The 56,781-nt window shown below is 68.6% G+C and carries 51 protein-coding genes and 2 pseudogenes (2 of these 53 running past the window's edge); 22 read left to right on the plus strand and 31 right to left on the minus strand.

What is annotated here, in order from left to right:
* Positions 1–790, plus strand: partial view of a pyrroloquinoline quinone biosynthesis protein PqqE gene (gene pqqE / locus U4Y91_RS15720; RefSeq protein ID WP_415750462.1) — the 3' portion only. 383 nt of this gene lie to the left of the window's left edge; the window shows 790 of its 1,173 coding nt (coding positions 384–1,173); the start codon falls outside the window, past its left edge; it ends in the stop codon at positions 788–790.
* Positions 791–1,000: 210 nt separating this feature from the next.
* Here pqqE and U4Y91_RS15725 read toward each other — a convergent pair whose 3' ends face one another.
* Positions 1,001–1,921, minus strand: a complete 921-nt coding sequence (locus U4Y91_RS15725; RefSeq protein WP_321805789.1) for a LysR family transcriptional regulator — start codon at positions 1,919–1,921, stop codon at positions 1,001–1,003.
* Positions 1,922–2,041: 120 nt separating this feature from the next.
* Positions 2,042–3,139 (minus strand): porin, encoded by a 1,098-nt coding sequence (locus U4Y91_RS15730; protein ID WP_321805790.1) that lies wholly within the window; start codon positions 3,137–3,139, stop codon positions 2,042–2,044.
* A 746-nt stretch (positions 3,140–3,885) separates the two neighbouring features.
* Between U4Y91_RS15730 and U4Y91_RS15735 the strand changes: the two genes are divergently transcribed.
* Positions 3,886–4,473 carry a YigZ family protein gene (locus U4Y91_RS15735; protein WP_321805791.1) on the plus strand — a complete coding sequence of 196 codons (588 nt, stop codon included), beginning with the start codon at positions 3,886–3,888 and terminating at the stop codon, positions 4,471–4,473.
* Positions 4,474–4,694: 221 nt separating this feature from the next.
* Entirely contained in the window at positions 4,695–4,982 is a 288-nt protein-coding gene (locus U4Y91_RS15740) for an H-NS histone family protein (protein WP_321805863.1), read from the plus strand.
* A 55-nt stretch (positions 4,983–5,037) separates the two neighbouring features.
* On the opposite strand, the gene ppk2 is transcribed toward U4Y91_RS15740, so the two are convergent.
* Both ppk2 and U4Y91_RS15750 read right to left on the minus strand, forming a co-directional pair.
* Entirely contained in the window at positions 5,038–5,988 is a 951-nt protein-coding gene (gene ppk2 / locus U4Y91_RS15745) for a polyphosphate kinase 2 (RefSeq protein WP_321805792.1), read from the minus strand.
* A gap of 217 nt (positions 5,989–6,205) precedes the next feature.
* On the minus strand, positions 6,206–6,655 hold the full coding sequence (locus U4Y91_RS15750; RefSeq protein WP_124519704.1) for a winged helix-turn-helix transcriptional regulator: 450 nt from the start codon (positions 6,653–6,655) through the stop codon (positions 6,206–6,208).
* A gap of 326 nt (positions 6,656–6,981) precedes the next feature.
* On the opposite strand from U4Y91_RS15750, the gene U4Y91_RS15755 reads away from it, so the two are divergent.
* On the plus strand, positions 6,982–7,905 hold the full coding sequence (locus U4Y91_RS15755; RefSeq protein WP_321805793.1) for an alpha/beta fold hydrolase: 924 nt from the start codon (positions 6,982–6,984) through the stop codon (positions 7,903–7,905).
* Between the two features lie 129 nt (positions 7,906–8,034).
* Here U4Y91_RS15755 and ggt read toward each other — a convergent pair whose 3' ends face one another.
* Positions 8,035–9,756: a gamma-glutamyltransferase gene (gene ggt / locus U4Y91_RS15760; protein ID WP_321805794.1), complete on the minus strand. Its 1,722-nt coding sequence runs from the start codon at positions 9,754–9,756 to the stop codon at positions 8,035–8,037.
* 400 nt (positions 9,757–10,156) lie between these two features.
* Here ggt and U4Y91_RS15765 point away from each other — a divergent pair, with 400 nt between their 5' ends.
* The 3 genes from U4Y91_RS15765 (at position 10,157) to U4Y91_RS15775 (ending at position 16,893) form a co-directional block, all read left to right on the plus strand.
* Positions 10,157–10,681 carry a metal-dependent hydrolase gene (locus U4Y91_RS15765; RefSeq protein ID WP_321805795.1) on the plus strand — a complete coding sequence of 175 codons (525 nt, stop codon included), beginning with the start codon at positions 10,157–10,159 and terminating at the stop codon, positions 10,679–10,681.
* A gap of 296 nt (positions 10,682–10,977) precedes the next feature.
* Positions 10,978–15,480 carry a DEAD/DEAH box helicase gene (locus U4Y91_RS15770; RefSeq protein WP_321805796.1) on the plus strand — a complete coding sequence of 1,501 codons (4,503 nt, stop codon included), beginning with the start codon at positions 10,978–10,980 and terminating at the stop codon, positions 15,478–15,480.
* Positions 15,481–15,618: 138 nt separating this feature from the next.
* Positions 15,619–16,893 carry an APC family permease gene (locus U4Y91_RS15775; protein ID WP_321805797.1) on the plus strand — a complete coding sequence of 425 codons (1,275 nt, stop codon included), beginning with the start codon at positions 15,619–15,621 and terminating at the stop codon, positions 16,891–16,893.
* A 96-nt stretch (positions 16,894–16,989) separates the two neighbouring features.
* Here U4Y91_RS15775 and U4Y91_RS15780 read toward each other — a convergent pair whose 3' ends face one another.
* From U4Y91_RS15780 to U4Y91_RS15795, 4 genes and pseudogenes are all read right to left on the minus strand, one after another.
* Complete coding sequence (locus U4Y91_RS15780; protein WP_257772436.1) at positions 16,990–17,286, minus strand: helix-turn-helix domain-containing protein; 297 nt, start codon at positions 17,284–17,286, stop codon at positions 16,990–16,992.
* Positions 17,287–17,356: 70 nt separating this feature from the next.
* Positions 17,357–17,715, minus strand: a pseudogene (locus U4Y91_RS15785) (type II toxin-antitoxin system RelE/ParE family toxin).
* Between the two features lie 134 nt (positions 17,716–17,849).
* Positions 17,850–18,836 (minus strand): pca operon transcription factor PcaQ, encoded by a 987-nt coding sequence (gene pcaQ, locus U4Y91_RS15790; protein ID WP_321805798.1) that lies wholly within the window; start codon positions 18,834–18,836, stop codon positions 17,850–17,852.
* Positions 18,837–18,913: 77 nt separating this feature from the next.
* Entirely contained in the window at positions 18,914–19,651 is a 738-nt protein-coding gene (locus U4Y91_RS15795; protein ID WP_321805799.1) for a helix-turn-helix transcriptional regulator, read from the minus strand.
* Between the two features lie 120 nt (positions 19,652–19,771).
* On the opposite strand from U4Y91_RS15795, the gene U4Y91_RS15800 reads away from it, so the two are divergent.
* The 3 genes from U4Y91_RS15800 to pcaG all read left to right on the plus strand — a co-directional run bounded on the left by U4Y91_RS15800 (position 19,772) and on the right by pcaG (position 21,576).
* Positions 19,772–19,975, plus strand: a complete 204-nt coding sequence (locus tag U4Y91_RS15800) for a hypothetical protein (RefSeq protein ID WP_321805800.1) — start codon at positions 19,772–19,774, stop codon at positions 19,973–19,975.
* A 296-nt stretch (positions 19,976–20,271) separates the two neighbouring features.
* A complete protein-coding gene (pcaH, locus tag U4Y91_RS15805) occupies positions 20,272–20,979 on the plus strand; it encodes a protocatechuate 3,4-dioxygenase subunit beta (RefSeq protein WP_124484995.1) in 708 nt (235 codons plus the stop codon).
* A gap of 3 nt (positions 20,980–20,982) precedes the next feature.
* The gene (gene pcaG, locus U4Y91_RS15810) at positions 20,983–21,576 is read left to right on the plus strand and encodes a protocatechuate 3,4-dioxygenase subunit alpha (RefSeq protein WP_044842915.1); all 594 of its coding nucleotides are present in this window, start codon (positions 20,983–20,985) and stop codon (positions 21,574–21,576) included.
* 460 nt (positions 21,577–22,036) lie between these two features.
* Here the strand turns inward: pcaG and U4Y91_RS15815 are convergent, their stop codons facing one another.
* Positions 22,037–22,816, minus strand: a complete 780-nt coding sequence (locus tag U4Y91_RS15815; protein WP_044842914.1) for an AraC family transcriptional regulator — start codon at positions 22,814–22,816, stop codon at positions 22,037–22,039.
* Positions 22,817–22,958: 142 nt separating this feature from the next.
* On the opposite strand from U4Y91_RS15815, the gene U4Y91_RS15820 reads away from it, so the two are divergent.
* Positions 22,959–23,738, plus strand: a complete 780-nt coding sequence (locus U4Y91_RS15820; protein WP_321805801.1) for an alpha/beta hydrolase — start codon at positions 22,959–22,961, stop codon at positions 23,736–23,738.
* A 35-nt stretch (positions 23,739–23,773) separates the two neighbouring features.
* Here the strand turns inward: U4Y91_RS15820 and U4Y91_RS15825 are convergent, their stop codons facing one another.
* From U4Y91_RS15825 to U4Y91_RS15860, 8 genes are all read right to left on the minus strand, one after another.
* Positions 23,774–24,601, minus strand: a complete 828-nt coding sequence (locus tag U4Y91_RS15825; protein ID WP_321805802.1) for a M55 family metallopeptidase — start codon at positions 24,599–24,601, stop codon at positions 23,774–23,776.
* Entirely contained in the window at positions 24,598–25,689 is a 1,092-nt protein-coding gene (locus tag U4Y91_RS15830; RefSeq protein ID WP_321805803.1) for a P1 family peptidase, read from the minus strand. The genes U4Y91_RS15825 and U4Y91_RS15830 overlap by 4 nt, the downstream gene beginning before the upstream one ends.
* The gene (gene gsiD / locus U4Y91_RS15835; RefSeq protein WP_044842910.1) at positions 25,689–26,582 is read right to left on the minus strand and encodes a glutathione ABC transporter permease GsiD; all 894 of its coding nucleotides are present in this window, start codon (positions 26,580–26,582) and stop codon (positions 25,689–25,691) included. Before gsiD ends, U4Y91_RS15830 begins: the two co-directional genes overlap by 1 nt.
* A 13-nt stretch (positions 26,583–26,595) precedes the next feature.
* Positions 26,596–27,516 (minus strand): glutathione ABC transporter permease GsiC, encoded by a 921-nt coding sequence (gsiC, locus tag U4Y91_RS15840; RefSeq protein WP_321805804.1) that lies wholly within the window; start codon positions 27,514–27,516, stop codon positions 26,596–26,598.
* Positions 27,517–27,583: 67 nt separating this feature from the next.
* Complete coding sequence (gsiB, locus tag U4Y91_RS15845; protein ID WP_044842908.1) at positions 27,584–29,146, minus strand: glutathione ABC transporter substrate-binding protein GsiB; 1,563 nt, start codon at positions 29,144–29,146, stop codon at positions 27,584–27,586.
* 129 nt (positions 29,147–29,275) lie between these two features.
* The gene (locus tag U4Y91_RS15850; protein ID WP_321805805.1) at positions 29,276–31,225 is read right to left on the minus strand and encodes a dipeptide ABC transporter ATP-binding protein; all 1,950 of its coding nucleotides are present in this window, start codon (positions 31,223–31,225) and stop codon (positions 29,276–29,278) included.
* A gap of 27 nt (positions 31,226–31,252) precedes the next feature.
* Positions 31,253–32,239: an isoaspartyl peptidase/L-asparaginase gene (locus U4Y91_RS15855; protein ID WP_321805806.1), complete on the minus strand. Its 987-nt coding sequence runs from the start codon at positions 32,237–32,239 to the stop codon at positions 31,253–31,255.
* Positions 32,236–33,186, minus strand: coding sequence for a MurR/RpiR family transcriptional regulator (locus U4Y91_RS15860; protein ID WP_321805807.1), 951 nt, complete (start codon positions 33,184–33,186; stop codon positions 32,236–32,238). Before U4Y91_RS15860 ends, U4Y91_RS15855 begins: the two co-directional genes overlap by 4 nt.
* Positions 33,187–33,635: 449 nt before the next feature.
* Between U4Y91_RS15860 and U4Y91_RS15865 the strand changes: the two genes are divergently transcribed.
* The 5 genes and pseudogenes from U4Y91_RS15865 (at position 33,636) to U4Y91_RS15885 (ending at position 39,674) form a co-directional block, all read left to right on the plus strand.
* A complete protein-coding gene (locus U4Y91_RS15865; protein ID WP_321805808.1) occupies positions 33,636–34,907 on the plus strand; it encodes an MFS transporter in 1,272 nt (423 codons plus the stop codon).
* Positions 34,908–34,934: 27 nt separating this feature from the next.
* On the plus strand, positions 34,935–37,355 hold the full coding sequence (locus U4Y91_RS15870; protein ID WP_321805809.1) for a glycoside hydrolase family 31 protein: 2,421 nt from the start codon (positions 34,935–34,937) through the stop codon (positions 37,353–37,355).
* Between the two features lie 119 nt (positions 37,356–37,474).
* Positions 37,475–38,662 (plus strand): porin, encoded by a 1,188-nt coding sequence (locus U4Y91_RS15875; protein ID WP_321805810.1) that lies wholly within the window; start codon positions 37,475–37,477, stop codon positions 38,660–38,662.
* Between the two features lie 282 nt (positions 38,663–38,944).
* A pseudogene (locus tag U4Y91_RS15880) lies at positions 38,945–39,172 on the plus strand (BCCT family transporter); the annotation flags it as partial.
* A gap of 190 nt (positions 39,173–39,362) precedes the next feature.
* The gene (locus U4Y91_RS15885) at positions 39,363–39,674 is read left to right on the plus strand and encodes a hypothetical protein (protein ID WP_044843140.1); all 312 of its coding nucleotides are present in this window, start codon (positions 39,363–39,365) and stop codon (positions 39,672–39,674) included.
* A gap of 93 nt (positions 39,675–39,767) precedes the next feature.
* Here the strand turns inward: U4Y91_RS15885 and U4Y91_RS15890 are convergent, their stop codons facing one another.
* On the minus strand, positions 39,768–40,616 hold the full coding sequence (locus U4Y91_RS15890) for a class I SAM-dependent methyltransferase (RefSeq protein WP_321805811.1): 849 nt from the start codon (positions 40,614–40,616) through the stop codon (positions 39,768–39,770).
* A 182-nt stretch (positions 40,617–40,798) separates the two neighbouring features.
* On the opposite strand from U4Y91_RS15890, the gene U4Y91_RS15895 reads away from it, so the two are divergent.
* The 4 genes from U4Y91_RS15895 (at position 40,799) to U4Y91_RS15910 (ending at position 44,218) form a co-directional block, all read left to right on the plus strand.
* Positions 40,799–42,262 carry a metallophosphoesterase family protein gene (locus U4Y91_RS15895; RefSeq protein ID WP_321805812.1) on the plus strand — a complete coding sequence of 488 codons (1,464 nt, stop codon included), beginning with the start codon at positions 40,799–40,801 and terminating at the stop codon, positions 42,260–42,262.
* Positions 42,263–42,311: 49 nt separating this feature from the next.
* On the plus strand, positions 42,312–42,512 hold the full coding sequence (locus U4Y91_RS15900) for a hypothetical protein (RefSeq protein WP_321805813.1): 201 nt from the start codon (positions 42,312–42,314) through the stop codon (positions 42,510–42,512).
* Positions 42,513–42,540: 28 nt separating this feature from the next.
* Entirely contained in the window at positions 42,541–43,845 is a 1,305-nt protein-coding gene (locus U4Y91_RS15905) for a cytochrome-c peroxidase (protein ID WP_321805814.1), read from the plus strand.
* Between the two features lie 97 nt (positions 43,846–43,942).
* Positions 43,943–44,218: a hypothetical protein gene (locus tag U4Y91_RS15910; protein WP_321805815.1), complete on the plus strand. Its 276-nt coding sequence runs from the start codon at positions 43,943–43,945 to the stop codon at positions 44,216–44,218.
* Between the two features lie 144 nt (positions 44,219–44,362).
* On the opposite strand, the gene U4Y91_RS15915 is transcribed toward U4Y91_RS15910, so the two are convergent.
* Positions 44,363–45,856 (minus strand): PLP-dependent aminotransferase family protein, encoded by a 1,494-nt coding sequence (locus U4Y91_RS15915; protein ID WP_321805816.1) that lies wholly within the window; start codon positions 45,854–45,856, stop codon positions 44,363–44,365.
* 194 nt (positions 45,857–46,050) lie between these two features.
* On the opposite strand from U4Y91_RS15915, the gene U4Y91_RS15920 reads away from it, so the two are divergent.
* The gene (locus U4Y91_RS15920; RefSeq protein ID WP_321805817.1) at positions 46,051–46,401 is read left to right on the plus strand and encodes a hypothetical protein; all 351 of its coding nucleotides are present in this window, start codon (positions 46,051–46,053) and stop codon (positions 46,399–46,401) included.
* 224 nt (positions 46,402–46,625) lie between these two features.
* Here the strand turns inward: U4Y91_RS15920 and U4Y91_RS15925 are convergent, their stop codons facing one another.
* The 8 genes from U4Y91_RS15925 to gtdA all read right to left on the minus strand — a co-directional run bounded on the left by U4Y91_RS15925 (position 46,626) and on the right by gtdA (position 53,119).
* A complete protein-coding gene (locus U4Y91_RS15925; protein ID WP_321805818.1) occupies positions 46,626–47,048 on the minus strand; it encodes a DUF6691 family protein in 423 nt (140 codons plus the stop codon).
* 1 nt (position 47,049) lies between these two features.
* Entirely contained in the window at positions 47,050–47,484 is a 435-nt protein-coding gene (locus tag U4Y91_RS15930; protein WP_321805819.1) for a YeeE/YedE family protein, read from the minus strand.
* Complete coding sequence (locus U4Y91_RS15935) at positions 47,474–47,824, minus strand: ArsR/SmtB family transcription factor (RefSeq protein WP_044842893.1); 351 nt, start codon at positions 47,822–47,824, stop codon at positions 47,474–47,476. The genes U4Y91_RS15930 and U4Y91_RS15935 overlap by 11 nt, the downstream gene beginning before the upstream one ends.
* 127 nt (positions 47,825–47,951) lie before the next feature.
* Complete coding sequence (locus U4Y91_RS15940; protein ID WP_321805820.1) at positions 47,952–49,313, minus strand: aromatic acid/H+ symport family MFS transporter; 1,362 nt, start codon at positions 49,311–49,313, stop codon at positions 47,952–47,954.
* A 76-nt stretch (positions 49,314–49,389) separates the two neighbouring features.
* Entirely contained in the window at positions 49,390–50,598 is a 1,209-nt protein-coding gene (locus U4Y91_RS15945) for a 3-hydroxybenzoate 6-monooxygenase (protein WP_321805821.1), read from the minus strand.
* A gap of 19 nt (positions 50,599–50,617) precedes the next feature.
* On the minus strand, positions 50,618–51,259 hold the full coding sequence (gene maiA, locus U4Y91_RS15950) for a maleylacetoacetate isomerase (protein ID WP_321805822.1): 642 nt from the start codon (positions 51,257–51,259) through the stop codon (positions 50,618–50,620).
* 34 nt (positions 51,260–51,293) lie between these two features.
* A complete protein-coding gene (locus U4Y91_RS15955; protein ID WP_321805823.1) occupies positions 51,294–51,992 on the minus strand; it encodes a fumarylacetoacetate hydrolase family protein in 699 nt (232 codons plus the stop codon).
* 80 nt (positions 51,993–52,072) lie between these two features.
* The gene (gtdA, locus tag U4Y91_RS15960) at positions 52,073–53,119 is read right to left on the minus strand and encodes a gentisate 1,2-dioxygenase (RefSeq protein ID WP_321805824.1); all 1,047 of its coding nucleotides are present in this window, start codon (positions 53,117–53,119) and stop codon (positions 52,073–52,075) included.
* Positions 53,120–53,284: 165 nt separating this feature from the next.
* Between gtdA and U4Y91_RS15965 the strand changes: the two genes are divergently transcribed.
* Entirely contained in the window at positions 53,285–54,229 is a 945-nt protein-coding gene (locus U4Y91_RS15965; RefSeq protein WP_321805825.1) for a LysR family transcriptional regulator, read from the plus strand.
* 45 nt (positions 54,230–54,274) lie between these two features.
* On the opposite strand, the gene U4Y91_RS15970 is transcribed toward U4Y91_RS15965, so the two are convergent.
* The 3 genes from U4Y91_RS15970 to U4Y91_RS15980 form a co-directional block, all read right to left on the minus strand.
* Complete coding sequence (locus U4Y91_RS15970; RefSeq protein ID WP_321805864.1) at positions 54,275–55,558, minus strand: FAD/NAD(P)-binding oxidoreductase; 1,284 nt, start codon at positions 55,556–55,558, stop codon at positions 54,275–54,277.
* Positions 55,559–55,560: 2 nt separating this feature from the next.
* Entirely contained in the window at positions 55,561–55,794 is a 234-nt protein-coding gene (locus tag U4Y91_RS15975; RefSeq protein ID WP_011658575.1) for a 2Fe-2S iron-sulfur cluster-binding protein, read from the minus strand.
* A gap of 127 nt (positions 55,795–55,921) precedes the next feature.
* Positions 55,922–56,781, minus strand: partial view of an FAD-dependent oxidoreductase gene (locus tag U4Y91_RS15980; protein ID WP_321805826.1) — the 3' portion only. It continues 268 nt past the right edge of the window; 860 of the gene's 1,128 nt are visible here — the last part of the coding sequence; its start codon lies beyond the right edge, outside the window; it ends in the stop codon at positions 55,922–55,924.

Genomic DNA, 56,781 nt, shown 5'->3' on the forward strand with positions numbered 1-56,781 from the left:
GATCAGCTTCCAGGCGAGCGACGCGACGGTCAACGACATGCTGGCCGGATCGGAAAAGGCATTCGCCCACAAGCTCGCGATGGCCCGCGCGGTCAAGGCGCACGGCTATCCGATGGTGCTGAACTTCGTCACGCACCGGCACAACATCGACGACATCGACCGGATCATCGAGTTGTGCATCGCGCTCGACGCGGACTACGTCGAGCTCGCGACGTGCCAGTATTACGGATGGGCCTACCTGAACCGTCAGGCGCTGCTCCCCACCCGCGCGCAGCTCGAGCGCGCGGAGCGCGTCACGAACGCGTATCGGGCGAGGCTCGCCGCTGCGAACCACCCATGCAGGCTGATCTTCGTCACGCCCGACTACTACGAGGAGCGGCCGAAGCCCTGCATGAGCGGCTGGGGCAGCCTCTTCCTGATCGTCACGCCGGACGGCACCGCACTGCCGTGCCACGGCGCGCGGCAACTGCCGATCGCCTTTCCGAACGTGCGCGATCACGACCTGCGACACATCTGGTACGAATCGTTCGGCTTCAACCGCTTCCGCGGCGACGACTGGATGCCCGAACCCTGCAAGTCGTGCGACGAGAAGAAGAAGGACTTCGGCGGGTGCCGATGCCAGGCGTATCTGATGACGGGCGATGCAAGCCTCACCGATCCTGTCTGCGGCAAGTCGCCTCATCACGACCTGATCGAGAAAGCACGCGAGGCCGCGCTCGCGCCGCTGCAACCCATGACGCAACTCGTGTTTCGCAACGTGCGCAATTCGCGTGAATTGACGAAGACCTGAACGGCGCCGCGCGGTCGCCGCCGATCGCCGGTGTTGCCGGATTTGGAACGCAATGTTCGCGCATCGCGTCGGGCCGGCTTCCCGCGCTGACCACCGTTTCATGCGCCTCCACGCGTCGCCCGGACATCTCGCCGCGCGCCGCGTCGTCGCCCCGGATTCAGCGGCGAGCGACGGGGTGTCCGGCAACCCATGGAATCCGTTTTTGCAACGTCACGCGCCGGCTACCGCCCATGGCGCGGCAGCGAGGCGCTCCGCCAGATAGTCCAGGAACGCGGTCACGCGCAACGGCCGCAAGCTGCTCGGCGGCGTCACGAGATTCACGCCCACCCGATCGATCCGCCACTCGGGCAATACGTCCACCAGTTCGCCTCGCATCAACGCGTCCCCGACGACGAACTCGGGTTGCAACGCGACGCCCCGGCCAGCCAGCAGCGCGGGAACGATCACGTCGGCGCTGTTGCTGCGGATGATGCCGCGCACCGTGACCGCGAATGCGTCTCCGCATGCATGACGGAATTGCCATAGCTCGGGCGTCGCCAACCCCGTGTAGACGAGACACGCATGCCGGGCCAGATCGCGGGGATGCGTCGGTCGCCCCCATCGTTTCAGATAGGCCGGCGAAGCCACCAGCGGGTGATTCACCGCGCAGAGCCGGCGCGCCCGCAGCGACGAATCGGCGAGTTCCGCGATGAGCACCGCCACGTCGAACCCGCCGCCCACCACATCGACGATGCGGTCGGTGACGCAAAGGTCGATCTCCACCTGCGGATAGCGTTCGAGAAAGGCGGGGATCAACGGCGCGACGTGGCGGCTCGCGAACGACATCGGCACGGCAACGCGCACCAGACCGCGCAGTTCCGTCGCGTGCGACGACGCCTCGGTCTCCGCCGCCGCGGCTTCGCTGAGAATGCGAATCGCTCGCGATTTGGCGATTTCGCCGGCGGCCGTCAGCGAAACCTGACGCGAGTTTCGATAAAAGAGCGCCGTGCCGAGCCGGCGCTCGAGTCGGGAAATGGCTTTCGACACGGTCGGCTGCGAGAGGTCGAGCGCCTCCGCGGCCCTGACGAAAGAGCCCGTTTCGAGCACGTGCGCGAAAATCGCCCATGCCTCGAGGTCAGGAAGTATCTGCATCAGACAGCAAGCCTCCGGTTGGCCGATCCGGCCCGTTCCTGCCGATACCGGTACCGCGCCCTGCAGCGTTCGCGCTGCACGAGCACCGCCGCCGATACCGGCTGCGCGATGTGCGCACCGCTAGAAAAGCGTATGAAGGCCGATGCGGGCAATGGCCTGGTTCGCGCCGGACGACGCGCCATCCGGATCCAGCACACCGTTGATTTGCGCCCGGGCACCGCTGCTTGCCCGCTGCCACACACCGGTCGCGTACACCATCGTTCGCTTCGACAGCGTGTACTGCACCGTCGCCGTGACCTGGTGCGCGTGGTCGTTGTCGAGCGCCGCGTTGCCCTTCATGTACATGTAATCCGCGCCGATCCTGACCGGGCCGGAGAGTTGCCAGGTACCGCCCGACTCGGCCATCCACACCGAGCCACCGGACGCAGCGTTATGAACGGTCGTCACCAACGCGCTCAGGTTTGCCCGTCCGATCCGGTAGTGCGCCCCTGCGCCCCAATTACGCACACTCGTCGCGACGGAGCCCGGCTGTGCGCCATATTTCTCGTTGGTGTACGCGGCGGCGGCACCGAACGGTCCGGCTTCGTAGTCGAGACTGGCGCTCACCGTATTGCCCGCGCCGATCGAGCCCGGCACGCCGCCGAACGCATAAAGCGCGCCCGCCTTCAGCCCATGGATGACCGGGCTCACGAACTTGACGGCGTTCGCCACACGCTGACTGCCCGCCATCCGGTCCCAGTCGAACGCGCCGGTCGGGTTGCCGGGCAGCGCGAGCTTGCGAAAGGGCCCGTTGCGCAGGTTGTACAGTCCGGCGACATCGGCCGCCGCGTCGGTGCCGCTGAAGAACAGCGTGTCGGCCATGAATTCATACTGGTTGCCGAACGTCAGCGTGCCCAGCCGGTCGTTCTGCACACCGACGTAAGCGGTACGCGCGAACAGGCCATTGCCGATCAGCGCGCCGGTACCCGGTGAAATCTGGCTGACCAGCTGGAAAATGACCTTTGAGCCGCCGCCGACATCTTCGCTTCCGCGCAAGCCGAGCAGGCTCGGCGTAAAAATCCCGTCGTCGAATTTCGCATTGCCGTGGCCGCCTTCGTTACTGACGTAACTCAGTCCCACGTCGAGCGCGCCGAACAACGTGACGCTGCTCTGCGCGCATGCGATCGGCACATGCGCAACCATCAACAGGGCCGGGACATAGAAACGCTTTCCGAACATGAACAGCCTTCTTCATTGCTTCGCAATCCGAATCACAACGACCGGACCTTCCAATCATCCCGCGCAACGCGGGTACGTACACGCACGCCGCCGTCATGCCCGATCGCGCGACAGGCGGCACGCATCGACGGCACGAGTCTAGCGCATGGAATGACGCTTCAACGTTCGGCCCGCGAGAACACAATGTTCTGCATCTCCCGGCTACGCAACGCATCGCGGTTCGTCTACACTCGTTCGGTGCATCGGCAGATGCGCCGCGATTCGAGCCGCGATTCGAGCCGCGATTCGAGCCGCGATTCGAGCCGCGATCCGTGGCCGACGAGAATCGATTGCGCAGGCGATCGCGACACCCTCCGCCGCGCACGATGCTTCGCGCTCACGTCGAGCCGACCGGCGCACGCCAGGTCCCCACTTGCCAGGCACGGAACTCCTTCCCGCTTTCGTCCTCCGAAAAGTCCCGACCGCGCTTTACGTCCGATGTTTGAACCCGGGCGAAGCGCTCCGTTGATCCATCGTCACCCGGCGGTCGCGTTCGTCGCACGCGTTTTCACGCTCCGGAGCGGCCGGCGCGGCAACCGCGCCGAATCTCTCGACGCGCGCCACGGTAAAATTCCGTCTTGACCCGTTGCTCATCCCGTTCAGGCGCCCTGCCGGGCCTGACTGCGGCATGCATCGCTGCCATCGGAAGCGCGCCGCACAGGAGCCCCTATCTCCTTGATTCTTATACATTCACCGTTTCCCGGAACATGACTTACTCGCTTGCCACCCTCTATACCCGGGAACTCGAGATCCGCAAGAGCCGCTTCATCGCGTTCGCGATCCCCGTCGAGGACCGCGATGCCGCGATGCAGGCGCTGCAGCGCCTGCGCGACGAACACCCGGCGGCCACCCACGTGTGCTGGGCCCTGCTCGCCGGCGGCCAGTCCGGCATGTCCGACGACGGCGAACCGTCGGGCACTGCCGGCCGGCCGATCCTCGAAGTGCTGCGCCATCACGATCTCGACGGCGTGCTCGGTGCGGTGGTCCGCTACTACGGCGGCGTGAAGCTCGGCGCGGGCGGCCTGGTGCGCGCCTATACGGATGCGATCGCGTCGGCGCTGCTCGACGCCGAGCGCGTCGAACGCATTCGCCACACGCGGATCGCGATCGAAATCGGCTACCCGGACGAAGCGCGGGTGCGCCGCTGGATCGAGCAGGCGGGTTACGCGCTGGTGGACAGTGCGTACGGGATGACGGTGAAGCTCGTGATCAAGCTGCCGGAAACGGCCGAGGCAGCGGCGAAGATCGAACTGTTCGACCTGACGCAGGGGCGCTCGGGCTTCCCCGGCCTGTGAGGATCGGGCAACCCGCCCGGCCTCGCCGCCACGGGTTTCACACAGATTCCCGTGAAAATTCAGATGCGTCCGATAGAAAACCCGCGCGCCGAAACTTAATCTCCCCCGTGTTCCTCGCGACGCGTCCTGCAAACGTCTGGCCGGGCGTGCACACACGCGGCACACCGCGCGTCGCCGACGATCGCCAACAATCAGAATTCAGCTACGGGGATATCGGACGCATGCAACTGCAAAAACTGCAAGCCCAGCTCGCGGAACTCGATCGACGCATCCGGGTGGCGCGCCGCCGCGAACGCCAAGCGGCACTGGTGCAGGTACGCCAGCTCGTGACGAACCATGCGCTGACCGCGCGGGAAGTCTTCGGGCAGGGTTATAGCGATCGCGCAAAGCTGTTCACGATGGGCACGAAATATCGCGATCCGGCGACGGGCGCCACCTGGAGCGGCCGCGGTCGTGCGCCCGCCTGGATCGCCGGGCGCGACCGCGCCGCGTTCCTGATCCGCGAGTAACGCGCGCCGCGTTGCACGGCGCGCCTCCGTGGCCGATCCAGCCGACCCGAACCGCTCAATAAACGTCCGGGACGATCATGCTGTCCGGCGTCGGACGGCGAATGTAGTCCTCGTGATGCTCGCGCTGCGGCAGATCGATCGTCGTCCGCGGCACCTCGTGATACGGCACCTGGGTCAGCAGGTGGTGAATGCAGTTCAGGCGCGCGCGCTTCTTGTCGACCGCCTGCACGACCCACCACGGCGCCTCGGGGATGTGCGTGCGCAGCATCATCTCTTCCTTCGCGGCCGTATACGCTTCCCAGCGGCGGCGGCTCTCGAGATCCATCGGGCTCAGCTTCCACTGCTTCAGCGGATCCTCGATCCGGCTCTGGAACCGCAGCTCCTGCTCGTGGTCGGTGATCGAGAACCAGTACTTGACGATCTGGATCCCACTGCGCACGAGCATTTTCTCGAACTCGGGCACCGAGCGGAAAAACTCCTCGTATTCGTCGTCGGTGCAGAAATTCATCACGCGCTCGACGCCTGCGCGGTTGTACCAGCTGCGATCGAACAGCACGATCTCGCCGCCGGCCGGCAGATGCGCGACATAGCGCTGGAAATACCATTGCGTGCGTTCGCGATTGTTCGGTGCCGGCAGCGCCGCCACGCGGCACACGCGCGGGTTCAGGCGCTGCGTGATGCGCTTGATCGCACCGCCCTTGCCTGCCGCGTCGCGCCCCTCGAAAATCACGACGAGCCGGTGCCCCGTGTTCACGACCCAGTCCTGCAGCTTCACGAGCTCGCCCTGCAGCCGGAACAGTTCGCGGAAATACTGCTTGCGCGCTTCGCGGCGCTCCGGCGAGAACAGCAGATCCTCGCCGTCGTCGAAGCGGCGGTCGTCGAGCTCCATTTCGAGTTCTTCGTCGTACGCGTCGACGAGGTCTTCCTCGAAACGGCGCTGGCGCGATTCGAGCGACGCCGTATCGGTGAAGTCGTCGGTCTCGGTGCGGGTATCGTTATCGCCCATGGGGCCTCCTTCCTTCAATTGACGCAGCCAAACGCCGCCATTATCCCAGCGTCTCGCGTCAAATTGATGAAAAAGGGGTCGATCCGCCCCTCAGAAGCGGAATCCGGGCCGCGCGCTCGCCGAGGTCGTACTTGATGAACACGATCGAACCGCTCCCGAGCAGATCGGGCACGCGCATGCGCCGCTGGAGCGGTGACGCCCGCCCGCTGGCGGTGCGTCAACCGGGCGGCGGCAGCACGACCGTGTCCTCGGGCCCGAGCACGCGGCCGTCCTGCGAGCGAAGCTCCAGTTTCCTGACGGGCAAGCCGGTCTTGCGGTCGACGAGAAGCACGTGCGCCTCGTCCGGTTCGAAGAAGAAATCCTCGCCCCACTGCCGCAGCGCGACGAGCAGCGGAAACAGGCCTCGCCCCTTTTCGGTCAGTACGTATTCGTGATGCGCGCCGCCGTCTGCGGCCGGCACCATGTCCATGATTCCGTGCGCGACGAGGTTGCGCAAACGCGCGGCGAGGATGTTCTTCGCCAGGCCGAGATTTTTCTGGAATTCGCCGAAACGGCGCAGCCCGTCGAATGCGTCGCGGACGATCAGCAGCGACCACCAGTCGCCAATCGCATCCAGCGGGCGGGCAACGCCGCAAGGGGAATCTTCGTGGGTGGTTCGTCTGGTCATCGATGCAGGTTGAACCGCGGAGGGTGCGATTGGCAAATAAGGTTTCAATATAAAACCAACAATACTGAAAATCAATCGCCATGCATCCACTGTTCGAGGAGCGCGAACGAAACCGGGCTCGTCATCGGAATTGGTTTGTCGGCTCACGCATTTCGATGCTAAAAATTGCCGAATCTCCGATTTCTCTTACCCGAAGTCATTCCGTCGCCGAGGCGTTCGAGCGTGTCCTGATCATCTATTCAGTTGCAACTTGAAACCTCATGGCCTACGCTCCACAATGGTTTCAACATGAAACCACTATCCCCGACCATATGAAGGAGCGCCCGATGATTTCGTCCGATGCCACGTTCGACGGCACCTTTCCATTCGCCCCGCACTTCAGCGATGCACCCGGTTTCCGGATGCACTACGTGGATGAAGGCCCGCGCGACGGCGAAACCGTTCTGTGCCTGCATGGCGAACCCACCTGGGGTTACCTGTTCCGCCACCTGATCGCGGCACTGAGCCCGACACACCGCACCGTCGTGCCCGACCACATGGGATTCGGCAAAAGCGCGACGCCGCAGGATCGCAGCTACGGGTTGCAGGACCATATCGACAACCTGGAGCGCTTCGTTCTCGCGCTCGACCTCGAGCGCGTGACGCTCGTGATGCACGACTTCGGCGGCCCGGTCGGCATGGGGCTCGCCGCGCGGCACCCGGACCGGATCCGGCGCATCGTATCGGCGAACGGGCCGACGCCGTTCGGTCAGCCCGACCTCGTCGAGCGCCTGACCGCGAACGGTCGCGACGCGCCGTGGTTCCAGTGGATCGTGCGCGCGGCAACGGACGGCTCGCTCGAAACTGTGCTCGGCCAGCTCGGCCTCAATATCCTGAGCACGCTGAAGCTGAACGGCTTCGAGAATCACGCGATCATCACCGATACATGGATTGCCGCGTACGGCGCACCGTTCGCGCGTCCGGCCGATTGTCTGGGCGCAATCGGATGGGCGCGCGGATTTGCCGACGGCACGCATCGATTCGAGGAGCCCGATGCGGCAGCGATACGCGCGATACGCGACAAGCCCGCGCTCGCGATCTGGGGGGACGCCGACCGAACCCTCGGCGCCGAACACTTCCTGCCGCTGTTCGCTGCGCTGTTTCCGTCGGCGCCCGTCGAGCGGCTAGCCGGCGTCGGGCACTATTGCTTCGAGGATGCGCCCGATGCGGTGACCGACCGGATCGCCGGATTCATCCGCGCCACCGGCTGAGCGCGTTGCACCGCACGCCCGAGCCCTCCGACGCGGCTGCCCGGCCGGGACCGGAATGCATGCCAGCCGCGGAACCGCATGCGCGCCGCTTTCGCGCACGCGCACGCGTCACTCACCCGATAGTCGACATCACCGAATAATCCGCGTGACCCCGCGCCCACGCGGATCGGCCATCGCCTCCGGCGTCCTGCCGTCGATCTTGATCACCTGGATGTCGCCGCTGAAGTCCTGCCCCTTCAGCGTGTAGCCGCGTGCCTCGATCTGCTTCGCGAGTTCGCCTTCGATCGGGTGGTACGGCTCCCAGAAAATCGTGTTCGGCGGCAGCAGCTGATGGTGGAAACGCATCGCGCCGACGGCCTCCTTCAACGGCATCCTGAAGTCGTAGATGTTGTTGATCACCTGGAAGATCGACGTGAAGATCCGCGAGCCGCCCGGCGTGCCGATCACGAGCGACACCTTGCCGTCCTTCGTCATGATCGTCGGCGACATCGACGACAGCGGACGCTTCTTCGGCTCGATCGCGTTCGCGTCGCTGCCGACCACGCCGAACATGTTCGCGACGCCCGGCTTCGCGGAGAAGTCGTCCATCTCGTCGTTCAGCACGATCCCGGTGCCGTCGGCGATCACCCCCGAACCGAAATAGCCGTTGATCGTGTACGTGTTCGACACCGCGTTGCCCCACTTGTCGACGACCGAGAAGTGCGTCGTCTCCGCCTTCTCCGGCATCGACGTGCCGAGGCCCGGCTGCACGCTCTTCGTGTCCGACGGTTCCTTCGGATTGACCTCCGCCGCGCGCTTCGCGATGTACGCGTCGTCGGTCAGCTGCGCGATCGGCACCTTGTAGAAGTCGGGGTCACCGAGGTATTGCGCGCGATCCGCAAACACGCGCTTCTCGATTTCGGCGACGAGGTGGATGTATTGCGGCGAGTTGAGCTTCACGCCCTCGAAGTCCTGCTTGAGGTCCGCCTTCATCTTCAGCAGCTGCACGAGGCCGATGCCGCCCGAGCTCGGCGGCGGCGCGGTGATCACGTCGTAGCCGTTCCACTTCGCCTGCACCGGCTGGCGCCACACCGCGCGGTATTGCGCGAGATCCTCGGTGGTAATCAGCCCGTTGCCGTCGCCCGTCTTCATCGACGCGGAGATCAGCTCGGCCGTCTTGCCCTTGTAGAACCCTTCCGCTCCGCCATCCGCAATGCGCGTGAGCACCGCCGCGAGATCGGGCTGCTTGAAGTTCGTGCCGGCCTTCATCGACGCGAAGTACTTGTCGAAATTGGTCTTGCCGCCGAACTCCTTCGACGCGTCGACGCCGCGCTGCGCCAGCTGCTCGTCGACGACGAAGCCGTCGCGCGCATAGTGGATCGCCGGCGCGAGCACCTGCTTCCACTTCAGCTTGCCGAAACGCTTCTGCGCTTCCCACATGCCGGCGACCGTACCCGGCACGCCGGCCGCGCGCGGACCGTACAGACTCATGCCCTTGACGACGTTGCCGTCCTTGTCGAGATACATGTCCTTCGTCGCGGCGAGCGGCGCGCGCTCGCGATAGTCGATGAAATACGGCTTGCCGTCCTTGTAGATCGTCATGAAGCCGCCGCCGCCGATGTTGCCGGCTTCCGGGTACGTGACGGCGAGCGTGAACGCGATCGCGACGGCCGCGTCGATCGCGTTGCCGCCTTCCTTGAAGATCCGCTCCGCGGCGTCCGCGCTGTACTTGTCGGCCACCGCGACCGCCGAGCTCGTCAGGACCGCCGGCTGCGGCCCTTTCGCATAGGCCGGCGCGTTCGGCAGGAAGCCGATGCCGGCCACCGTCGCGAGCATGACGGCGGATGATTTGAAGCGATTCAGCATAGTCATTGCATGTCCCCCATGTAGGTTTCCGGCGGGCTGGAAATAGCCCCTGATCCGCTTATAGCCGCTGACGCACGGTCAGCCATATGCCGGTTTCGTAGCGAATCGGGGAATGCGGCCGGAAGATCCGCCACACACTACGAATTGCCACGCATCGTGTGCGGTCGGTCACACGGCGGAGCAAAAAATGGGCCGGCGGTCAGTCGAAATGGCATGCGGCGGATTCGCAGCGCACCGCGCAATCGGAGATTCACGGCACACGCCGCTTGCGCGGCTCCGGCACATGTAAAAAAATGCGATCGAACCGCCCGCTGAGCAGGCCGATCTGAGAAGATAGCGCCCCGCTTTCGAGCCCGATCGTTCGCGCTCGTCCGCTGCCGCTTCACGCTTCTTCGTCTCGTTTCCTATGGCATCACACAATGCGCATCACGCGTCCGGCTTCGCGGCCGGTGTCGCCGCCGCCGTCCTCGTCGCGCAAACCGGCGCGACCGGCCCCTGGCATGCGGGCCTGCTCGCCGCGTTCGCGGCCGGCGTCGTGGGCGGCACCGCGCCCGACTGGCTCGAAGTCGCGTGGTGGACCCGCAAGCGCCGCTTGTGGATCACGCACCGCACCATCACGCACTGGGGCATCGGCTGGATCGCGCTGCTTGCGCTGGGCTGGCACGGGCTCACGCATCATCCGCATCCGCTGTGGGCCGCGCCGCTGTTCGGTTTCGCGTGCGGCGGCGTGATGCACCTGCTCGCCGACTGGCCGAATCCGCTCGGCGTGCCGTGGATCTGGCGGCGCCATTCGCTGAACCTGTGGAACAGCGGACATTGCGACCTGATCGTCGTGGCCGCCGCCTGGGGCGGCACGCTGTGGCTCGCGCAATCGCTGTGGACGCACGCGCCGTTCCTCGAACACTGGCTCGGCTGGCTGCATCGCGTGTAGTGGCACGTCGTCGCGCATAGTCGCGCGGAGTCGCGTGTCGATGCATGTCGTCGCGGCTCGTGCTCCGCACCCGCCCGGCGCACGTCGAACCCGACTTCCTTCTCTCCCCGATCCGGCACCCGTGAACGGCGGGTATCGTTCCGCACGCCTGTTGAAACGCCGGCGCCGCGCCTCATCTGAATCACCGGCGCGCGCGTCCCCCCCGCGCGCGGTGCCCGGCACGCGCGCGCGACGTCTGGCACACTGACGATTCGCGCGCGGCCGCCCGCGCGCTCGCACCCCATTTCAACGCTCCGATGGACGTCACAGCCACCCGCCCCGCCCACGCGCTCGACGTGTTCCACCCGGCCGTCGCCGCGTGGTTCCGCCGCACGTTTGCCGCGCCGACCGGCGCGCAGGCGCTCGCATGGCCGCACATCAAGGCCGGCCGGTCGACGCTCGTCGCCGCACCGACCGGCTCCGGCAAGACGCTCACCGCGTTCCTGTGCGCGCTCGACGACCTCGTGCGCGATGCGCTCGCGCACGACGGCGCGCTGCCCGACGCGACGCTCGTCGTCTATGTGTCGCCGCTGAAGGCGCTGTCGAACGACATCCACGTGAACCTCGACGCGCCGCTCGCCGGCATCGCCGACTCGCTCGCGCAGCTCGGCCTGCCAGTGCCGGCGATCCGCACCGCCGTGCGCACCGGCGACACCACGCAGGCCGAACGCGCGGCGCTGCGCAAGCGCGCGCCGCACATCCTCGTGACGACGCCCGAATCGCTGTACGTGCTGCTGTCGTCCACGTCGGGCCGGCAAATGCTGTCGAACGTGCGTTCGGTGATCGTCGACGAGATTCACGCGCTCGCGTCGTCCAAGCGCGGCAGCCACCTCGCGTTGTCGCTCGAACGCCTCGACGCGTTGACGGGCCGCGCGTTGCCGCGCATCGGGTTGTCGGCCACGCAGAAACCGATCGACGCGGTCGCGCGCTTCCTGGTCGGCGGCCCGGCCGATGCGCCGCGCGACTGCACGATCGTCGACACCGGTCACACGCGCGAACGCGACCTCGCGCTCGAACTGCCGAACGTGCCGCTCGAGCCGGTGATGGCGACCGACGTGTGGGAACAGGTGTACGACCGGATCGCCGCGCTCGCGGCCGCGCATCGCACGACGCTCGTGTTCGTGAACACGCGGCGCACCGCGGAGCGCATGGCGCGCCATCTCGCCGACCGTCTCGGCAAGGACGCGATCGCCGCCCACCACGGCAGTCTCGCGAAGGAACATCGGTTCGACGCCGAACAGCGGCTCAAGCGCGGCGAGCTGAAGCTGCTCGTCGCGACCGCGTCGCTCGAACTCGGCATCGACATCGGCGACGTCGATCTCGTGTGCCAGGTCGGTTCGCCGCGCGGGATCGCACCGTTCCTGCAGCGCGTCGGCCGCTCGGGGCACCATGTCGGCGGCGTGCCGAAGGGCCGCCTGTTCCCGCTGTCGCGCGACGAGCTGGTCGAATGCGCGGCGCTGCTCGATTGCGTGCAACGCGGCGAGCTCGACGCGTTGCGGATTCCCGAGGCACCGCTCGACGTGCTCGCGCAGCAGATCGTCGCCGAAGTCGCCTGCGCGGAATGGCAGGAGGACGCGCTGTACGCGAGCTTCACGCGCGCGGCGCCGTACGCACGCCTGTCGCGCGAACGCTTCGACGACGTGATGAAGATGCTCGCCGAAGGCTTCACGAGCCGCCGCGGCGTGCGCGGTGCGTACCTGCATCGCGACGTGGTCGGCGGCACGGTGCGCGGGCGCCGCAACGCGATGATGACCGCGACGACGTCGGGCGGCACGATTCCCGACATGGCCGACTACGCGGTGCTGCTCGAACCGCAGGGCATCCAGGTCGGCACCGTCAACGAGGATTTCGCGATCGAGAGCCTCGCGGGCGACGTGTTCCAGCTCGGCAATCAGTCGTACCGGATCATTCGCGTGGAAACCGGCCGTGTGCGCGTCGAGGACGCGCAAGGCCAGTCGCCGAGCATTCCGTTCTGGCTCGGCGAGGGGCTCGGGCGCAGCGACGAGCTGTCGGCGGCGGTCGGCCGGCTGCGCGCGCGGCTCGACGGGCTGTTCGCCGAAGGCGATCGACACACGGCGGGCGCCGAACCGAAGCGCGCAGGCGGCGATACGGCCAGCAAGACGGGCACGCGCGGCAAAACCAGGAAGGCGGCCGAAGCCGACACCGTGACCGATTCGCGAAGCGATCCCGCCGGCACCGCGATCGCCCCGCCCGCAAGCCGCCTCGCGCCGGCGCTGCGCTGGCTCGTCGACGATCTCCGCCTGTCGCCCGATGCGGCCCGCCAGATCGCCGACTACCTCGCGCGCACGCGCGCGGCGCTCGGTGCCCTGCCGACGCAGGACACGCTCGTGATGGAGCGCTTCTTCGACGAATCGGGCGGCACGCAGCTGGTGATCCATTCGCCGTTCGGCAGCCGCATCAACCGCGCGTGGGGGCTCGCGCTGCGCAAGCGCTTCTGCCGCAGCTTCAATTTCGAGCTGCAGGCCGCCGCGACCGACGACGCGATCATTCTTTCGCTGTCGCTCGCGCACAGCTTCGCGCTCGACGAAGTGTGGCGCTACCTGCGCTCGGCGAGCGCCGAGCACGTGCTGGTCCAGGCGCTGCTCGACGCGCCGATGTTCGGCGTGCGCTGGCGCTGGAACGCGACGACCGCGCTCGCGCTGCCGCGCTTCACCGGCGGCCGGGGCACCGCGCCGCAACTGCAGCGGATGAAGAGCGACGACCTGCTCGCGACCGTGTTCCCCGACCAGGTCGCGTGCGTCGAGAACATCGTCGGCGAACGCGAGATCCCGCACCATCCGCTCGTCGACCAGACGCTCGACGATTGCCTGCACGACGCGATGGATACCGACGGCTGGCTCGCGCTGCTGCGCCGGATCGAAAGCGGCGCGATCGAACTGATCGCGCGCGACCTGCCCGCGCCGTCGCCGCTCGCGGCCGAGATCCTGAACGCGAAGCCCTATGCGTTCCTCGACGACGCGCCGCTCGAGGAGCGCCGCACGCAGGCCGTGCAGTCGCGCCGCTGGAGCGATCCCGAATCGGCCGACGATCTCGGCGCGCTCGACGCCGATGCAATCGATGCGGTGCGCGACGAAGCGTGGCCGCTCGTACGCGATGCCGATGAAATGCACGACGCCCTGCTCACGCTCGCGTGCGTCGCCGACGGCGAAGCGCACGCGCACGAAGGCTGGCCCGAACGGCTCGCGGAACTGGCCGAGCGCCGTCGTGCGACGCAACTCGTCACGCCGGACGGCGCCGTGCTGTGGGTGCCGGTCGAACGGCTGGTCTGCGTGCGCGCGCTGCATCCCGACGCACGCGTCGCGCCCGCGCTGAAGGTGCCGGCCGCGTGCGCGCAACCATGGGAAGCCGATGCCGCGCTCGTCGACGTGATCCGCGCGCGGCTCACCGGCTTCGGGCCATCGACGCTCGACGCCATCGCGCAGCCGCTCGGCCTGCCGTCCGCGGCGATCGCGACCGCGCTCGCCGCACTGGAGCGCGAAGGCTACGTGATGCATGGCCGCTTCACGCCGGGCGCCACGACCGACGAATGGTGCGAACGCCACCTGCTCGCGCGCATTCATCGCTACACGGTGAAGCGGCTGCGCCGCGAGATCGAACCGGTCGAGCGCGCCGATTTCATGCGCTTCCTGTTCCACTGGCAGCACCTGACGCCCGACACACGCGGCACGGGCCGCGACGCGCTCGCGGCCGTCGTCGAGCAGCTCGAAGGCTACGAAGCCGCGGCGAGCGCATGGGAAGACGCGCTGCTACCCGCGCGCCTGACCGACTACACGGCCGGCGGCCTCGACGAGCTGTGCCGCTCGGGCAAACTCGTGTGGACCCGCATCGGCGCGCCGGCGCGCGCGGCCGGCACGCCCGTGAAAACGACGCCGGTCGTGCTGCTGCCGCGCCGCCACCTCGGCGCATGGCAGGTGCTGCGCGATCCGGACGCGCAGCCGGCGCTATCGGCGCGTGCGACGCAGGTGCGCGATGCACTTGCCGCACACGGCGCGATGTTCTTCGACGCGCTGCTCGACGAACTGCACATGCTGCCGGTCGAACTCGAGCAGGCGCTCGGCGAACTCGTGTCGGCCGGCCTCGTGAATGCGGACAGCTTCGCCGGGTTGCGCGCGCTGTTGAAGCCCGCGGTCAAGCGCAGCGCGACCTATGCGCCGCGCACGCGGCGCGGTGGCGCACTGATCGGCGGGATGGACGACGCCGGCCGCTGGGCGCTCGTGCAGCGCATGTCGGCGCCGGACGATGCGCCAACCCCGGCACCGAAGCGCGGTGCGCCCGCGACCGATCCCGATGCGCTCGAACACATCGCCTGGACGCTGCTGCGCCGCTATGGCGTGGTGTTCTGGCGGCTGCTCGAACGCGAAGCCGACTGGCTGCCGAGCTGGCGCGAACTCGTGCGCGTGCTGCAACGTCTCGAAGCGCGCGGCGAGATTCGCGGCGGACGCTTCGTCGCGGGGCTCGCGGGCGAACAGTTCGCGCTGCCGGAAGCGATCCCGGTGCTGCGCGAGCTGCGTCGCCAACCGGGCGATGGCCAGTACGTGTGCGTGACGGGCGCCGATCCGCTGAACCTTGCCGGCACGCTGTTGCCTGGCGACAAGGTGCCCGCGCTGGCCGGCAATCGCGTGCTGTTCCGCGACGGCGTGCCGGTCGCGTCGCTCGTGGCGGGCACGTTCCATTACGCGCCCGAGCTGCCGCCCGCCGCGCGCGAGGATGCGCGCCTGCGGCTCGCACGGCGCCACTGACTCCTGACATCGGCTGACACACGGCACATCGCGGACTACTGAACGCCGCGCGGCAGCGCCGCGCACGTTCGGGTAGCATCGAACGATTCATTGCGCGCGCGAGCGCGCCCAGAACAAGCCTTCAGGAGACTGCCTTTCATGTCCTCGCATGCCGATTCGCCCGCCGTTCATCACGCGGGCTCGCTGACGATTTTCCAGGGCGCCGCGCTGTATATCGGCGCGGTGCTCGGCACCGGCGTCATTGCGCTGCCTGCGCTCGCGGCCGAGGTTGCAGGCCCTGCGTCGCTGCTGGCGTGGGCCGCGCTCGTCGTGCTGTCGGGGCCGCTTGCCGCCACCTTCGCCGCACTCGGCGCGCGCTATCCGGACGCGGGCGGCGTATCGACCTACGCGCGACGCGCATTCGGGCCGAAGGCCGCGGCAATCGTCGGCTGGTGTTTCTATTTCGCGGTGCCGGCCGGTGCGCCGGCCGCCGCGATGTTCGGCGGCGCGTACGTCGCCGCCGTCACGGGCGGCGGACACGTCACGGTGATCGTCACGGCTGCCGCGCTGATCGCCACGGTGTCGGCCGCGAATGCGTTCGGCGTCACGGTGTCGGGCCGCATGCAGCTCGTACTGTCGGCACTGCTCGTCACGCTGCTGCTGGCCGCCGTGCTCGCGTCCGCGCCGCATGCGAGCACGGTGAACCTGCATCCGTTCGCGCCGCATGGCTGGCTCGCGGTCGGCCAGGCTGCCGCACTGCTCGTGTGGAGCTTCGCGGGCTGGGAAGCAATCACGCACCTCGCGGCAGAGTTCCGCCGGCCCGCGCACGACATGCCGCGCTCGGCCGGTATCGCGGTCGTGGTCGTCGGCTTTCTGTATCTGTCGGTCGCGGCCGCGAGCGTAACGGTGCTCGGGCCGTCGGCCGGCGCGTCGGGTGCGCCGCTTGCTGAACTGATCGCGGGCGGCATCGGCGGTCACGCGCAGGTGCTGGCGGCCGCGGCCGCGCTGCTGCTCACGCTCGGCACGATGAATGCATATTTCGCGGGCGCGGCGAAGCTTGGCGCAGCGCTCGGGCGCGACGGCGCACTGCCTGTGTGGCTCGCACAAGGCAGCCAGGTCGGCGGCGTGCCGCGCCGAAGTCTTGGCGTGATCGCGGTGCTGGCCGTCGTCGCGCTGGCCGCGACGACGCTCTCGGACGTCGGGCCGAAGCCGCTCGTGCTCGTCACGTCCGGATGCTTCGTGATGGTATACGGACTCGGCGCGGCGGCTGCGCTGAAACTGCTGCCGCGCGGCAGCATCGCATATCGCTGCGCGTGGATTTCGCTGGTCGCCGTCGCCGGGCTGTTCCTGACGACGGGGTGGTTCATCTTGTGCCCGCTGCTGCTTGCGGGCGGTGCGCTGCTTTATCTGCGGATGGCCGGGCAACGCACGTGATCGCGTGCCGGCGCCCGTGTGCGGACGAGCATGCGTCCGCTCGCCGCGATGCGCCGGCCCACCGCGAACCGGCCGCGCACCGCTTCGCCGCGGGCGTCAGGCCGGCACCAGCTCGAAGCTGAGCCGCTTGCCGAGTGCGGTGGCCGCGCTCGCGAGCGTCGCGAGCGTGAGGCTCGTGTCGGTTTCGTCGAGCAGCCGGTTGAGCGCGGCGCGGCTGGTCTTCATCCGCGCGGCCATCGCGGTCTTCGTGATGTGCTGCGCCTTCATTTCCTGGCCGATCTGCCACGCGATCACGCGCTTGATCGCGGTGGCGGTGGCCGCTTCGAGATGGCCTTCCTCCCCGAGGAAGGTGTCGAAGTCGCTGCCGATATGCGGGTTGTTCGTGGTCGTCATGGGTACTCCAGTGCATGGCGTGGCCGGCCGGCACATCGCCGATCGCATGTGCCCGCGCAGCCGGGGGAATTCAGATGGCGCGCGTCAGCGCTTTCAGCCGCGCGACGGTCACGTCGAGATCGTCGGACGGCGTGGCCTGCGACTGCTTGAAGAACGCGTGCAGCAGCACCATCGTGTCGCCGACGACCGTGAACAGCACGCGCGCGCTTCGCTGCGGCAACATCACGCGGATTTCCCACAGATCCTGCGACATCTTCCGGACCAGCGGCATGCCGAGCGGCCAGCCGAGCTGAACGGTCTTGATCTCTTCGCCGATCACCCTGCGCTCGACCTGCCCGAGCGCCTTGAGCCATTCGCGCACCGGCTCGTGCCACGCGCGGTGCGGAAGAACCGCACGTCGAGCGTGGCCTGAATCTGCTGTCTCGCCATCGTCGTGTCATCGAGTGTATCAAAAACGGTACGATACGCCAAGCACGACGACACCCGCTACTGACCGAAAGGCTAACGAATGACGGTGAAGGAGCGGCAGCCGGACGTCATTCGCCCACGCCCTGCCCGGCGTCTCAACGCTGGCGGCGAGCCGGCTTGCGCGCGCCCCGGGGCGCGCGATGGGCGTGCGCATCGCCGAACCGCGCCTGCGCGATGTCGCGCACGGCGTCGATCAGCGTCCGGGCGACGGGAGACGGTTGCGCATCGGTGCGCAGCACGAGCCCGACCGGCTCGTCGGTGCCCGCGGACGGCAGCGGCAGCCGCGCGAGCGCGCCGGCCGACAAGTCGTATTCGGCCGCATAGAGCGGCACGAACCAGACCGCGTCGTTCTCGAGCGTGAGCGCACGCGCGACCGACACCGACAGCACCTCGATGAACGAATCCAGCGGCGGCGCGCCGCACGCGCCGAGCAGTTGCTCGGCCGACTGGCGGATCAGCGTGCCGAACGGCGGCAGCACGACCGGATAGCGCGCGAGCTCGGCGGCCGGCGCGGCACTTGCCAGCAATGGATGGCCGGCGCGCACGACCGCGACGAGCGGTTCGTTGTACAGCTGCTCGAACGCGAGCCCGATCATCCGTTCCGGCTCCGACAGGCGCCCGATCGCGCATTCGATCGCCCCCGCCTTCAGGCGCTCCAGCAGTTCGGTATTCGCAGCCGTCGCGATCCGCACCACGATGCGCGGCCAGCGTGCGGTCAGCGCCTTCATCAGCGCGGGCGCGAGCGATGCCGCAACCGTCGGCAGCATGCCGATTTCGAGCGTCGCCGCGGCCGCGCCGCCTTCGCGCGCAAGCAGCCCGACACCCTGCCGCAGCGCCAGCACGCACGCGTTCGCGTGCGGGATGAACAGCTGCGCTTCGCGGGTCGGCTGCGCCCCGTGCCGCCCGCGTTCGAACAACTTCACGCCGAGGATCGACTCCAGTTCGGCGATCGTCTTCGACACGGCCGGCTGCGTGATCGACAGGCTTTCGGCCGCCTTCTGCACGCCGCCCAACTGCGCGACCGCGAGAAAACACTGCAGGTGCCGGAATTTGACGCGGCCGTCGGCGATACGGTTATTCATAACGGGCGGTTATGTGAATGGTGATATCACGCCATTTTGCATAACTTTCCGGAAAGGCCCAAGCATTCGGCGCGGCGTCACGCATGACGCCGCAGCGCATGGAATCCGGTCGGCTCCCAGATCCGTTTCGCGATCAGCAGGGCCGTGCCGTGCTTCTGCCCGAGCGGCGCGGACGACGACTCGGCATGCAGCGCCGCCGCCTTGCTGCTGAGCCGCCGCAGCTCCTGTTCGAGCTCCGCCGCGGCCGCGTCCGTCAGCATCCCTTGCAGGAACGTCATCGTCTCGCCCGGGCCGTCGAAGCGGCTGCCGAGAAAATCGTCGAGCACGTGCGCATGGAAATACCGGCGGATCGGCCCGCCCGGCAGCCAGTCGAAATCGCGCGCGACGCGCACGCGAATCCGGTCGCCGGGCAGCAGCGCGATCACGTTCATCCGGTCGAGCATCAGCAGGTATTTCACGCACTCGGCCTGCGTCACGCGATAGGCCGCCACGATGTCCTGCACGGTCCAGTAGTTGATCGCACAGACGGCGACGAGCAGCAGCTTCTCGTCCGACACGAGCAGCCCCTCCTGCTGCTCGGTCAGCACGCGCAAGCGCGGCGCGGACGCCGACGCCTCCTGCACGAGCTCCGCGAGCGTGTAGCCGAGCAGCTGCGCGATCTCCGCGACACGCTCCAGCGTGAAGCGGCCGCTCGCGAACAGCCGCTTCACGCTCGTCTCGGACACCGAGAGCGCACGCGCGACGTCGCGGTAGGTCATTCCCTGCGCCTTCAGCTGGCGCTTCAGCGTTTCGATGAGTTGGGCGGTCTCGGTCATGTTGGTATCGAAAAATGATGCTCACGGTCGGATATTAGGCTACTCAAGCATCCATACAAGCACTTTTGGATACTTGTCTGCATAATCCGCTCCGTCCTGTCACTCACCGACGGAGCCGCTATGAGCACCCGAACCGACACCCCCGCCTTCGACCCGCATCACCCGGCGCCGCGCGATGCCCGCGACACGGATCGCACATTCTGCGCGAACTATGTGAGCGACGTGCTCGGCGCCGAGCGCGCCGCGACACCGGCTGCGCTGCTGCGCAGCGGCACGCTGTCGCTCGAATTCGACGGGATCGTATTCGATCCCGCCCGGCCATAACGACGAAGGACGAAGGACGAAGGACGGGCACGCTCGGGGAGACCGGATAACAACAACGACACATAAAAAAGCAGCGACGGGCTGGCTGGAGGGCCGTGCACGGAGTCGTCACCGACGACGCGAAGCCCGAATCGCTTTTTCCGCCGGACAGGCCGCCTGTCCGGCGGATTTTCATGGGCGTCGCCGAACATAACGAACGGTTATGCGATTCGCGAAAAAAGGTCATTTTGCATAACTTTCCGGATTGGCTAAAGTCTTGCCATCCACTTCGCGAAATACCTAACAGGAGACGCCCGATGGATTCCCCCACGATTCTCACGCCGCGCGACTGGCCGTCGCATCCCGCGTATATCCACCCCGAGTACCGTTCGTCGGTAAAGCGCGGCCCGACCCGCCCGCTGATCCCGCTGAAGGAAAAGCTGCGCGACCAGTACGTGCCCGTCTACGGCACCGACGATCTCGGCGCGCTCGACCACGACCTGACGAAGAACGCCGTGAAGAACGGCGAACCGCTCGGCGAGCGCATCGTCGTCACCGGCCGCGTGCTCGACGAAGGCGGCAAGCCCGTGCGCAACACGCTCGTCGAGGTATGGCAGGCGAACGCGGCCGGCCGCTACGTGCACAAGGTCGACCAGCACGACGCGCCGCTCGACCCGAACTTCCTCGGCGCAGGCCGCTGCATGACCGACGCCGAAGGCCGCTACCGCTTCCTGACGATCAAGCCCGGCGCGTATCCGTGGGGCAACCATCCGAACGCATGGCGCCCGAATCACATCCACTTCTCGCTGTTCGGCGACTACTTCGGCTCGCGCCTCGTCACGCAGATGTACTTCCCCGGCGATCCGCTGCTCGCGTACGACCCGATCTTCCAGGGCACGCCGGAAGCGGCGCGTGACCGCCTGATCTCGCGCTTCTCGATGGACATCACCGAAGAAGGCTATGCGCTCGGCTACGAATTCGACATCGTGCTGCGCGGCCGCGACGCCACCCCGATGGAGCGCTGAACCATGACGACGCTGAAGCAAACCCCTTCGCAGACGGTCGGCCCGTACTTCGCGTACGGCCTGTGCCCGCAGCAATACGACTACGACCTGAAGAGCCTGTTCACGCCGGCGATCGCCACGCCGGACGCCGAAGGCGAGCACGTGCTGCTGGTCGGACAGGTGTTCGACGGCGACGGCAACGTCGTCAGCGACGCGGTGCTCGAATTCACGCAGGTGGACGGCGCGGGCCGCTATCCCGCGTCGCGCGACGACATCGCGAAGTCCGGCTTCACGGGCTTCGCACGCGTCGGCACCGGCACCGATGCGCAGCACCGCTTCGTTGTCCAGACGGTCAAGCCGGGCCGCGCCGCCGCCGACGAAGCACCGCACATCAACGTGACCGTGATGATGCGCGGGATCCTGACCCACGCGTTCACCCGCGTGTATTTCGACGACGAAGCCGCGGCGAACGCGGCCGATCCGGTGCTGAACCTGGTGCCGGCCGAACGCCGCGCGACGCTCGTCGCGAAGCGCGACGCGCAACCGGGCCGGCCCGTCGTGTACCGCTTCGACATCCGCATGCAGGGGCCGGACGAGACCGTGTTCTTCGACGTGTGACGTGCGAGCCGGCGCAGGCCGGCTACCCGCACCGAACCGCCGTGTGGCGCGATACCAACAGGCATCGCGTCGCGCGGCGGTTTTCGCTTTCGGGCCCCCACATTCGATGCCGTGCCGCAGCACGCCCGATCGGGACTGCCGACGCCCTTGGTTGACTGCTCCCGCCCCCGGCATCAAACGCGCGATTGAAACACATGCTGCGACAGCACATGAATCGTCGGGCCCGCACGATGTCGTTTGCGCGTTACACGGCGTATGCTTTGCTATCCGCCCGACACCGATTGGATTGAATCGAAACAGGCAACAATTTCACGCGCAATGCGCGAACACTGCCCCGCTGCCTGATCGCGCATTTTTCTGACCGAGTGCCTTCAAGCGCGTCTGACCGAAACCTGGCAGACGCGTTTTTTTCGTCCGCGACCGGAGCACGCCGCCGCACTCGCCGCCGCAGCCGTTCCGGCTAGCGGCGAACCTCCAGATACCGGCTCGGCGTTTCGCCGAGGATGCGGCGAAACGCCGACGTAAAGGCGCTCGCGCTCGCATAGCCCAGATCGAACGCGACCCGCGTCACCGGCTGCCCGTCGCTCAGGCGGGTAATCGCCGCGAGCATGCAGACCTGCTGGCGCCAGGCGGCGAAACTCACGCCGGTCTGCGCGCGGAACAGCCGCGTAAACGTGCGCCGGCTCACGCCCGCGTCGGTCGCCACCTGGTCGAGATCGGCCGCGATCGACGGCGACGCGAACAGATGCCGGCAGATCTTCGCGAGGCGCGCGTCGGCCGGCAGCGGCGCGTGCAGCGACAGCCGCGGCATCGTCGCGATTTCCGCGACCAGCAGCGCCATCAGCTTGCCCGCCCGGCCGTCGACGTCGTACATCGCCGGCAGGTCGATCGCATCGTCGATCAGTTGCCGCAGGAGCGGCGACACGCCGTACACGCCGCACTGGTCCGGCAGCCCCGCGGCCTCGGCCGTGTCGTCCGACACGAACGTGTTGAGCATCGTGACCGGCCCGGTCATCGTCATTTCGTGCCGCACGCCGGCCGGCACCCAGCACGCGCGCTGCGGCGGCACCAGCCAGCGGCCGTGCGGCGTCGACACGCTGATCGTGCCGCGCGACGCGAACGCGAACTGCCCGCGCCGGTGTGCGTGCTCCGGAAACGTCGTGCCCGCCGCGTAGTCGTTGGCGGTCACCACGACGCTACGGGGAATGTCTTCGTAGGGATCCAGCAGCGTATTTCTCAAGGCCCGAATTCCATCATGAATGACCCGATATCGAAGGCGGGTCACCTTCGATCGGTCTACGATCCGCTCCACGCTTGCGCGACCGGATGGCCGCAAGACCCGACGGCCGAATCGGCCGGATAGCGACTTCATCGGAGCGGAAATGCCCAATACGTTTCATCGCGTGGGGGACGGCCCCCACCCTGTTCTCGTGCTGCACGGCTGGTTCGGCGACGCGCGTGCGTTCGAGCCCGTCGAGACGTGGCTGTCGCACGAACGCTTCACCTATGTGTTCATGGACTACCGCGGCTACGGCGGCATGCGCGGCGCGCAGGGCGCGTACTCGATCGCCGAAATCGCCGCCGACGCGCTCGCCCTCGCCGACGCGCTCGGCTGGCGCACGTTCAGCCTCGTCGGCCACTCGATGGGCGGCATGGCGATCGAGAAGGTCGCCGCCATGGCGCCCGACCGGGTGCGCGCGCTGGTGCCGATCGCGCCGGTGCCGTGCGGCGGCCTGCCGTTCGACGCCGCGCGACGCGCGCTATTCGAACGCGCCGCCGACCACCTCGCCGATCGCCGCACCATCATCGATCGCAGCACCGGCGGCCGGTTGCCCGCCGCCTGGGTCGAGTGGAAAGCCGCGTATTCGGCATCCTGTTCGTCGCCGCACGCGTTCGGCGCGTACTTCCGCGCGTGGGCCGACACGGATTTCAGCGACGAGATCGCGGGCCGCCATCCGGTGAAGGTGCTGATCGGCGAGCACGACCCGGCGTTCGACGCGGCGCTGATGGCGCGCACCTATCTGCGGCGCTATCCGCGCGCGACCGTCGACGTGCTGCGCAATGCCGGTCATTACCCGATGAACGAAACCCCGCTCGCGCTGGTCGCCGCGATGGAAGCGTTCCTGCTCGACACGGTGGCAGACCTCGCGCCCGGTGCGTGACGCGCCGCGCATCGGCGGCCTCCGGTCGGCACGCATCACCGCAGCATGAACGACATGGCCGACAGGCTGTTCAGCGTGCGCACCACGTGCTCGACCGACGGCCCGTCGAAGCGCAGCGTCACCGCATCGACCCGCTCGAGCGACGGCAGAACGCAGAACAGATCGGCGAGCGCGGCCGTCTGCACGCGCAGCGTGCAAGCGGCCGGCGCGGGCCGGTGCGCGGTCGCGCGCCAGCCGGACGACAGCGCATGCGCGACCGTTTCGCGTGCGGCGGTCGCGATGCGCGCGCAGGACGCGGCTGGCGTGAGCGTGTCGCCGCTCGATGCACCGCCGGCCGTCTTGACCGTCTCGAAACGCGCGTCGGGAAACAGCGGCCGGGTTTCCTCGGCGAACACGTCGTCGCCCGACGCCAGCGCGACGTGCGCGCCGTATTCGCGCGCCAGCGCGCCGTACAGCCCGGCTTCGCCGAGTTCGACGCCGTTCAGCCACACCTGCGTGAACGCGAAGCTGTTGATGGTGTGCGCAAGCACGCCGCGCGTCTGCGATTTCGCATGAAAGCCGATCATGAACACGAGGTCGGGCTGCTGCTCGAGGCCCGCCATCATCCCCAGCGTGCGCGGCTTGCCGAGCACGACACGCGCGCGCGCATCGAGCCCGTCGGGCAGCAGGTTGCGAAAGCCGCCGTGCGAATCGTTGACCCAGACGGCCTGCGCGCCGCCGGCGAACGCGCCTTCGATCGCCGCGTTCGCCTCGGCGGTCATCCAGCGGCGCGCGCGTTCGTATTCCGGATTGCCGGCACGCGTCTGCTCGATGGCGAACACGCCGGCGACACCTTCGATGTCGGTCGAGATCAGAATCTTCATGAATGGCTCGGACGTCCTTCGTTGCCTGCGTTGAATAACCGCTCGAGATCGGGCACCGCGTCGCGCAGCGATTGCCGTACGTGGCCGTCTCGGCCGGTCACGGTCACGGCCTGCAGCAGCGCGTCGGCGATCGCGTGCTCGACGCTTTCGGCCGCGGCCATGAACAGCGGATCGAGCGCCGCATCGGCCACGAGGGCAGGCAGCGCGACGGTCGACGCATCGTGCGCGATCGTGTACGCGGTCGAAAAGGCGAGCGCGATGTCGCCGCTGCCATGCCCGTAGACCGAGCCGGTGCGGGCGAGCCCCGCGCCCGCGCGGCGCGCGAGCCGCGACAGTTGCCGCGCGTCGAGCGGCGCATCGGTCGCGAGCACCAGGATGATAGAGCCTTGCTCCGGCGGCGCCGCGTGCGTCGGCTGAGCGTCCGCGGCGGCACGCCGCTGCGCGACGATCCGTCCGACCGGCACGCCGCCGAGCGTCAGCATCGGCAGCCGGCCGAAATTCGCGAGCACCAGCGCGCCGACCGTATACGGCCTGCCGGCCGCAATGGCCACGCGCGACGCGGAGCCGATCCCGCCCTTCAGGTCGAAACACGACATCCCGCGCCCGGCGCCTGCCGCGCCACGTGCAAAGTCGCGCGCCGCCGTGCGGCACGCGTCGTCGTAATGCGCGGCCGTCACCGCGAACGCCTGGATGTCGTTCAGATAGCCGTCGTTGCACTCGAACACGAGCGGGTTGACGGTCGGCCAGTCGCGGCCGATTTGCGGATTCTTCTCGATTGCCGCGCGGATCTGCGCCTGCGCGACCGCGCCGACGCCGAACGTGTTGGTCAGCGCGATCGGAGTATCGAGCGTGCCCAGTTCGTCGACCTGCACGAGCCCGACGCTCTTGCCGAAGCCGTTGATCACGGCCGCGCCGGCCGGCACCTTGCTGCGGTACGGGTCGCCCGGATGCGGCTTCACGACGGTGACGCCCGTCTGCACGTCGCCCGCATCGAGCGTCGCATGGCCGACCGTCACGCCCGGCACGTCGGCGATCGTGCCGCGCGGCCCGGCCGGCAGCGTCGCGGCCCACATCGGTACGGCTCGCATCAGCGCCGCTCCAGCTTCGGGTCGAGCGCGTCGCGCAGCCCGTCGCCGAGCAGGTTGAACGCGAGCACGGTCAGGAAGATCGCGAGGCTCGGGAAGATCGCGACGTGCGGCGCGGTCACCATGTCCGCGCGCGCCTCGTTGAGCATCGCGCCCCACTCCGGCGTCGGCGGCTGCGCGCCGAGCCCGAGGAACGACAGGCTCGCGGCCGTGATGATCGACGTGCCGATCCGCATCGTGAAGTAGACGACGACCGACGACACGGTGCCCGGCAGGATGTGCCGCATGATGATCGTCCAGTCGGACGCGCCGATGCTGCGCGCGGCTTCCACGTAGGTCATGTGCTTGAGCATCAGCGTATTGCCGCGCACGAGCCGCGCGAACGCCGGAATGCTGAAGATCGCGACCGCGCAGATCACGTTGACCATCCCGTTGCCGAGGATCGCGACCACGCCGATCGCGAGCAGGATCCCCGGGAACGCGAACAGCACGTCGGCCACGCGCATCGTGATGCGGTCCCACCAGCCTTCGTAGTAGCCGGCGAGCAGCCCGAAGAACGTGCCGATGAGCGCGCCGAGCGCGACCGAGAAGAAGCCGGCCGCGAGCGAGATGCGCGTGCCGGTGACGATCCGGCTGAAGATGTCGCGGCCGAGCGAGTCGACGCCGAACCAGTGCACGGCCGACGGCCCCGCATTCAGCGCGTCGTAGTCGAAATAGTTTTCCGGATCGAACGGCACGATGTGCGGGCCGACGAAGGCCAGCACGACGAGCGCGAGCACGAAGCCGCCGGCGACCAGCGCGACGGTCTGCTTGCGGAACTTGCGCCAGAATTCACGCCACGGCGTGCGGATCGTGTTCGATGCGGCCGGCGCCGCGGGCTGGACAGTCGCGTTCATGCTGGCCTCACGCTCACTTGAACCGGATGGTCGGGTTGATGACCGCGTACAGCACGTCGACGGTCAGGTTGATCAGGATGAATTCGAGCGAGAACAGCAGCACGATCGCCTGGATCACCGGGTAGTCGCGCATCGTGACCGCGTCGACCAGCAGGCGCCCGAGCCCCGGCCAGTTGAACACGGCCTCGACGACGATCGAGCCGCCGAGCAGGAAGCCGAACTGCAGCCCCATCATCGTGACGACCGGGATCATCGCGTTGCGCAGGCAGTGCTTGAGCACCACCAGCGGCTCGTGCACGCCCTTCGCGCGCGCGGTGCGCACGTAGTCCTCGTTGAGCACCTCGACGAACGACGCGCGCGTGAAGCGCGCCATCACGGCCGCGACCGCGGCGCCGAGCGTCAGCGACGGCAGCACGTAGCTCTTCCACGTGCCGTCCGGCACGACCGGCAGCCAGCCGAGCTTCACCGAGAAGATCTCCATCAGCAGCATGCCGAGCGCGAACGCCGGAAACGAGATGCCCGACACCGCGATCGTCATCCCGAGGCGGTCGGGCCAGCGGTTGCGCCATACCGCCGACGCGATCCCGATCGCCATCCCGAACGCCGTCGCCCAGACCATGCTGACGAGCGTGAGCAGCAGCGTCGGCATGAAGCGCTCGCCGATCTCGGTCGACACCGGCCGCTTGCTGCGCGTCGACGTGCCGAAATCGCCGTGCGCGATCTTCACGAAGAAGTGCGAGAACTGCGCGGGCAGCGGCCGGTCGAGCCCGAGATCGGCGCGCACGAGCGCGACCGTCGCGTCGTCGGCTTCGGGGCCGGCCGCGAGCCGCGCCGGGTCGCCCGGCAGCAGGTGCACGAACAGGAATACCAGCACCGCGACGATCGCGAGCGTGGGCAGCAGGCCGAACAGGCGTTTGACGAGAAAATTCAGCATGGGGCACCGATCGAATCAGCGCGCCGGCAGCTTGCGCCGCCGGCGCCGGACAGCGGACGAGCTGCCGTCATTTCACCGAGATTTCGTCGAAGTTGAACGAACCGTCCGGCATCACGTACATGCCGTGCAGGCGCTTGCTGCGCGCGTAGACGATCTTCTCCTGCACCAGGAAGATCCACGGCGCGTCGGCCCACACCAGCTTCTGCGCGTCGGCGTACAGCGCGGCCTTCTTCGCGTTGTCGGTCGTCTCGAGCGCCTTCGCGAGATCGTCGTCGACGGCACCGTTCTTGTAGTACGCGGTGTTGTAGAGCTTCGGCGGTGCCGACGTGGACGCGAGCAGCGGCGACAGCGCCCAGTTCGCCTCGCCCGTCGAGGCCGACCAGCCGCTGTAGTACATCCGCACCGGCGCCGCCGCCGGATCCTGCGCGCTCTCGACCTTCGCGACCCGCTCGCCGGCCTCGAGTGCCTGCACCTGCACCTTCACGCCGACCTGCGCAAGCTGCTGCTGGACGAACTGGATCAGCTTCTGCGCCGTCGAATGGTTGTACGCGGACCAGAGCGTCGACTCGAAGCCGTTCGGATAACCGGCCTCCTTCAGCAGCGCGCGCGCCTTCGCCGGATCGTACGGCCAGGGCCCGAGCTTGGTCGCGTATTCGACGCCGACCGGGGCGACGCCCGTCTGCGGGGTCGCATAGCCGGCGAACACGACCTTCGCGAGCGCCTCCTTGTTGACCGCGTAGTTCAGCGCTTCACGCACCTTCGGATTGTCGAACGGCTTCTTCTGCGTGTTCAGCGAAATGTAGCGCTGGATGATCGACGGCCGCTCGATCAGCTCGACCTTCGGATTGCTCTTCAGGTCGGCCGCCTGCTCGAACGGAATCGTGAACGCGAAATCCGCCTCGCCGGTCTTGAGCAGCGCGGCGCGCGTGTTGTTGTCGACCACCGGCTTCCAGTCGATCGAATCGACCTTCGGATAGCCCTTCTTCCAGTAGCCGGCAAACTTCTTCACCTTCATGTCGTCGGTCTGCTTCCATTCGACGAACTCGAACGGGCCCGTGCCGACCGGATGCAGCGACACGTCGCGCCCCCACTTCTTCAGCGCGGCCGGCGAAATCATCACCGCCGACGGGTGCGCGAGCGTGTTGATGAACGCGGAGAACGGCTCGCGCAACGTGAAGCGCACCGTCATTGGATCGACCACCTCAGTCTTCTCGATCACGCGGAACAGTCCGTAGCGCTTCAGCTTGTTCGCCGGATCGGTCACGCGGTCGAAGTTCGCCTTCACCGCGTCGGCGTTGAAGTCGGTGCCGTCGTGGAACTTCACGCCCGGGCGCAGCTTGACCGTGTAGACCTTCGCATCGGGCGACGCCTGGTAGCTCGTCGCGAGCACGTTCACGAGCTTCATGTCCTTGTCGAAGCCGAACAGCCCTTCGTAGAACGACTTGACGACGGCCTGCGACACCGTGTCGTTCGCGTCGTACGGGTCCATCGTCGTGAACGTCGAGTACACGGCGACCACGACGTTCTGCTGCGCGAACGCGGGCGCGGCGACCGACAGCGCGAGCGCGCCTGCCCCCGCGGCGAACAGCGCGCGCGGGCGGAACATCGGGAACGAGTGCGGCTTGTTCATTTTGTCTGGCTCCTGTGGATGATTCGGTAACGCGTGGTGGAAATCGCGGCGTGACTGCATCCGCTCCGGGTAGTGACGCCGTTGCCTGGCGCGTGCGCAGCTGCGGTCCATATGCGCCTCGCCGCGCAATCAATACGCGCCGCCGACGCGATGCGTCGCGACGTAGTGATCGGGGCCGACCGCGACGAGCGGTGCGACGATCGGCTCGTCGCCGACCGCGCGGATCGGGCTCGGAATCTCGTCCGCCGCGAGCTGGCGCGGCGCATGCCGGCGTGCCGGGTCGGCCACCGGCACCGCGCTCATCAGCTTCCTCGTATACGGATGCTGCGGCGCCTCGAACACCGCACGGCGCGGGCCGATCTCGACGATCTGGCCAAGATACATCACCGCGACCCGATGGCTGACGCGCTCGACGACGGCCATGTCGTGCGAGATGAACAGATACGCGACGCCGAGCTCGCGCTGCAGGTCGAGCATCAGGTTCACGATCTGCGCCTGCACCGACACGTCGAGCGCGGACACCGATTCGTCGGCGATCACGACCTTCGGATTCAGCGCGAGCGCGCGCGCGATGGCGATCCGCTGGCGCTGGCCGCCCGAGAATTCGTGCGGATAGCGGCGCGCGGCCTCCGGCGGCAGGCCGACCTTGTCGAGCAGCCAGTCGACGCGCGCCTGCGCTTCGCGGCCGCTCGCGACACCGTGCACGAGCAGCGGCTCCATGATCGAGAAACCGACCGTCAGGCGCGGGTTCAGCGACGCGAACGGATCCTGGAAGATGAACTGGATGTTCCGGCGCAGCGCCTGCAGGTCCTGGCCCTTCAGCGCGCTGATGTCGCGGCCGTCGAATTCGATCGAGCCGCTCTGCGATTCGACGAGGCGCAGCAGCGAGCGGCCGGTGGTCGACTTGCCGCAGCCCGATTCGCCGACGAGCGCCAGCGTCTCGCCCGCGCGCAGCTCGAAGCTCACGCGCTCGACCGCATGCACGTACTGCGACACACGGCCGAACACGCCGCTCTTCACCGGAAACCGCGTGACGAGATCGCGCACGCGCAGGATCGGCGGCGCGGCCGGATCGACGTGCGGCTGCCCGGCGGCGGGGACCGCGGCCGCATCGTTCGCATCACGCACGTCGTTCGCGTCGTTCGCGTCGTTCGCGGCAGGCGCCGGCGCGGCCGCGCTCGCGCCGTCCACCTTCATCAGCGGAAATTTCTCGGGGATATCCGTGCCGTGCATCGAGCCGAGCCGCGGCACGGCCGCGAGCAGCGCACGCGTGTAGCGATGCGCGGGCGCCGCGAAAATGCGCTCGGACTCGCCCTCCTCGACCTTCTCGCCGCGATACATCACGAGCACGCGATCGGCCACTTCGGCCACCACGCCCATGTCGTGCGTGATGAAGATCACGCCCATGTTCATTTCGTCCTGCAGGCCGCGGATCAGCTGCAGGATCTGCGCCTGGATCGTCACGTCGAGCGCGGTGGTCGGCTCGTCGGCGATCAGGAGCGCGGGCCGGCACGACAGCGCCATCGCGATCATCACACGCTGCCGCATCCCGCCGGACAACTGGTGCGGATAGCGCGCGAACACGCGGCGCGCCTCCGGAATGCGCACGAGATCGAGCAGCCGCAACGCTTCCGCGCGCGCTTCGGTCGCGCTCTTCGACTGGTGCAGCGCGATCGCCTCGCTGATCTGGTCGCCGACCGTAAACACCGGGTTCAGCGACGTCATCGGCTCCTGGAAGATCATCGCGATGTCCGCGCCGCGGATCCCGCGCATCGTCGCCGCACTCGCCTGCGCGAGGTCGACGAGCGCGCCGCCACGCCGCCGCAACGCGATCCGGCCGCTCGTGATCTCGCCGCCGCCGTGCTCGACGAGCCGCATCAGCGCGAGCGACGTGACCGACTTGCCGGAGCCCGATTCGCCGACGATCGCGAGCGTCTCGCCGCGATCGACGTGAAACGACACGTTGCGCACCGCGTCGAACGTCGCGTTCTCTCGTCGGAACATCACCGACAGGTCGTCGACGGCGACCACGCGCTGTTCCGGCAGCACCAGCGCGGACGGGGTTCGGCTCGAAGTCATGCGAAGGTCTCCTCGTACGATCCGGAATCAGGCCGCATCGTCGCGATAGATGCCGACCACGGGCGTCTCGCCGACGCGCGCGTAGCCGCGATACATCCCTTCCGTGTTGAACGGCATCGCGACGTTGCCGTGCGCGTCGACCGCGACGATCCCGCCGCGCCCGGCCAGGCGCGGCAGCTTGTTCATCACGGCGTCGTGCGCGGCGTCGGCAAGCGACGCGCCGCGATAGGCCATCTGCGCGGCCACGTCATGCGCGGTCGCGAGCCGGATGAACATCTCGCCGGTGCCCGTCGCGGAGACCGCGCAGGTCGCGTCGTCCGCGTAGCAGCCGGCACCGATGATCGGCGAATCGCCGACGCGTCCGGGCTGCTTGTTGGTGATGCCGCCGGTCGACGTCGCCGCCGCGATATGGCCGCGCAGGTCGCACGCGACCGCGCCGACCGTGCCGTGCTTGCGGTCGGGATCGAGCGGCTCGGCCGGCTGCCCGGCGCCGAACGCGAAGGTCGCCGCGTCGTGGTCGAGCATCGTGCCGGCCGCCCCGCGCGCCTTGACCCACTGCGCACGACGCGCTTCGGTGTCGAAATAGCCGGGCTCGGCGAGTTCGAGGCCCTGTGCGGCCGCGAATGCATCGGCGCCCGCGCCCGCGAACAGCACGTGCTCGCTCGCCTCCATCACGCGCCGCGCGGCGAGGACCGGATTGCGCACGCGGGTCGCGCAGCAGATCGCGCCGGCCGCGAGCGTCGTGCCGTCCATCACCGCCGCGTCGAGCTCGTGCTTGCCTTCGGCCGTATAGACGGCGCCGCGCCCGGCGTTGAACAACGGACAGTCCTCGAGCATCCGCACCGCGACGGTGACGGCGTCGAGCGCGCTGCCGCCGTCGGCGAGCACCTTCTGCGCGGCCTGCAGGATCGCGGTGAGCTCGATGCGGTAGCGGCGTTCGGTGTCGGTGTCCATCGCCTCGCGCAGGATCGTGCCTGCACCGCCATGAATCGCGACGATCGCGGGTGAAGTCATGATTTTTTCGGACCGGAAGAAGAAGGGTTGGCGGCCGGCAGCGCCGCTTGCGGCCGGACCAGCCACGGCAACAGGAATTCGGTCATTTCGGCGGCGGACTTCGCGGAGCGGTGCGTGCGCAGCGCGACCGCGTCGATCAGCGCCTCGATCATCGTCAGCACGGCCGCTTCCGACGTGGCCGCGAAACGCCGCTCGGCCTTCACGTACAGGTTCAGCGACGCGATCGGTGCCAGCGGCGAACCGGGCCCGTCGGAAATGCCGAGCACGCGCGCGCCGCGCGCCGCCGCGCGGCGGGCCAGCTCGATCGTGTCCTTCACGTAGCGCGGAAACGCGAGCGCGATCACGAGATCGCGCGAGTCGGCCGTGTACAGGCGCCGCGCCGCATGCGACGGGCCGCCGAGCAGCGCGAGCGACTGCACGTTGTCGTGACACACCGACAAGCCATGTTCCATCAGCCCGGTCAGAAACGCGCTCGAACCGGCGCCGAGGATCAGCACGCGCCGCGCGCCGACGATCGCCTCGACGGCCGCTTCGACGTCGGCCGCATCCAGCTGCGCGCGCGTGTTCTCGATGTTCGTGACGGCCTGGTCGAACACCGCGTCGATCCACGCGGCGCCGCGCACGCCCTGCTCCTGCTCTTGCTCCTGCGCGGAACGCAGCCGTTCGACCGGGCCGAGCGTCGCCTCGAAGCCGCGCACGAGCGCCGCGCGCATCGCCGGATAGCCGTCGAAGCCGAGCGCCTTCGCGAAGCGGTTCGCGGTCGCGATCGACGCACTCACCGCCTGCGCCAGCTCGTCGATCCGCATCGTCGCCGCGCGGAACGGATTCGCGAGCACGAACTCGCCCATCCGGCGGTGGATCGGCGTCATCCGCGGCATGGCCGAGGCGATGCGCTCCGCGATCGCGGATTCCTCGTGACTGACATCGTGTGGAACGAGCGGCGTCATGCGAATGGTTTTGCAAGGTGGATGAAAATCAATTTACACAATTCGCCGACAGGAAAAAAATAAATTTTCATCAGGGTTGTCACGCCCCTTGCCGGGCCCGGCTGATGCGGTCGGCCCTGCGACGGCCGCTCGGCCCCGGCAAGCGGGCGTTCGGCGCTCGGTCGCCATGCAACGCGCCGGACACCCGATCTGCAGACCTATCGGGAATACCCCAGGCATGTTCGTTCGAATGCAGATTCACGTTGACCTGATTCGAATTCGAACATAGGATGCTCGAAAATGATCAGTCGTCTGATAACATCGGCTTTCGATAGCATCGAAATGTTCGATCGAATATGGTCATTTCGAGAAAAACCGGGCGAATTTGCGCCTACCAAGATCGGACATCGTACAAATAAGACAGGACGAGACGCCCTAGCCGGGCGACTTGCATGGATCAGGAGACAGCAGTGAAAACAGTCAAGGCGTTGCGCTGGTGGATCATCGTGCTGGTATGCCTCGGCACGATCCTCAACTACCTCGCTCGAAACTCCCTCGCGGTGCTCGCACCGGAACTGAAGCAGGTGTTCGCGATCTCGACGCAGCAGTACTCGTATATCGTCGGCGCGTTCCAGATCGGCTACACGATCATGCAGCCGGTGTGCGGGTTCATCGTCGACCTGATCGGGCTGCGGCTCGGGTTCGCGCTGTTCGCGATGCTGTGGTCGGTGGTCGGCGTCGCGCACGGCTTCGCGTCGGGCTGGCTGTCGCTCGGCATCCTGCGCGGCTTGCTCGGGCTGTTCGAGGCTGCCGCGATTCCGTCGGGGATGAAGGCCGTCGCCGAATGGTTTCCCGATCGCGAGAAATCCGTCGCGGTCGGCTACTTCAATGCCGGCACGTCGCTCGGCGCCGCGATCGCACCGCCGCTCGTCGTGTTCCTGTCGCTGCGGTTCGGCTGGCAATCCGCGTTCATGGTCACCGGCGCCCTCGGCTTCCTGTGGGCCGCGCTCTGGTACACGCAGTACCGCTCGCCGGCCGCTCATCCGCGCCTCACGTCGCAGGAGCGCACGCTGATCCGCGACGGCCAGGCCACGATGCCGGCCGTGTCGAAGCGCCGGATTCGCGACGTCGTCACCGCGCGCCGCTTCTGGGCCATCGCGCTGCCGCGCTTCTTCGCGGAACCCGCATGGCAGACCTTCAGCTTCTGGATTCCGCTGTACCTCGCCACCGAGCGCCACATGGCGCTCACGCAGATCGCCGTGTTCGCGTGGATGCCGTTTCTCGCGGCCGACCTCGGCGGCATCGCGGGCGGCTACCTGTCGCCCTACCTCGCGAACCGGTTCAAACTGCCGCTCGTGTGGTCCCGCGTCGCCGGCGTCGCGCTCGGTTCAGTGCTGATGCTCGGGCCGGCGATGATCGGGCTCGTGTCGTCGCCGTACACGGCCATTGCCCTGTTCTGCGTCGGCGGCTTCGCTCACCAGATGATCTCCGCACTCGTCAACACGCTGTCGGCCGACGTGTTCGATCCCGAGGAAGTCGGCACCGCCAGCGGCTTCGCGGGCATGGCCGCGTGGATCGGCGGGCTCGGCTTCTCGCTGCTGGTCGGCGCGCTCGCCGACAAGATCGGCTACGCCCCGCTGTTCGCGTGCCTCGGCCTGTTCGACCTCATCGGCGTCACGCTGCTCGCGGTGCTGATTCGCGGGCAGTCGAAGCAGGAACGCCTGCTCGCGCAACACGCCTGACCTCCGTTTTCACCAGGAATCGCCTTCATGACTTCGCTTCTTCATCCGCCCGTGTTCCGCGTCGCCGCCCGGCAGGCGAACCGTGTGCTGCTCGCGTCCGACGCGGGCGCGACCCTCGAGATCTTCGTGCTCGAGGACGACATCGTGCGCGTGCGCGTGCTGCCCGACGCGACGGCGCGCGACCCGCGCACCTGGACGATCGCACCGGGCCTCGACGACGTGCCGCTCGAGGGCCGCGACCGTCTCGACCTCAGCGGGTTCGCGCTGCCCGTCTACGACTTCGTCGAAGACGACGGCGGCGTGCGCATCGAAACCGCGCAGATCCGTCTCACGGTAAGCCGGCAAGGCGGCCATTGCACGTGGTCGATGCGTGGTGCCGACGGCGCGTGGCGCGTCGTGCTCGCCGACCGCGCGACGCAGGCGTACAACTTCGGCTGGTGGGACCACCGCGCCTATCACTACGTCGCCCGCGAGCGCGGCGACAAGGTGTTCGGCCTCGGCGAGCGCGCGGGCGACCTCGACCGTACCGGCGCGCGCTTCGAGATGCGCAACATCGACGCGATGGGCTACAGCGCGAAGCACACGGACCCGCTCTACAAGCACATCCCGTTCTACGTCACCTGGTCGCCCGACGCGTGCCAGGGCTTCGGGCTGTTCTACGACACGCTGTCGGATTGCGCGTTCGACATGGGCCGCGAGCTCGACAACTACCACGGGCTGTACCGCTACTTCGTCACCGAGCACGGCGATCTCGACTATTACTTCATCGCATCGCCCGACACGCCGCTCACGGCCGCACGACGCTTCACGTGGCTCACCGGGCGCCCGGCGCGCACGCCGAAATGGGGGCTCGGCTATTCGGGCTCGACGATGAGCTACACCGACGCGCCGGACGCGCAGCGCCAGATGAACCAGTTCGTCGAGCAGTGTGAATCGCACGACATCCTGTGCGATTCGTTCCACCTGTCGTCGGGCTATACGTCGATCGGCGCGAAGCGCTACGTGTTCAACTGGAACCGCGAGAAGTTTCCCGACGCGAAGGGTTTCGTGAAGCACTACCGCGACCACGGCATCCGCCTGTGCGCGAACATCAAGCCGTGCCTGCTGCGCGACCATCCCGCGTTCGACGACGCTGCACGGCGCGGGCTGCTGATCCGCTCGGCGTCCGGCGAGCCGGCGTGGGTGCAGTTCTGGGACGAGGTCGGCGCATATATCGACTTCACGCAACCGGACGCCTGTCGCTGGTGGCGCGAGCAGGTCACGTCGGCGCTGCTCGACTACGGGATCGAGTCGACCTGGAACGACAACAACGAATACGAGATCTGGTCGCCCGACGCGATCGCGCACGGCTTCGGCCAGCCGTTCCCCGCGCGCGAGGCGAAAGTGCTGCAGACGATGCTGATGATGCGTGCGTCGCGCGACGCGCAGCGCGCGCATGCGCCGGCGCAGCGGCCGTTCCTCGTGTCACGCTCCGGCGGCGCCGGCATGCAGCGTTATGTGCAGACCTGGTCCGGCGACAACTACACGTCATGGGAAACGCTGCGCTACAACCTGAAGATGGGCCTCGGGCTCGCGCTGTCGGGCGTGTCGAACATCGGCCACGACATCGGCGGCTTCTCCGGTCCCGCACCGTCGCCCGAGCTGCTGCTGCGCTGGGTCCAGTTCGGCATCTTCATGCCGCGCTTCAGCATCCATTCGTGGAATGACGACGGCACCGTCAACGAACCGTGGATGTATCCGGAGATCACCGCGCGGATCGCGTCTCTGATCAAGCAGCGCTACCGGCTGCTGCCTTATCTCTATCACCTGCTGTGGCTGTCGACCACGCGCTACGAGCCCGTGCTGCGGCCGACCTTCGGCGACTTCCCCCGCGACCCGCGCTGCTACGACGAATGCGACGACATGATGCTCGGCGACGCGCTGCTCGTCGCGCCGGTGGTCGACCCGGGCCGCACCGAGCGCACGGTCTACCTGCCGTCGGGCGCGCGCTGGCTGTGCTGCGCGAGCGCGCGGTCGTTCGACGGTGGCGCGAGCGTGACGCTGCCCGCGCCGCTCGACACGCCGGTGATGCTGTTGCGCGAAGGTCGCGTGCTGCCGCTGAACGTCGCCGAGCAACGGTTCGGCGCACGCGCGGACACGCGCGGCTTCCTCGTCGCGCCGCGCATCGAGGACGGTGTCGCATACGGCGAATGCGTCGAGGACGACGGCGAAACGGAAGCGTGGCGCGACGGCGAATACGGGCTTTGGCGCATCGAGACCGGCCGCCAGGCGTCGGGCGAACTCGGCGTGTCGGTCCGCTGGGACGGCCGCATGCATCGCCCCGCCGAGCGCCTCGAGATCCTGCTGCCGGCGTCGCTGCAAGGCGCGCTTGCGGTGCGCGGCGCGCGCGTCGAGCACGATGCGCGGGACGGCGCGTGGCGTCGCCTCGTCGTGGCGCTCGACGACTGACCGCGCACGCTCGGGCAAGCGCCGAGCCATGTTCGGGCGGACCGCGCACGCGGCCCGCCCCTCCACCCAAGAGGAGGCCGTCCAGCCTCCCGCCCCCTGAAGAGACTCGGAGATCGACAATGAAAGCACCGCATAATCGTTATGCAATCCTGATTTTCTCGGCCGCGTCGCTCGGCGCTTCCGCCGCCCATGCGCAGAGCAGCGTGACGCTGTACGGCGTGGTCGACGATTCGCTCGCGTACGTGAACAACCAGCAAGGCCACTCGAACGTGTACATGCGCGACGGCAACCTGTATGCATCGAAGTTCGGGCTGCGCGGCGACGAGGATCTCGGCGGCGGCACACACGCGATCTTCGACCTGCAATCCGGCTTCAACCTGAACACCGGTGCGCAGGCCGCCGCCGGCACGATCTTCAACCGCCAGGCCTTCGTCGGGCTGCGCAACGACCATTACGGCACGGTGACGGCCGGCCGCCAGTACACGCCGTACTTCCTGCTGGTCGGCCCCTACGCGTCGAGCAGCTGGCTGACCGGTGCGACCGGCGCGCATCCGGGCGACATCGACGGCCTCGACACGACCATCCGCGTGAACAACTCGGTCACCTATACGTCGCCGACCTTGTCCGGGCTGACCGCGAGCGCGATGTACGCGTTCGGCGGCATCGCCGGCGCGACCGGCAAGGGCAATACGTTCAGCACCGCGCTGCGCTATGCGAACGGGCCGGTCGGGATCGCGGCCGGCTACCTGCGCATCAACAGCTCGGGTTCGTCGGCGGGGTTCCTGAATCCGGCGACCGCGGCGTCGGGCAGCTTCGCCGTGTCCGTGCTGAACCAGGGCTACCTGACCGCGAAGGCCGTCGAGCAGATCGCAACGGCCGGCAACTACACGCTCGGCAACCTGACGATGGGCCTCAACTACTCGAACGTGAAGTACCTGCCCGGCAACGGCTCCGCGTTCGCGAACACGGCCGTGTTCAACACCTACGGCGCGCTCGCCGCGTACCGCTTCACGCCGACCTTCTCGGTGGCCGGCGCGTTCGCGTACACGCTCGCGTCGAAGGCGAACGGCGTGTCGAACGCGGCCCGCTACCAGCAGTATTCGCTGAAGGAGTCGTACAGCCTGTCGAAGCGCACGACGCTCTATGCGCTGCAGGCGTACACGCATTCGAGCGGGCGGACGCTCGGCGCGCAAGGTGCCGGCCATATCGTCGACGCGGCGCCGATCGTCGGCGACTCGCAGCAGCTCACGCCGTCGACGACGCACGGCCAGTTCGTCGGCATGGCCGGGATCGCCGTAACGTTCTGAACCCGCGGCAGCGCATCGCCCGCCGCCACCCCGGACGGTCCGCATCGTCCGGGGCGCCGGATTCCGCGCCCCCGTCTGCGCTCTTTCGCACGCGCCGCGCAGTGCGAGGGTTTTCGCGATCGGCCCGATACCTTACAATTCGTCAGGTTCATCCCTGCTGCTTGCCCCTTCTTGCAGTCCTGACACCGCGGTACACTCGACGCACGCCGTATCAGGGTCCGACGTGCGACGCGCGCGCCGGGCGGCGTCGCGCCTCGTTGCGCCCACAACTGGATGCCAGCCATGCCAGGTTCCCGTCCCTCGACCCGCACGACGCTCAAGCCGCAGGTCGTGCTGCCCGCGCTCGCAGTCATCGGCGCACTGCTCGTCGTATGCGCGCTGTTCTCCTCCGGCCAGCAATGGGTCGTCGCGCGCTTCGACTGGTTCTACGTGCTCGCCGTCACCACGTTCCTCGTGTTTCTCGTGCTGATCGCGGCGAGCGACTTCGGCAACATCCGGCTCGGCCCCGACGTCGAATACCTGCGCGGCAACGAGATGATCGCCGACGTGCTGCGCCAGTACGAATGCTACGTATCGCTCGCGGCCGATATCCGCGCGCATCTGCTGAGCCGCGCGCCGGGGCACGCAACGGAGGCAGAATGAACGGTACCGTCGCGTTCATCGCATCGTACGGACGCGCGGCCTCGGACGGAGGCGCACGATGAGCGGCCTGCTGCACGATCGCACCGGCGACTTCATCGCGCTCGCGACGCTCGCGGTGCTTTACCTCGGCGGCGTCGGCCTCGCGCTGTGGCGGATCCGCACCGCCGCGCCGCGCGGCAAGGTCTACTGGATCGTCTGCATCGCGTTGCTGGCCGGCGGTGCGATCGCGATCACCGCCAACCTGTCGCCCGTGCCGAACAGCGGCGAGATGCCGCCCGGTTTCGCACTCGGCGTCGAGGCGGTGCTGCTCGGGCTCGCGCTCGTCGCGGCGGGCTGCGCGTGGCTGATGTTGCGTGCGAGGCGCGGCTGATATCTGTCGTTTGCGCGGCGACGCGGCCTTGCCTTGTCATGCGCGAACGGCAGCGTGCATGCCGAACATCGGTCGTCCTCGTAGCCTGACGCGTCATGCAGACGGCGCCCGCGCCGTGACGAGCCAGCACGCCGCCTCGAACCGCACGTCAGCGCCCTGCACGTAAGGCTCGAACGCAGCGCGCACCGTTTCGACCACGCGCCGCCGCGTCGCGTCGTCCGCGTCCTGAAGCGCGAGCCCGACCGGGCCCAGCCGCGCGATGTAGTCGTTCAATGCCGCCTCGGGCAACGCGCACGCCTGGTCGATCGGCTCGATCGCGACGTTGGCCCAGCCACTGTCCGACAGCACCGATGCGATCCGCTGCCGGTCGCCGAACGCGAATTGCCCCGGCGCCCCCGGCTGCCGCGCCGGCAGGTCCGGCAGCAACGTTGCAGCGACACGCTCGGCCGTCGTCATGAACGGATTGTCGGCTGCGCCGCGCCATGCAACGAATCGCAGTTGCGCGTTCGCGCGCGCCGCGTGCCGCAGGTTCGCGAAGGCGCGCACCGGATCGTCGAAGAACATCACGCCGAAGCGCGACACGATCAGGTCGAACCGACCCGGCGCGAATGCATGCGTCTGCGCGTCGGCTTGCACGAAGCCGGCGCCAAGGCCGGCGCGTTCGGCACGCGCCCGTGCGGCGGCAATCATCCGCGCCGAAATATCGACGCCGGTACAGTGCGCGTGCGCACCAAGCCGCCGTGCGATCTCGAGCGTCACCGCGCCGGTGCCGCAGCCGACGTCGAGCACGCTGCTGGCGGATGCCGCGGCCGCCGCGTCCGCGAGCAGCGTCTCGAACGGCTCGAACATCCGGTCGAGCGAGCGCTGCGCGTCGACCCATGCCAGCCCCGACGGGCCATTCCACAGCGCAGACTGCGCTTCGTTTGCCCGGCTGTCTTTCATCGTCGATTCTCCTTTTTCGTCCGTATCGTTGACCGTGATCCGGACTATGCTGCTTCAAGCCGGCTTGAGGTCAAGGCCGCAACCGCGGCACGACTCGCGCGCCGGCCGGCCGCCGTACTCCGTCCTTCACATTTCTTACACTCGCGCTGCGTATCGTTGACGACTTTCCTACGGTGCCTCTCATGCGACGACTCCTCCCGCGCGCACTGCTCGTGCGCTGCGCTCCGCTTGTTGCCCTCGCGGCGCTGTCCGCGTGTTCGAATCACATCGATACGCCCGCCGACCCGGCCAGTGCCGCGATCAACGTTCAGGCCGCGTGGGTCGAGATCGGCGACGCGAACCAGGCAATCGCACGCGTGATCACGAGCTACAGCCCCGCATCCGCGAGCGATCCGCTGTGCCCGCAACTGTCCGTCGACGGCAAGCTGTCGCGCATGACGCTGCGCGCCGGCGCCGCGACCGTCGCGCAGCGCCCGACGGCGAGCGCCCCGGCCGACTCGAAACCGTCGAGCTTCCCGGTGTCGGTCTGCGAAGCGGCGCTGCCGGCCGATGCGCAAACGGCGAGCCTCGCGGGCCGCGCACTGCCGCTGCCGAAAGCGCAGCCGCAGCGCATCGCGATCATCGCCGACACCGGCTGCCGGATGAAGAAGGCCGACAACGCATGGCAGGCGTGCAACGACGCGACGGTCTGGCCGTTCGACACGATCGCGGCGAGCGTCGCGAAGCTGTCGCCGGACCTCGTGCTGCACGTCGGCGACTATCACTACCGCGAAAACGCGTGCCCGCCCGACATCGCCGGCTGCAAGGACAGCCCGTGGGGCTATGGCTGGGATGCGTGGCAGGCCGACCTGTTCCGCCCGGCTGCGCCGCTGTTCGCGAAGGCGCCGTGGGTCGTCGTGCGCGGCAACCACGAGGAATGTGCACGGGCCGGCCAGGGCTGGTACCGCTTCCTCGATCCGCGCCCGTATTCGGCGGCCCGTTCGTGCGACGATCCGGCCAACGACGACGACGCGAACTACTCGGATCCCTATGCGGTGTCGCTCGGCGGCGGCACGCAGGTGATCGTGTTCGACACCGCGAAGGTCGGCCGCAATCCGCTGAAGACGACCGACGCGCAATTCCGCATCTACCAGAAGCAGTTCCAGACGGTCGCGTCGCTCGCGTCGAAGGCCGGCATGTCGACGACGATCTTCACGAACCACCATCCGATCCTTGCGTTCGCGCCGATCGCCGGCAGCACACCCGCGCCGGGCAACCTCGCGCTGCAGTCGGTGATGGCGAGCCTGAACGCGCAGGCGTACTACCCGCCCGGCATCCACGTCGCGCTGCACGGGCACGTGCACGACTTCCAGGCGATCAACTTCTCGTCCGGGCATCCGGCGACGATCGTGTCCGGCAACGGCGGCGACAACCTCGACGTCGCGCTGCCCGACCCGTTCCCCGCCGGCCTGACGCCGGCGCCGGGCGCCGTGATCGAACGGCTGTCGCACAACAACAGCTTCGGTTTCCTGATCATGGAGCGACGCGCGGCGCCGGCGACGGGCTGGGTGTTCCATGCGTATTCGGCGGCGGGCAAGCTGCTCGCGTCGTGCGACCAGGCGGGCAACACGCTCGCATGCGACAAGACGGGGTTCATCGCGCCGTGAGTGATGAAGTTCGATTGCACGGCGGCTTGATGGATTCGGCGTATTCGGCGTGTTCGGCGTGTTCGGCGTGTTCGGCGTGTTCGGCGTGTTCGGCGTGTTCGGCGGATGCGGCGGATGCGGCGGATGCGGCGGATGCAACGGATTCGGCCGGCCGCCGGGGACGAATGGCTGGATCGCAAAGGCAGCGGATTCCTTCGGTCGCCCTTGCCGGGCGTTCGGCGTCCGCCGCGGTTTCGGCCGCCGCCGGTGAACGGGCGGCACGCGCCCTTGCCGCCGCCGTGCTCGCCGGAGCGGCGCTCGCGGTCCACGGCGCACCTGCCGAAACGACCCTGCTCCCCGGCGCGCCGCCGGCGCGCGTCGTCGGCACGATCGGCAACGGCACGCCGCAGGTGACCGACAAGGTCGACGCGGCCACCGCCCGTTTCGCGCCCGACCCGACGCTCGTTGCGCTGGGCCGCCGGATCTTCTTCGATACGCGGCTGTCCGAGCCGCGCGGCATGTCGTGCGCGGGCTGCCACGATCCGGGGCGCGCGTTCGCGCCGACCTTGTCGGCCGCTTCGCTCGCGGGGCCGGGCGTGCCGGAAGGCAGCCGCCACGGGCGCTTCAGCCAGCGCAACGCGCCATCGCTGCTCTACGTGCGCTACGTGCCGCGCCGCCACTTCTACCAGGACGACGACGCGCCCGCGCCGTCGCCGTTCGGCGGCCTGTTCAGCGACGGCCGCGCGGACACGCTCGCCGAACAGATCCGCGGGCCGTTGTTCGACCCGAACGAGATGAACAACCGGTCGCCGGCCGCGCTGCTGCGCAAGGTCGACGGCACCGAACTGGCAGGCGATCTCGCCGCGCGCTTCGGCACGTCGGTGCGGCGCGATCCCGAGCAACTGGTGCGTGCGCTCGGCTCGGCCGTCGAAGCCTATCTGCAGAGCGACGAGATGGCGCCGTTCACGTCGCGCTTCGACGCATTCCTGCACACGCGCAAGCCGCTCGCGCCGGCCGAGATGCGCGGCCTGGCGCTGTTCCGCAATCCCGACAAGGGCAATTGCATGAGCTGCCATACGCTGTCGGAAACGTCGAGCCGGCCGGAGCGCTCGCTCTTCACCGATTTCGGCTACGACGCGATCGCGGTGCCGCGCAACCACGCGCTGCCCGCGAACCGTGATCCACGCCATTTCGACAATGGTCTGTGCGATACGGCTGCGCGGCTGCGCTGGCCCGAGCCGACGCAATGGTGCGGCTACCTGCGCACGCCGGGACTGCGCAACGTCGCGGTCAAGCAGACGTTCATGCACAACGGCGTGTTCACGACGCTGCGCGACGCGGTCGCGTTCTACAACACGCGCTCGACCGACCCGGGCCGCTGGTATCACGGCGCCCGGACGTTCGACGACGTGCCGGCCGCCTATCGCGGCAACATCAACGTCAATTCGACGCCGATGAACCGTCGGCCCGGCACGCCGCCCGCGCTGACCGATGCGGAAATCGACGACATCGTCGCGTTCCTCGGCACGCTGACCGACGCACGCTACGCGAATCCCGTCCCACCCGCCGCGCGGATCGCCCGCACTGCCGCGCCGGCGCGTTGACCCTGGCCGAACGGCCAGGCGCGTGCGCATCCGCTTGCGATCGCCACAAATACTGTTTATATTTACAGTACTGTATTTATGAACAGTGAGGTGCGCGATGGAACATCTGGTCCGTATCGTCAACGACACCGATCGCCAAGTGCTGGCATGGCTGCGTACGCAGGTCGGCGACGCCCGCGTCGAGCGTGCGGCGCGCCAGCTCGGGCATTCGCGAAAGCCCTTTCCGTCGGCGGTATGCCGGTACCTGGGCATGAGCGCGCCGGCGACGCTGCGCCAGGCGGAGCGGCCGCGTGCCGCACGCGACTTCTCGGTCGGAGATCGCTATCTGTCGCTGATCCGTCAGCACCTCGCCGCGCATACGGTCAGCCGATGAAATCGCCGAAATCGTATCGTCGGCGCGTCGCCGCGCGGCGGCCGGCCGGGGAGAACGCGGCGAGCCGGATCGGCCGGCCCGTGCCCTCTTCACGACTGCCGCGCCCGGTAGCCAACGCGCCGGCCCGGTCGACACCCGCCCCGCTCACGCAGCGGCCGCCGCGTCGCGTATCAACTGGCCGAGCGTTTCGATTGCCGCTTCATGTGCCGTGTCGAACACCCGCGTGCAGGCAAGCCGGATATACGCGTCAAAGCGGTCGGAATTCGAGAAGATCGCGCCTGGCGCGATCCTTACCCCGCGTGCCAGCGCAGCATCGAACAAGGCTTCGGAACGCACGCCGTCCGGCAGCGCGATCCACAGCAGCATGCCGCCGGGCGGCCGGTTCATCCGCGTGCCGGCGGGAAAATGGCGCGCGATCGCATCGATCGTCACATCGCGCTGCACGCGAAGCTGTTCGCGAAACCGGTGCAGGTGGCGGTCGAACGCACCCGAGCCGACGAATTCGGCCGCGACGGCCTGCAGCAACGCGGCGTTGTGCCGGCTATGCGCGAACTTGAGCATCTTCACGCGCGCGTGCCAGCGGCCCGCGCTCATCCAGCCGAGCCGCATTCCGGGCGCCAGCACCTTGTTGAGCGACGGGCAATAGATCACCGTGCCGTCGCGGTCCCATGCCTTCACGGGTTTCACCGCGTGCGGCGCTTCCACGAGTTCGCGATACGGCTCGTCCTCGATCACGGCCACGCCGTGACGCGAGCACAGCGCGACCAGCGCGGCCTTGCGTTCGTCGGGCATCACGCTGCCGAGCGGGTTCTGCAGATTCGGCACGACGACCACGGCCCGAATATCCGGGTACGCGGACAGCGCTACGTCGAGCGCTTCGATCGACAACCCGGTCGTCGGGCTGGCCGGAATCTCGAGTGCGCGCAGGCCGAGGCTTTCGAGCAACTGGATCAAGCCGAAAAAGGCCGGCGATTCGATCGCGATCGTGTCGCCGGGGCGCGCCACCGCGCGCAACGCGAGATTCACGGCATCGACGCCGCCGCTCGTCGATATCACGTCGTCCGGCGACACGGTCACGCCGTACGACAGCGCGCGTTTGGCCATCGTCTGCCGGAATTCGGCCGAGCCGCCAACCGGCCCCGCGTCGGTCAGCAGCGTCGGCTTTCGCCGTAGCAGCCGGATCGCCAGCGCCTGCAGGCGCTCGGCCGGGTACAGCGTCGCCAGCGCGGATGCGCCACCGAGATTCAGCGCGTCGGGCATCGCGTTCGCGCGGTCGATCACGCGCGACACGCGTTCGTGCAGCCCCGCGAACGGCGGCTCGACGCTCAGCGGCTGCCCGTCGCTTTCCGGCAGCGTGTCGAGCGCGGCCGCCGCGCGCCGGCGCACGAAGTAGCCCGAGCGCGGCCTGGCTTCGCACCAGCCCGTATCCTCGAGCCGCCGGAAGGCCTGGGTCGCGGTCGACAGGCTCACGCCGTGCTGCGCCATGAACGCACGCACGGACGGCATCCGGTCGCCGGGCGACAGCGTGCCGGCCGCGATGATGCGGCGGTAATGCTCGGCGAGCCGTTCGTAAAGCGGCTCGCCGGCCATCGGCAAAGTCATGCGGGATGGATCGGTGATGGACGTCATGCGGGTCATCCTGCCCGCGCGCTCGGGCACACGCCAGATACAGATTCGGGAGAAACCCGCCGATACAGCAGCATGAAATCGCCGCCTGCACCGTAACAGATACCCGTCCCCTGAATCTGTCCTGCCCGCACGCGTTTCCTTAACCTGATTGCACGCTGTCGCCCTGCCATCGCCGGGCCGCGCAACCGGGAAAAGGACACGCCATGCGGACGCACGACATCCGGCTCGACGCCGGGCAAAGCCACTTTGCGTGGTTCGACAAGGGCAGCCGCGTCATCGTGCTCGACGGCGCGCTCGCGGTCACGTTACGTCACGGCGGGCTCGACTGGCTGCCCGATGCGCCGCAATACGTTCGCCGCGTGCTCGACGAAGGCGAATGCCTGACGATCGAGACGGCCGGTCACGTGGCATTGTCCGCCGGCGGTGCCGGGCCGGTTGCCGCGACCGTCGCGGAGCCCGCGGCCAGACCCGGCGTGTTCGCGGTGTGGCGCACATGGCTGCATCGGGCGTCCGCGCGGCTGCTCGGCGAGCGGCATGTGCGCGAGCAGTCCTGACGCGGCGGCTGCACGCCGTCGCCGGTGTCGCCACGCGATCACCGTGTCGCTCCACCCGGCGACGAATTCGTGCCCGGCCGCGCGACGGCTACAGACCGTCGCCGTTGTCGCCGCACGATCACCGTGTCGCTCCCCCGGCGACGAATTCGAACCCGGCCGGCGCCCTCGCTGCGCCGGGCCGATTCGGCCACGCCGACAACGTCGGCTGCAGCAGCCGCGCCTTGCTACCGCACCTTCCGCGCGCGCTCGATCCATTCGAACAACGCCATCCCGGCCAGCATCGCGCCGACGAACGCGATGCCCTTCACCGACCCGAGCCCGACCGACACGATCGCCGGCCCCGGGCAGAACCCGGCAAGCCCCCAGCCGATGCCGAACACGGCGCTGCCGGCGACGAGGCGCACCGTAATCGTCCGCACGGCCGGCCACTGGATCGGCAGGCCGAGCAACGACCGCGTCCGATGCTTCGCCCATGCGAACGCGAACACGGCGACGCTGATCGCGCCGGCCATCACGAATGCGAGCGACGGATCCCAGCGGCCAGCCAGGTCGAGAAAACCGAGCACCTTCTGCGGGTTGGCCATCCCCGACACGATGAGGCCGACGCCGAACACCAGCCCCGCGAGAAACGCGAATCCTGCCTGCATGTCAGCCCCCGAGCACGTGCCGTTGCACGAAGACGGTCGCGAAGCCCGCGACCATGAACACCGCCGTCGCGACGATCGAGCGCGTCGCGCCGCGCGACAACCCGCAGACACCGTGACCGCTCGTGCATCCGCCCGCATAGCGCGTGCCGATCCCGACCAGCAGGCCGGCCGCCAGCAACTCGCCCCAGCCTGCATCGACCTGCGGCGTCACGGCGGCACCGGCGACACGCATCATCAGCGGCGCGGCGATCAGCCCGGCGACGAATGCGGCGCGCCAGTCACGCTCCGCCGCACCGGCCGTGAACAGGCTGCCGACGATGCCGCTGATTCCGGCGATCCGCCCGTTGAACGCCATGAGCCACGCGGCCGCAAGCCCGATCAGCACGCCGCCGGCAAGCGACAGCCACGGCGTGAAATGAAGCGCATCAAGCTGCATCGCGGGTCCCCTTCGCGGCCGGGCCGCAGAACTGTTCGTACAGCACGCCCATCACCGCGATCGCAGCCGGGCTGTCGAGCGAGTAGTGGATGTTCTTGCCTTCGCGGCGCGTGCGGACGAGCGCATTGTCCCGCAACACACCGAGCTGCTGCGACAGGGTCGGCTGGCGAATATCCAGCCGCGCCTCGAGATCGCTCACGCAGCGTTCGCCCTGCGACAGTTCGCACAGCAGCAGCAACCGGTCGGGATTGGACAGCACCTTGAGCAGCGCGCACGCCGATTCGGCGGCGGCGCGCATCTGATCGGGCTCGGGCAGCCCGGTGGAAGGGTCGGCGTTCATGAGGGCGATCGCATTCGATTAACGAATCGATATTATATCTATTTATATATCGTTGATTCGTACTTTCGGTCGGCGCCATCAGAAGAAAAAAGGACGGCGCCGTCTGCGACGCCAGCCCCTGCCTCCGCTACGCCTGCTCGCCGGCCATCGCATCGGCTGCCGCCGCGCGCTTCTCGCCGGCCCGTACCGCGCCCAGCACCAGCACCGCGATCCCGGCGATCACGCACGGCACCGCGACGAATGCGAAGGCGATCGGCAACGGCAGCCCCATCGCGAGCATCGCCCCGCCCGCCATCGAACCGACGACCGACCCGCCGCGGCCGATCCCGTTCGCCCAGCTCACGCCCGTGGTCCGGCACTCGGTCGGGTAGAACGCGGCCGACAGCGCGTTCGCGCCGACCTGCGAGCCCGACACGCAGAAGCCCGCCGCGAACACGACCAGCGCGGCGCCCGCCGGCGACGCGGCCAGCACGCCGATCGCCGCGACGAACACGCCGGCCGCCGCATAGCTGCATGCGAGCACGCGATGCGGATCGAAGCGGTCCATCAGCCCGCCGAGCACGATCGCGCCGAGCGTGCCGCCGACCTGGAACATCGCGGTCACGCGCGCGGCCGTCTGCAACGTCGCGCCGGTCGTGCGCAACAGCGTCGGCAGCCAGCTCGACAACAGGTAGATGACGAGCAGGCTCATGAAGAACGTGAGCCACAGCAGCAGCGTGCCGCGCAGCAGATCGGCGCCGAACAGGCGGCCGAGCGGCGAACCGGCCGGCTTGCCGCGCGGTGCGATGAACGACGCATGCGCGAGATGCGGGTCCGGTGCGATGCGTGCGAGCATCGCCGCGATCCGTTCGCGCGCCGCGCCGGTGTTGACGAGGTAGCGCACCGATTCGGGCAAGCGCCACGCGAGCACCGGCAGAAGCAGCAGCGGCGCGGCACCGCCGACGACGAGCACCGCGCGCCAGCCGTCGCGCTCGATCAGCGACGCGGCCGCAAGTCCGCCGAGCGCGGAGCCGATCGTGAAGCCGCAGAACATCGTCGTCACGAGCAGCGAGCGCCGCCGCGCGGGGCAATATTCGGACGTCAGCGTGATCGCGTTCGGCATCGCGCCGCCGAGCCCGAGGCCCGTCACGAAGCGCCACGCGATCAGTTCGGTCAGACCGTCCGCGCTCGCCGACGCCGCACTCGCGATGCCGAAACACGCGACACAGGCGAGCAGCAGGCGCTTGCGGCCGAACCGGTCGCCGAACGGCCCGAACACGAGCGCGCCGGCCATCAGCCCGGCGAGCCCCGCGCCGAACACCGGCGCGAGCTGCGCGGGCGACAGGCCCCATTCCGCGCGAATGACGGGGGCGATGAACCCGATCGATGCCGTGTCGAAACCGTCGATCGCGACGATCAGGAAGCACAGCACGACGATCGCGGCCTGAAACGGCGCAACGCGATGCCGGTCGATCCATTCGCTGACGTCGATGGACAGCGTATCGGCCATGATGATGTCTCCTCCATGAAGGCGGTCGCGCGCGATGTCGTTGAAATGCGCGCCGCCGGATGCAAACTGAAATGCGTCAGGCAACGGACTTCAGGCAATCCTCCGCGCGCCAGCCGTGCAGCCAGTCGAGCGCGTCGTAGAACTGCGCCTGCGTGCGTCCGACCCACAGCGCGTTGCGCACCTGCCGCTCGACGCCCTTCGCGTGATAGATCCGCCCCATTTCGCGCGCCGAATACAACACACGCGCGGTGCGCGGAATCCGCACGCGCTCGTACAGCGCGAACGCGGCCTCGAAGTCGCCATCGGTCTGCGCGACGGCCGCGCCGAGCGTCACCGCATCCTCGAGCGCCTGGCACGCGCCCTGCGCGATGTACTGCGTCATCGGATGGGCAGCGTCGCCGAGCACCGTCGCGCGGCCCGCGCTCCAGCGCTCGACCGGGTCGCGATCGGCGGTCGCCCAGCGCTTCCACGACGTCGGCCGGTCGAGCATCTGCTTCGGCAGCGGATGGATGCCGTCGAAGTACGACAGCACTTCCTCCTTGCTGCCGTCGCGCACGCCCCAGGTTTCCTGCTCGCGGCTGTGGAACGTGACGACCAGGTTGTACTGCCGGCCGCCGCGCAGCGGATAGTGGACGAGATGGCAATGCGGGCCGGCCCAGACGACCGGCGCATTGATCTGCAGATCCTTCGGCATGTTGTCGACGTCGACGACCGCGCGATACACGACGTGCCCCGTCACGCGATGCGCGTCGCCGATCAGCGCGTGACGGATCGCGGATTTCACGCCGTCGCAACCGATCACCGCATCGGCGCGATAATGCTCGCCGTGCTGATCGGTCACGGTCACGCCGTGGCCGTCCTGCTCGAACCCGCACACCTGCGTGCTGGTGCGGAATTCGATCAGCGGATGATCCTTGACCGCCTCGTAGATCGACAGGTGAATGTCCGCGCGATGAATCACCGCATACGGGTTGCCGAAGCGTTCGCGATACGCGGCGCCCGTATCGATGCACGCGACTTCCCGCGCATCGACCGCATCCATCAGTTGCAGCCGGTCGGTGAACACCGCCCGGCCGCGCGCGGCCTCGCCGACGCCCAGCGCGTCGAGCGCGTTGAACGCGTTCGCGGCGAGCTGGATCCCTGCGCCGATCTCGCCGATTTGCGCGGCCTGCTCGAGCAGCTTCACGCGAATGCCCTGGCGCGCGAGCGCCAGCGCCGTCGCGAGCCCGCCGATGCCGCCGCCGATCACGAGTACGCGTCGGCCTGTGTTGTGTGTCTCGCCCATGTCTGTCTCCTGCTTCGTGTTACGCGATGTAGTCCGGTTGCCGCTGCGGCTGCGCTGCGTCGAATGCCGGCTCGCGCCGCGCGTGTTCGTGAATCGCCAGGCTGCGCGGATACGCGCTCAGGTCGCAATCCATCCGCAGCGCGTTCGCGACCTGCGGCACGAGGCATACGTCGGCGAGCGTCGGCGCCTCGCCGAAACACCACGGGCCCGTGTCCGCGCGCGCGAGCAAACGCTCGACGCCGGCCATCCCTTCCGCGACCCAGTGCCGGTACCACGCGCTCTTCTGCTGCGGCGTGACCTGCAGTTCGCTGTCGAGGTAGCGCAGCACCCGCAGGTTGTTGACCGGGTGGATGTCGCATGCGATCAGCGTCGAGAGTTCCAGCACGCGTGCGCGCTGCCGCGGTTCGAGCGGAATCAGCCGCGGCGCCGGATGAATCCGGTCGAGGTAGTCGATGATCGCGAGCGACTGGCCGAGACGGAAATCGCCGTCGACGAGCGCCGGCACGGACGCCGACGGATTCACCTGCGCGACGTAGCCGGCCTCGCGGTGCGCGCCCGTGCGGATGTTCACGGGCAGCGTGTCGTACGGCAGTCCCTTCAGCGAGAGCGCGATGCGCACCCGATAGGATGTCGAACTGTTGAAAAAGCTATGCAGTTGCACGATGTGACCTTTCGAGGAAAGCGAGGCGCGCGCGTCAGACCACGCGCACGGCCAGTTCGCCGAGCCGCTCGACGCCGACCTGCATCACGTCGCCCTTGACCACCGCGCCGACGCCTTCCGGCGTGCCGGTGAAGATCACGTCGCCCGGTTCGAGGCGGAAGAATTTCGACAGGTCGGCGACCGTTTCCGCGACCGACCAGATCAGGTGCGACACGTCGCTCTTCTGCTTCGTCGCGCCGTTGACGGTCAGCCACAGGCCGGCCTGCTCGACATGACCGACTTCGCTCGCCGGATGCACGGGGCCGATCGGCGCGGAACGGTCGAACGCCTTGCCGATTTCCCACGGCCGGCCCATCTCGCGCATCTTCATCTGCAGGTCGCGGCGCGTCATGTCGAGGCCGACCGCATAACCCCACACGTGCTCGAGCGCACGCTCGAGCGGAATGTCGGCGCCGCCCTTGCCGATCACCGCGACGAGCTCGGCTTCGTAGTGATAGTTCTGCGTCTGCGACGGATACGCGAGATCGAGCGTTTCGCCGTAGGCGACCGGCACGATCGAATCGGCCGGCTTGCAGAAGAAGAACGGCGGTTCGCGATCGGGATCGAAGCCCATTTCGCGCGCATGGGCCGCGTAGTTGCGGCCGACGCAGTACACGCGGCGCACCGCGAAGCGGGCGTCGCTGCCGGCGACGGGAAGCGCCACCGGCGCTTCGGGCGGGAAAACGTAAGTCATGAACGGCTCCAGCTTGAGCATGAAGGAAGGAACGCGCGCCGCATCGGCAGCGCACGCAACGATGCGGGGAAAAAACGGCGTCAGTCGCGCGCTTCGCGCAGCAGGTTCAGCGCGGACAGCACCGGCCGGTCGGAATAGCTGAACAGCACGCTGTCGGACGACGCCGACAGCCGCACCGGCGCCCACGACGGCGCGACGAAGATGTCGTGCGGCTCGAACGCGAACGCGTCGCCGCCGATGTGCGCGGTGCCGCTGCCTTCGACGACGCAGTAGATCGTCGCGTCGGTGCTGCGATACGTGCGGCCGTCGAAACCGGCGGGCAGGAACTGCATGAAGGTCGCGATCGTCGGCATCGGCCAGCCGCCCGTCGCGGGGTTCACGTAGCGCAGCTTCACGCCGTCCCACGCGTCGAGTTCGCCGTTGCGGTACAGCGCGTCGAGCGCGTCGCGGGTGCGCGCATACGGATAGCTGAACACCGGCGATGTCGGATCGCTCGCGCGATGCCGCACCGGCACCATGTTGTGGCCGAAGCGCGCGAAGCTGTCGCCTTCCGCGCGGCTCACCGGCTGCTCGGCCTTCGGATAGTTTTCGGCGAAACCCGCGTCGAGGTTCGCGACGAGCGGAATGTCGAGCCCGTCGAGCCACACGACCGGCTCGCCGCCGTCTTCCACCGACGGGTTGCCGTGGTCGTGCCACGCCCACGACGGCGTGATGATGAAGTCGCCCGGATGCATCGTCGTGCGCTCGCCGTTCACCGCGGTCCATGCGCCCTTGCCTTCGACGATGAAGCGCAGCGCCGACTGCGTATGCCGGTGACTCGGCGCGATCTCGCCGGGCAGGATCAGCTGCAGGCCTGCGTACAGGGTCGGCGTCATGCTCGACTTGCCGGGCAGACCCGGGTTCTCCAGCACCAGCACGCGGCGCACGGCTTCTTCCGCGCTGATCACGCTGCCGGCCTGCATCACCAGGTCGCGCACCCGCGCGTACTTCCAGATCGCGGCCTGCGCGGCCGGCTGCGGCGTCTTCGGCACGAGGTTGTGCAGCGATTCCCACAACGGCGCGAGGCGCTGCTCGGCGATCCGTGCGTAGTAATCGGCGCGCGACGTATCCGGGTGTCGGCTGGTCATTGATGTCTCCTTGGGGCGGCCGATCGCGGTCGGCGCTGTGTCGGGTCGGGGACCGCGTGCCGCAGTCCGTTAGCGCATTTATATTCGACGCAGACATACCCGGTAAAATGGTGAAATCATCTAATCCATATTGATTCGGATATACCTACCGATACGGAGCGTGCGATGGACTGGACCCACCGGCTGCGCTTGCGGCACCTGCAGGTCCTGCTGAGCCTGGCCAGCACGGGCAACCTGAGCCAGTCGGCGGCTGCGCTCGCGACCACCCAGCCGGCGCTGTCGAAATGGCTGAAGGAACTCGAGGAGGATGTCGGCCTGCCGCTGTTCGAGCGGCATGCGCGCGGCTTGCGGCCGACGGCCTACGGCGACGCGCTGATCGAGCATGCGCGCCGCGTGGAGGCGCAGCTCGACGTCGCGCGCGACGACATGGCCGCGCTGCGCGAAGGCGGCAGCGGCCTGGTCACGATCGGCACGTCGGGCGTCGCAGCCGCCGATACGGTGCCGCTCGCGGTATCGCAGTTGCTGAAGCGGATGCCGCGCGCGCAGGTGCGGCTCGCGGAGAGCACGATGAACCAGCTGATGCCGCAGCTCGCGCGCGGCGAGCTGGACATCGTCGTCGGCCGTTCCGGGTCCGCGTCCGTCGATCCGCATCTGCACGCCGAAGCGCTGTATGTCGATCCGGTGGTGTTCGTCGCGCGGCCCGATCATCCGCTCGTCGGCGCGGCATCCGTCGGCTGGGACGAGGTGCTGGCCTGCTCGTGGATCGTCTGGCCGTCCGGCACACCCGTGCACAACGCGCTGCAGGTCGCGCTGACGGCCGCCGGGCGCGTGCAGCCGCCGCATTGCGTCGAATCGAATTCGTCGATCCTGAACCTCACGCTGCTGAACAACACCGACCTGCTCGGCGTCGCATCGCATCGTGCCGCGCGGCGCTTCGAGCAATTGAACGCGATCCGCATCCTGCCGATGCGGCTCGAGGGCCAGGGCGCGGTGTCGATCTACTGGCATCCGGACAGCGCGAAGCGCGCGGCCGTGGCCGCCGCGATCGAGTGCCTGCGTGCCTGTGCGGCGCCGCAGGTGGGCGGATGGGAGAAAGTGAAGGCGGAGTGAGCGACGCAGCGACCCGGCGCGAACCGGGCGCTGCGCCGTGGCGCATCAGGCGCCGTCGCAGGACGCGATGTCGTCCAGCATCAGCGTGCCGACCCGCGCGGGCACGAGCGGCGTGCGCGGCACCGGCGGCGTCCAGCCGAACAGCGCCTGCGCGGCCGCGCCGCACACGCGGCCCTGGCATGCGCCCATCCCGCAGCGCGTCTGCAGCTTCGCGGCCGTCCAGCCCGGCGCAGGCGCGACCGCGTCTGCGACCGCGTCGAAGCGCACGTCCTCGCAACGGCACAGCAGCGTATCGGGCCGCGCGAGCTTGCGGATCGGCTCGCGAATCGCGAAGCGCTCGCGCACCGCATCCGCGAACGCCTGCCAGTGCGCGCGCTGCGCAATCCGCTCGGCCAGCGGCGCCGTCTGCCCGGTGGCCGCGTAGCCGGCGATTTCGCCTTCGACCATCGCCAGTTCGCTGCCGCCGACACCTGTGCACTCGCCCGCCGCGAAACAGCCGTCGCGGCTCGTGCGCTGATGCGCGTCGACCACGACCGCGCCGTTTTCTATCCGGCAGCCGAGATGGCTCGGCAGCACGGTGTTCGGCACGAGGCCGAAGCCGCACGCGAGCCGGTCGCAGTCGACCTCGAACTCGCGCTCGCCCTGCCGGATCCGCACGCGTTCGAGCCGCTTGTCGCCGAACGCCTCGACGACGTAGGCATTGGGCCGGTAGGCGGCCGTGACGAGCTTCGCGGCCTGCGCGAGCTTCGACGGCCAGCGCCACAGCCCCGCGCCGAAACCGGCCACGTCGCTCCACCCCGCCTGTTCGAGCACGTGCGACACCTGCGCGCCGGCCTGACGGGCCGTCGCCGCGCTCGCGAGCAGCAGCGGGCCGCTGCCGGCGATCACCGTGCGCTGCCCGCGCACGTCGAGGCCGTACTTGATCAGGGCCTGCAGGCCGCCCGCGCCGGTCACGCCCGGCAGCGTCCAGCCCGGGAACGGCAGCAGCAGCTCGCGCGCACCGCAACACACGATCAGCGTGTGGAATTCGAGCAGGAAGCCGCGCTCGTCGTCCTCGAGCAGCAGCGTGCCCGGCTGCGTTTCGGCCACGATGCGCGTGGCCGCGAGATGCGTGACGTTCGGCTGACGCAGCACGGCCAGGCGTTCCGCCGCGGCCGGCACCGGCGTCGCGGCCGCCGCCTGGCGCCAGATCTGCCCGCCCGCGCGCGGATTGTCGTCGACGATCGCGACCGTCGCACCGCTTCGTGCAACGGCCCGCGCCGCCGACAGTCCGGCCGGGCCCGCACCGACGATCGCGACGTCGACGCTCAGTCGTTCCTGTTTCGCCATACTCATCGCGTCCGCTCCACCCGCATCCCGTCGCGGCACAGCGTCTGGCAAGCCAGACGGCGGCGGCCGTCGATCGTCATCCTGCACTCCTGGCAGATGCCCATACCGCAAAACGGCGCGCGCGCCGCACCCGTGCACGACACGCGCGTCGTGTCGTCGCCGCTCGCCGCGACGGCGGCCGCGACGGTCGCGCCGTCGGCCACCGTCAGCGCGCGGCCGTCCAGATGAATGATCATGTCAGCCTCCGCCGGGCCGCCCCAAGGGGGCCGACCGCCCCCGCGGGGGGCGCCTTGCATGGGACCGGAGTAAGCGCTGAAGCGCCAACTCCGGTCGACAGCGAACGAAGTGAGCGTGGGGGGTGTTTCATGTCAGCGCTCCGGCTACGGGGGACGTCGTCAGGAAACGTCCCGGCAAATACGGTTCAATGTCGATGGGCGGCCGCTCGCCGGTCATCAATGCGGCGACGAGCCGCGCACTGCCCGGCGCGGTCGTCACGCCGAGCCCTTCGTGCCCGACCGCGAGCCATACGCCCGGCCGCGCCGGATGTTCGCCGAGCAGCGGCAGGCCGTCGGGGCTCGCGGAACGGAAACCCGTCCATGCGCGAATCCCGTTCAGGTCGGCCAGGTCCGGCAGATAGCCGGCCGCGCGGCGCAGCATGCGCGCGAGGACCGGCGGCTCGATGCGCGCGTCCTCGGTATCGAACTGGCGCGACGAGCCGATCAGCAGCTGGCCGGTCGGCCGCGGCTGCACGTTGAACGCGACCGACGTGCCGTCGCTCGCATGCGCGCTCGCCGCATAGCCGAGTTCGACGAGCTGGTGCGACACCTGGCCCGGGTAACGATCGGTGATCAGCAGATGGCCCTTCTTCGGGCGCAGCGGCAACTCGGGCAACAGCGTGCGCGCGGCGACGCCGTTCGCTACGACCACGCGTTCCGCGCGCAGCGTGTCGCCGCTCGCGAGCGTCACGCTCGGACCGTCGACCGCCACCGCGCGCTCGCGCCGCAACGTGATGCCCGGCGCGCGCTGCAGCAGCCAGCTCGCGGCGACGGGCGCATAGAGAATCGCGTCGCCGGGAATCTTCAGCGCGCCGCCGAGGCCCGCGCGCAGCATCGGCTCGAGTTGCGCGAGCGCTGCCGCGTCGATCAGTTCGCCCGCGACGCCATGCGCGGCGAGCGTCGCCTGCTTGGTGCGCGCGAGGTCCATCTCGTTGGCATCCGCCGCGA

It is taken from the genome of Burkholderia sp. BCC1993 (assembly GCF_905339865.1).
Lineage (GTDB): Bacteria > Pseudomonadota > Gammaproteobacteria > Burkholderiales > Burkholderiaceae > Burkholderia.

Excerpts from the sequence above, each read along its gene's own strand:
- U4Y91_RS15725 (WP_321805789.1), bottom strand. The coding sequence starts at position 1,921 with ATGCAGATACTTCCTGACCTCGAGGCATGGGCGATTTTCGCGCACGTG.
- U4Y91_RS15730 (WP_321805790.1), bottom strand. The coding sequence starts at position 3,139 with ATGTTCGGAAAGCGTTTCTATGTCCCGGCCCTGTTGATGGTTGCGCAT.
- U4Y91_RS15735 (WP_321805791.1), top strand. The coding sequence starts at position 3,886 with ATGACTTACTCGCTTGCCACCCTCTATACCCGGGAACTCGAGATCCGC.
- U4Y91_RS15740 (WP_321805863.1), top strand. The coding sequence starts at position 4,695 with ATGCAACTGCAAAAACTGCAAGCCCAGCTCGCGGAACTCGATCGACGC.
- ppk2 (WP_321805792.1), bottom strand. The coding sequence starts at position 5,988 with ATGGGCGATAACGATACCCGCACCGAGACCGACGACTTCACCGATACG.
- U4Y91_RS15750 (WP_124519704.1), bottom strand. The coding sequence starts at position 6,655 with ATGACCAGACGAACCACCCACGAAGATTCCCCTTGCGGCGTTGCCCGC.
- U4Y91_RS15755 (WP_321805793.1), top strand. The coding sequence starts at position 6,982 with ATGATTTCGTCCGATGCCACGTTCGACGGCACCTTTCCATTCGCCCCG.
- ggt (WP_321805794.1), bottom strand. The coding sequence starts at position 9,756 with ATGACTATGCTGAATCGCTTCAAATCATCCGCCGTCATGCTCGCGACG.
- U4Y91_RS15765 (WP_321805795.1), top strand. The coding sequence starts at position 10,157 with ATGGCATCACACAATGCGCATCACGCGTCCGGCTTCGCGGCCGGTGTC.
- U4Y91_RS15770 (WP_321805796.1), top strand. The coding sequence starts at position 10,978 with ATGGACGTCACAGCCACCCGCCCCGCCCACGCGCTCGACGTGTTCCAC.
- U4Y91_RS15775 (WP_321805797.1), top strand. The coding sequence starts at position 15,619 with ATGTCCTCGCATGCCGATTCGCCCGCCGTTCATCACGCGGGCTCGCTG.
- U4Y91_RS15780 (WP_257772436.1), bottom strand. The coding sequence starts at position 17,286 with ATGACGACCACGAACAACCCGCATATCGGCAGCGACTTCGACACCTTC.
- pcaQ (WP_321805798.1), bottom strand. The coding sequence starts at position 18,836 with ATGAATAACCGTATCGCCGACGGCCGCGTCAAATTCCGGCACCTGCAG.
- U4Y91_RS15795 (WP_321805799.1), bottom strand. The coding sequence starts at position 19,651 with ATGACCGAGACCGCCCAACTCATCGAAACGCTGAAGCGCCAGCTGAAG.
- U4Y91_RS15800 (WP_321805800.1), top strand. The coding sequence starts at position 19,772 with ATGAGCACCCGAACCGACACCCCCGCCTTCGACCCGCATCACCCGGCG.
- pcaH (WP_124484995.1), top strand. The coding sequence starts at position 20,272 with ATGGATTCCCCCACGATTCTCACGCCGCGCGACTGGCCGTCGCATCCC.
- pcaG (WP_044842915.1), top strand. The coding sequence starts at position 20,983 with ATGACGACGCTGAAGCAAACCCCTTCGCAGACGGTCGGCCCGTACTTC.
- U4Y91_RS15820 (WP_321805801.1), top strand. The coding sequence starts at position 22,959 with ATGCCCAATACGTTTCATCGCGTGGGGGACGGCCCCCACCCTGTTCTC.
- U4Y91_RS15825 (WP_321805802.1), bottom strand. The coding sequence starts at position 24,601 with ATGAAGATTCTGATCTCGACCGACATCGAAGGTGTCGCCGGCGTGTTC.
- U4Y91_RS15830 (WP_321805803.1), bottom strand. The coding sequence starts at position 25,689 with ATGCGAGCCGTACCGATGTGGGCCGCGACGCTGCCGGCCGGGCCGCGC.
- gsiD (WP_044842910.1), bottom strand. The coding sequence starts at position 26,582 with ATGAACGCGACTGTCCAGCCCGCGGCGCCGGCCGCATCGAACACGATC.
- gsiC (WP_321805804.1), bottom strand. The coding sequence starts at position 27,516 with ATGCTGAATTTTCTCGTCAAACGCCTGTTCGGCCTGCTGCCCACGCTC.
- gsiB (WP_044842908.1), bottom strand. The coding sequence starts at position 29,146 with ATGAACAAGCCGCACTCGTTCCCGATGTTCCGCCCGCGCGCGCTGTTC.
- U4Y91_RS15850 (WP_321805805.1), bottom strand. The coding sequence starts at position 31,225 with ATGACTTCGAGCCGAACCCCGTCCGCGCTGGTGCTGCCGGAACAGCGC.
- U4Y91_RS15855 (WP_321805806.1), bottom strand. The coding sequence starts at position 32,239 with ATGACTTCACCCGCGATCGTCGCGATTCATGGCGGTGCAGGCACGATC.
- U4Y91_RS15860 (WP_321805807.1), bottom strand. The coding sequence starts at position 33,186 with ATGACGCCGCTCGTTCCACACGATGTCAGTCACGAGGAATCCGCGATC.
- U4Y91_RS15870 (WP_321805809.1), top strand. The coding sequence starts at position 34,935 with ATGACTTCGCTTCTTCATCCGCCCGTGTTCCGCGTCGCCGCCCGGCAG.
- U4Y91_RS15875 (WP_321805810.1), top strand. The coding sequence starts at position 37,475 with ATGAAAGCACCGCATAATCGTTATGCAATCCTGATTTTCTCGGCCGCG.
- U4Y91_RS15885 (WP_044843140.1), top strand. The coding sequence starts at position 39,363 with ATGAGCGGCCTGCTGCACGATCGCACCGGCGACTTCATCGCGCTCGCG.
- U4Y91_RS15890 (WP_321805811.1), bottom strand. The coding sequence starts at position 40,616 with ATGAAAGACAGCCGGGCAAACGAAGCGCAGTCTGCGCTGTGGAATGGC.
- U4Y91_RS15895 (WP_321805812.1), top strand. The coding sequence starts at position 40,799 with ATGCGACGACTCCTCCCGCGCGCACTGCTCGTGCGCTGCGCTCCGCTT.
- U4Y91_RS15910 (WP_321805815.1), top strand. The coding sequence starts at position 43,943 with ATGGAACATCTGGTCCGTATCGTCAACGACACCGATCGCCAAGTGCTG.
- U4Y91_RS15915 (WP_321805816.1), bottom strand. The coding sequence starts at position 45,856 with ATGACCCGCATGACGTCCATCACCGATCCATCCCGCATGACTTTGCCG.
- U4Y91_RS15920 (WP_321805817.1), top strand. The coding sequence starts at position 46,051 with ATGCGGACGCACGACATCCGGCTCGACGCCGGGCAAAGCCACTTTGCG.
- U4Y91_RS15925 (WP_321805818.1), bottom strand. The coding sequence starts at position 47,048 with ATGCAGGCAGGATTCGCGTTTCTCGCGGGGCTGGTGTTCGGCGTCGGC.
- U4Y91_RS15930 (WP_321805819.1), bottom strand. The coding sequence starts at position 47,484 with ATGCAGCTTGATGCGCTTCATTTCACGCCGTGGCTGTCGCTTGCCGGC.
- U4Y91_RS15935 (WP_044842893.1), bottom strand. The coding sequence starts at position 47,824 with ATGAACGCCGACCCTTCCACCGGGCTGCCCGAGCCCGATCAGATGCGC.
- U4Y91_RS15940 (WP_321805820.1), bottom strand. The coding sequence starts at position 49,313 with ATGGCCGATACGCTGTCCATCGACGTCAGCGAATGGATCGACCGGCAT.
- U4Y91_RS15945 (WP_321805821.1), bottom strand. The coding sequence starts at position 50,598 with ATGGGCGAGACACACAACACAGGCCGACGCGTACTCGTGATCGGCGGC.
- U4Y91_RS15955 (WP_321805823.1), bottom strand. The coding sequence starts at position 51,992 with ATGACTTACGTTTTCCCGCCCGAAGCGCCGGTGGCGCTTCCCGTCGCC.
- gtdA (WP_321805824.1), bottom strand. The coding sequence starts at position 53,119 with ATGACCAGCCGACACCCGGATACGTCGCGCGCCGATTACTACGCACGG.
- U4Y91_RS15965 (WP_321805825.1), top strand. The coding sequence starts at position 53,285 with ATGGACTGGACCCACCGGCTGCGCTTGCGGCACCTGCAGGTCCTGCTG.
- U4Y91_RS15970 (WP_321805864.1), bottom strand. The coding sequence starts at position 55,558 with ATGGCGAAACAGGAACGACTGAGCGTCGACGTCGCGATCGTCGGTGCG.
- U4Y91_RS15975 (WP_011658575.1), bottom strand. The coding sequence starts at position 55,794 with ATGATCATTCATCTGGACGGCCGCGCGCTGACGGTGGCCGACGGCGCG.